This is a genomic window from Streptomyces kaniharaensis, assembly GCF_009569385.1.
Classification (GTDB): Bacteria; Actinomycetota; Actinomycetes; order Streptomycetales; family Streptomycetaceae; genus Kitasatospora; species Kitasatospora kaniharaensis.
Window position 1 is genome coordinate 167,160 of the sequence record NZ_WBOF01000006.1, and the last position, 56,558, is coordinate 223,717.

The following is a 56,558-nucleotide window of genomic DNA, read 5'->3' on the forward strand; positions in this document are numbered from 1 at the left end:
GACCGTCTCCTCCAGCGACTTGCCGGTGTCGTTCTCCGGCTTGACCCGCAGGATCGCGAAGTCGTACTGCGCGGCCGGGCCGACCTCGCCGCCCTCGGTCTTCCAGACCGGGGAGGTGACGTAGTTGGCCGCGTCCCACGCCCCGAACGGCGCGTACTGCGAGACGTCGGTCGGCCGCTTGCCGTTGCTCACGTCACCGCCGGCGTTGAAGTCGGGGATGAAGACGATGTTGCTGTTGAACGTGGAGCCCTTGCCCTGGTGGGCGCAGTGCCCGGCGGTCCACACCAGGTTGCTCTTGCCGGGGTGCGCCGGGTCGGCCACGACGGTGCCCGAGCACACGTAGTGCTGGCCGAGCTTGCCGGGGTCGAGGGTCTCGGCGCCGGGCTTGTCGAAGAAGATCTTGCCGAACACGGCCAGGTTCTTGGCGTACGGGTGCGGATCGGCCTGCGCGTTGACGGTCTTCGGCGGCGCGTCGTTACCGCCGTCCGCAGGCGGCTGGGTGGTCGGCTGCGCGGGCTGCGGAGCCTGCGTCGTCGGCTGCGGGGCGGGGCCGGTCGGCTTCCCGGTGGGCGCCGGCGTCGGCGGCTTCAGCGGCTCGACGGGCTTGGCGCTGAGGAGCTTCTCGAGCGTCCAGTAGCCCTTGGCGACCGCCGGAGCGGCGTAGTCCTTGGCCCACTTCTCCCAGTCCGAGGCCTTCCACTTCTTGAGGTCCTCGAGGTTGGCCGGCAACCCGAGCCCTGCCGCCCCGCCGGTGGCTGCGGCCGTGGCCCCTGCGGTCCCGGTGGCCCCCGTGGCCACCGCATCGCCGGGGCTGTTGTCCGGCCCGCAGGCCGACGTGGCGAGCAGGGTCAGCGCCACCACGGACGCCCCGAGGGCGGCGCGAACGGTGCGCTTGGTACGACGTATCGATGACATGAACGTTCTGGTCCCCCTGTATGACGGCCCGGCACCGCAACGGTGGTGCCGGGTATTGCGCAGAGGAGTATGTCATCAACCGTCAGGCCTGTGCGCACCTGCCCGGATTTGCGCTGGACCCCGTCCTCGAACTCCGGTCGTCTGCTGGGCAGGCGGGAGTCTGAGGACGGCTCTAGGCCAGGGGCAGGCTCGGGCGGCCGTTGGTGACCTTCAGCGGGTAGGGCGTCAGGTCCTCGTGCCAGCGGTAGTACCCCAGCCGGACGGCGCCATCGGCGAGCCGGTGGGTGTCGTGGGCGCGCTCGGCGAGCCAGCACAGGAGCTCGCCCACCTGTTCGGAGTCGTCGGGGTGGAGCTCGGCGCGGGCGGTCACCGACCAGCCGCGGCGTGGCGGGTCGGTGCGGGCGGCCAGGGCGGCGCCGAGTACGCCGCCCACCTTCCAGGCCGGTCCGTCGGCGGCCAACAGCGGCCGGGGATCGTTCTCGACCGCGGGGTGCCCGTCGTCGTCCACCACCGCGACGGGGAAGTCCGCCACGACGGTCAGCCGCTCCGGCTGCGGGCCGAGGCCCAGGTGCCAGCGCAGTTCGGCGACTTGCTGCTCCGACAGTTCGTCGCGGAGGTCGACCGTCACCATCAGCTCGTAGATGTCACTCACGCGCCGCACCCTACCGAGGGGTACTGACAGGCCGTCCGGCCGGTCACGAACTCCGCGGTAGGCTTCGCCCGGCCCGCGTGGACCACGGCCCTCAGCTGCTGCTGCGTCTCATGAGAGTCCGGTGATGGCGTTCCCGACGTACGCGGCGCCGAGGACCGCCGGCACCGTGGTCATGATCGCGACGTTGTGCGCGGCCATCCACGCCTTCCACTCGCCGAGGACGCGGGTGGAGCGGTCGCCGCCCAGCAGGTACACCCCGAGCGGCACCAGCGTGCAGAGCGAGCCGACGAGGACCATCAGCGCGGCGGCCACAGCCTTGTCTCCCCCGCTTGCGGTGCTCGCCGCGATGGACGCGGCGCCGCCGACGGCCAGCACGAGGTTCTTCGGGTTCGCGACGACGAGCACGGCGGCGAGACCGGCGGACCTGGCCGCCGTGAAGCGGTCGATCGTCCGCATCCAGGCCGGCGGCGCAGTGACGTGGCCCTCGCGCGGCCGGTCGTGCCACTGCTTGCCCGCCAGCAGTACGAACAGCACGCCGAGCGCGAGCTTCAGCCAGTACGACCAGGTCGGCTTCCCGCCGCCCGAGCTCAGCCCGCTGCCTGCCAAGACGACGGCTGCCACGACGGTGGCCAGGGTGCCGGCCCAGCCGGCGGTGAAGGCGGGGCCGTTGGTCCGGGCACGGGGGGTGGCCAACATGAGGATCACGGCGATCAGCGGCAGCGGGCTGATCGCGATACCCACCGCCGACGCCAGCATCGAACCGACTGCCTCGCCCATCCCCGCTCCCGCTCTCTCGCCGGCTCGGTCCGTCCCTGACCGCCGCTGGGCACACCTTGTCCCGTTCAGTCAGCTACGGCCGGGCCCGCCGTGCACGACCGAGCGGCCGTCCGGGTGAGTTGCGGTACGACTGCGGGCCGCGGCACTGGTGCGTGCCGCGGCCCGCAGTCGCTTCGGTGCTCAGGTGGTCCGTCAGTCGGTGCCGGACTCGATCGCCGCGTTGTCGAGGGCGGTGGAGTCCGCCGCGACCGCATCCGCGCCCGCTCCGCCCGCGGCGATCGGTGCCGCCCCGCCTGGGGCCAGCTCGCCGATCAGGCCGCTCCAGGGCGCGAGCTGCCCGTGCGTGGCGTACTGCTCCAGCTTGCTGCGCGAGTCGGCGATGTCCAGGTTGCGCATGGTCAGCTGGCCGATGCGGTCATCCGGGACGAACGCGGCGTCGACGCTGCGCTCCATGGACAGCTTCTCGGGGTGGTAGCTGAAGTTCGGACCCTGGGTGTCGAGCACCGAGTAGTCCTGGCCGCGCCGCAGCCGCAGCGTGACGCTGCCGGTGACCGCCTGGCCGACCCACTTCTGCAGGCTGTCGCGCAGCATGAGCGCCTGGGGGTCGAACCAGCGGCCCTCGTACAGCAGCCGGCCGAGCCGGCGGCCCTGGGTGTGGTAGGTGGCGAGGGTGTCCTCGTTGTGGATCGCGTTGAGCAGCCGCTCGTAGGCGATGTGCAGCAGCGCCATGCCCGGCGCCTCGTAGATGCCGCGGCTCTTGGCCTCGATGATGCGGTTCTCGATCTGGTCCGACATGCCGAGCCCGTGCCGTCCGCCGATCCGGTTGGCCTCGTGCACCAGCTCGACGGCGTTGCCGAACTCCTGCCCGTTGATCCGGACCGGACGGCCGTGCTCGAACTCGACCGTGACGTCCTCGGTCCGGATGTCGACCGACGGGTCCCAGAAGGCGACGCCCATGATCGGCGCGACGATCTCGATCGAGGCGTCCAGGTACTCCAGCCGCTTGGCCTCGTGGGTGGCGCCCCAGATGTTCGCGTCGGTGGAGTAGGCCTTCTCGGCGGAGTCGCGGTAGGGCAGGTCGCGCTCGGCGAGCCAGGCGGACATCTCCTTGCGGCCGCCGAGTTCGGTGACGAACGCCTGGTCCAGCCACGGCTTGTAGATCCGCAGGCTGGGGTTGGCGAGCAGACCGTAACGGTAGAACCGCTCGATGTCGTTGCCCTTGTAGGTGGAGCCGTCGCCCCAGATGGAGACCTCGTCCTCCTGCATGGCGCGGACCAGGAGGGTGCCCGTCACGGCACGGCCGAGCGGGGTGGTGTTGAAGTACGTCTGCCCGGCCGAGCGGATGTGGAAGGCCCCGCACGCGAGTGCGGCCAGGCCCTCCTCGACCAGCGCCGCCCGGCAGTCGACGAGACGGGCCTGCTCGGCCCCGTAGGACCGGCCGCGCTCGGGCACGTCGGCGAGGTTCGGCTCGTCGTACTGGCCGATGTCCGCCGTGTACGCGTAGGGGACCGCCCCGTGCTCGCGCATCCACGCGACCGCGACCGAGGTGTCCAATCCACCGGAGAATGCGATACCGATCCGTTCACCGACCGGCAGCTTGCTCAAGACCTTCGACATGCATGCACCCTAGACCCGCAGCTTGCGGGCCCCTGACTAGCGACGTGTGGCCGGTTTCGGCACTGGTTTCCGACACCGGTACTCTGGCATAGGTTTGCAGAGTACTGCAAGAGAATACGCTCGAGGCCGCCGGGCCCGCCCAGTCGGGCGGCCGCGCGCCGAGGCTCAGGGCTTGCGGCCGACGCCCGCGTACATCCAGCGGGTGGTGTTGGCGGTGGGCCCGTCCGGGCGCCAGAGCGGGACGAAGTCGACGCCGGGTGCCAGCAGTTCCCAGCCCTCGAAGAAGCCCTCGACCTCGGCGCGGCCCCGCCCGTTGATCTGCGAGGTGCTGTTCTCCCAGGTCTTCGCCACCTCGGCGGCTAGCTGCGGGTTGCCCTCGCCGGTGCTGTGCGAGAGCAGCAGATGGCTGCCGGGCGCGACCCGGCTGCTGACCGCGCGGACCGCGGCGGCGGCCTGCGCGTCGTCGACGAAGTGCAGGACCGCGAGCAGGAGGACGGCGACCGGCTGCGACAGGTCGATCAGCGAGCGCAGCTCGGCGCGGTCCAGCAGCTCGTCCACGTCGCGGAGATCGCCGGTCAGGACGGTGGTGCTGCGGTTGTCCGCGAGGAGGGCCCGGCCGTGGGCGAGCACGATCGGGTCGTTGTCGATGTAGACCACGCGCGCGTCCGGGGCGAGCTCCTGCGCCACCTCGTGCACGTTGCCGCGCGCGGGCAGTCCGGAGCCGATGTCGATGAACTGCCGGACGCCGGCCTCCACGCAGAGCCGCACCGCGCGGCGCAGGAAGGCGCGGTTCTCGCGGGCCGCCTCCGGGATGTCGGGCGCGGCGGCGATGGCGTGCTCGGCCGCTGCCCGGTCCGGGCCGAAGTTGTCCTTGCCGCCGAGCCAGTAGTCGTAGATCCGGGCCGGATGCGGTCGGTCGGTCTGGAGATCCGTCTCTCTGGTGCTATCCGCCTCGAACATCCGGTCCCCTCCGAAGATGTGAGCGGCTGTCATCCGGCGGGACGCACAGCCAATCGAACGTCCGCGCATGATAGCCGCCCGGCCGGAGCTCAGGCGGTTACCGGGGTCCTCTGACGTAGCCAGGGGGATCGGGAGGCGAGCACGCCGAGGCCCAGGGCGATGAGGTGGCCGGCGTCGGCCAGTTCCTGGTCCACCGCCCATGCGGTGGCCAGCGCCAGGGTGAGCGCGGGCAGGCCGTATCGGCGCAGCGGGACGGGGCCCAGGGCGAGCAGGCAGGCGCCGGTGGCGACGAGGCCGTAGCTGATCCCGACGTCCCGGGCGTGCGACAGGGCTCCGGGGATCCGGGTGCTGAGCATCACCCACATCGCTCCTTCGGTGAGGAGCGTGGCGCCCAGGTGTCCGAAGACGAACACCGCCCCGGCGCGGACGGCGCCCCAGCGCCACTCGGCCAGTCCGAGCACCACGGCGACCGCCGCGATCCCGGCCCACGCCGGCACCCCGTCGACCACCAGTCCGCTGGTGAACAGCGTGTACCACTTGCCGACTTCCATGTGGTGGACGTTGCTGCTGTTGTGTCGCACGAACCGGGCCCGCTCGGACCTGCTCTGGCTCGCGAGCCAGCCGGCCGTGGCGGTCAGCAGCAGCACGTACACGGTGGTCAGCCGAAGGCGCGCCACCACGCGGAGGAGCACCGGCCCGCGGTGCTCCTCGACCGCCGTCCCGCCACGGTCCCTCATCCTGCTACCGCCTCCGCTGTCCGGTGAAGCCCACCCGGGGCCCTGCCGGTTTCCGGCAGTACCGTCGCAGCCTAGATGAATGAGTCCGATTGCTGGGCTGGCCGCGACCATGACGAAGGGTGCCCGTTGGTTGGTTTGTGAAGACGAACCTGGACACCCTTCTGACGGCACTGTACGTGTTCATCGATGACCACGTGGCCCCGCGTCACCGGATCGGGCGACCTCCGAGGCTCTCGGACGCGGAGCTGCTGTGCCTGGCGGCGGCGCAGGTGCTGCTCGGCTTCCCGTCTGCGAGGCACTGGCACCGCTTCGCGAGCAGTCGGCTGAGGCACCTGTTCCCGTACCTGCCGGGGCAGTCCGGCTACAACAAGCGCCTGAACGCGGCCGGTTCGCTCATCCCGCAGGTCGTCGGGGCACTGGCCCGGCAGGTGCCGACCTGGCACGACGACCTGCGGCTGATCGACTCCACACCGCTGCCCTGCGCGGCCTCCCGCGAGACGGTCAAGCGCTCGGCCCTGGCCGGCACCGCCGGATACGGCTACTGCGCCAGCCACTCCCGATTCTTCTGGGGTTTGCGGCTCTACCTGCTCACCACGGCCGAGGGCATGCCGGTCAGCTGGTGCCTGGCCAACCCGAAACTCGGCGAGCGCGAGGTCATGGAGGCCATGCTCGGCCGTGACCGGCACCTCGTGCGCCAGGGGCAGGTGATCCTCGGCGACAAGGGCTTCGCCGGAGCCGCGTTCGAGGCCTTCGTCACCGACGAGCTCGGCGCGCACCTGGTACGGCCCGACCGCAAGGGCGAGCCTGCCCGCTTCGGCAGGCTCGCCCGCGTCCGCCAGTGGATCGAAGCGGTCATCGACACCCTGAAGGGCCAGCTCAGCCTGGAGCAGCACGGCGCACGAACCGAAGCCGGCGTCTTCGCCCGTACCGGTCAGCGCCTGCTCGCCCTCGCTGCCGCAATGTGGCACAACTGGACCACTGGTGCCGCGATCAAGCGCTCACTCATCGCCTATGACCACTGAGGACATCGGACTCATTCATCTAGCCGTGCGGTGTGTGCCCTGCTCAGGAGGCCAGGTTCGGCAGTACCTCGGCCCCCGGGAGCTGGACCAGCGCCCAGCCTGGCAGGATCAGCTTCCCCCGACGCAGCCCGCTTCCGACGAGCACATGGGGGGCAGCGGCCACCGCCTCGTCGATCAGCAGCGGCCAGCTGTCGGGCAGCCCGACGGGGGTGATACCGCCGTACTCCATGCCCGTCTCGGCGACGGCGGTGTCCATGGGAGCGAACGAGGCCTTGCGTGCCCCGAGGTGCCTACGCACCGCCTGGTTCACGTCCAGTCGCGTGGTCGCGAGGACGAGGCAGGCGGCCAGCGTGACCTCGCCGCCCCGCTTGGCCGCGACCACCACGCAGTTAGCCGAGAACTCCAGCGGCGCGTCGTAGGCCTCGCAGAACACCGAGGTGTCAGCCTTCTCCGGATCGGTGTCCACCCACAGCACCGAGCCCGCCGCCTCCCAGTTCTTGAGGACGTCCGCCACCGGAGCGGCGAGTTCGCCGCACGCGTCCAGCGCGGCACGGACTACGGGGAACGTGCCGAAGGGGGCGCGGAGTTGTTCGCTCATGGGTCGACTGTAGCGAACGCGGTTGATGCGGTTCCCGATGCGGCCCCGGCTGCGGGGCAGCCGGGGCGGTGCACGGGCTGGGTGCTACTTGGCGGCCCGTTGGGCCACGCAGAGGATGTTCCCTTCGCTGTCCTTGAACCAGGCTGCGCGCAGGCCGTTGGCCTCCGCGACGCCGTTGACTGTCTTCAGACCCGGCATGTCGTATTCCTCGAATGTGATGCCGCGGGCACGGAGTGCCTGCATCTCGCCGTCGAGGTCGAGGACCTTGAAGCTGGCCAGGGTGTGCGCGGCCTGCCCGCCGCTGGGTGTCTCGTACATGCCGAATTCGGTGCCGCCGCACTCGAATACCAGGTCCATGGGGGTTTCCTCGATGACCTTCAGGCCGAGGGTGTCGGTGTAGAAGGCCTTGGCCCGGGCCAAATCGGCGGCGGGGATCATGGCAAGTAGCGGTGCGTCTCCGAGCATAGTGATTCGCCTCCTCCCTTCCAGGCTAGGTACGCCGGCAGGGGGCCGCCCGGCGGGCGGGGCCGGTTCCTTGGTGTGTACGGGCTTGCCGATAGTCATGCGGGGGTGAGGCGCCAGAGGGAGGTGACCTCGGCGGCGCGGGCGGCGCGGAGTGGGTCGGCCGGCTCGGGGGCGGTGGCGTGGAGGTGGCGGGGGCCGGTGCCGCGGTCGTGAACGCGCGGGCCGAGGTGCTCGGCGAGGATCGGACAGGATCAGCCGGCCCTGGCCGCCGGGGAGCAGTCGGGTGGCCAGGCCGTCGGGAAGCCGTGGAGTATCCGGCTGTCCGGGTGGTAGACGCCCTGGTCGAGGGCAGAGATGGTTCGGGCGGGGACCACGGTGGGTTGCAGATGGCCAGGGCGGCTCGGTTGCTGCCGGGCGGGTAGAGCGCGGTGCCGGCCGCCTTGATGTGGTCGCCGAGGCCGAGGCGGTGGGCGATCTCGAGGGCACACGATTCTGTTGTCAAGGAGCGGTCCGTAGGCGGCCAGGCAGGCCTCGCGGACGGCGGGTGCGCGGTGGAGACGGCGGCGGTGGTCATTGTCGAGTGGGGCCAGGCGCATGCCGAGGACGCGGGCGAGGCGGGCGCGCGCCCGGTGGTGCTTGTCGGACACCGGTGTTCCTCGTGGTCGAACGTGCAGGAGCACGAAGAACACTTCGACGAGGAGGGAAGAAGTAGATGCGCCGAGTGCGCGGCCCTGGGTGGCGGGCGCTGCCGTCAGGGCAGGTGCGGCTCCCGCGTCGAAGCGCGAGCCGAGGTGTCACCGAGTACGAGGCCCGGCACTGCGGCGAGTCGTATACCGCTCGTCATGGCGGGCCTCCTCCCTCGAACGTGATGGTCCTGCGCGGTTGTTCGTACACTTTCACACCGCGTGGTCGGTCGGCAACCGATTATTCACCGCCTCCGGCCAGCCGTGCGGTACGCGTTCCAGGACGCCTTCGCCGAACAGGTCGTACAGCGGCAGCGTCTCCAGGTGGACGTAGCCGATGTGGCAGTCGCAGGACGCCAACGGGCAGGAGCGTGCGCGTAGTTGGGCGCGGTAGCTGCCGTCGTAGAGATTGCCGAGGACGTCCCGGACGAAGTGGCAGCGGCGCACGGTGCCGTCGCCGTCCACCGAGAGCACGGACTCGCCGGTACGGCAGGGGTGCCCCGCGCTGGGATGGGCGTGCCGGCTGTAGCCGAAGTGCGGGTCGAGGGCGGCCCATTGGGCGGCCTCGGCGTCGGTGTAGGTGCGGCCCTCTGCGGCGTTGATCCAGAGGTAGACGCCGGGGGAGAGCGCGGCGCGCAGCCGCCGAGCCTCGGCGAGGTGCTCGGGCTGCCCGACCACGCCGACGCTGTAGCGCACGCCGAGCGCGTCGAGTTCGCGGCACTTGGTGAGGAAGCGGTCGTGGGTGACCTGGCCGGGGTGATAGGTGACCCAGAGCGCGAGCGTGTCGAGTTCGGCCTCGGCGAGCCAGTCGGTGCGGCAGCTGAGGTTGGTCTGGATCGCGACCCGCCGGACGTGTGGGAGCCGGCTCAGCTCGGCGAGCGCGCGGCGGTACCAGGATCGCACCAGGCCCTCGCCCCAGGGGGTGAACAGCAGCGACAACGTGTCCCCGGTGCGGGCCCGCCCGGCGGCCCAGGCGGTGAAGCGTTCCAAAGCGGCCCGGTCGGCGCGCAGTTGGTCGGGGGAGTCGCGGCGCTTGGCGAACGGGCAGTAGGGGCAGTCGTAGTCGCAGGAGGCGAGCGGGCCCCGGTAGAGCAGGGTGAGGTCTCGCGCGTCGGTGTCCGGCGGATGCACGGAGGGCATGCCGAGGAAGGTCATTTCGCCTCGTAGTCGGCCATCAGGGCCTGGACCTCGGGCGAGAACAGCATCGGCCCGGCTGCGTCCGAGTGTGCCAACCCCTCCGGCGTGAGGAGAAGGTGCTCCGGATCGTCGGCCAGCCAGCCGCGCGCACTCAACTCGGCGAGCTCGACCGGGAAGTCCTCGGCGGGACTGCTGCCGAAACGGGCGCGGTACTCGGCCAGCGGCATGCCCTCGGCCTGCAGGAGCGACTGGACGAGGTGCCGGCGGCGCGGCTCGTCGCCCGTCATGGCGTGGCCGACCTCGGCCCGGCGGAAGTCGTCGGTGGCCACGTAGTCGTCGATGATGCCGCGGACCTCGGCGGCGTTCACCGCGTAGTCGAAGGAGTAGTGCAGCCGTGACGTGTACGAGCGGGCACCGCAGCCGAGGCCGACCATGCCGTCCGTCTGGCACGCGTACTCGCTCGCGCCCGCGTGCGGGGAGGCGGCACGGCGGAACATCCGCATCGACACCTGCTCGTACCCGTGGGCGAGCAGGTGGTCTCGCCCGGTGCGGTAGAGGGCCAGCCGCCGGGCGTCCCAGGCGGACAGGCTCTCCTGTCGGCCGCCCTCCGGCGGGCCGTCCTCCGGCCGGCCGCGCCGCGCCAGGCCGGTGAGGGGCCGGACGTACAGCGGGTAGAGGTACAGCTCCTCGGGCTGCCAGGCGAGCGCGGCGTCCAGCGAGTGCAGCCAACTCGCCTCGGTCTGGCCGCCGATGCCGTAGATCAGGTCGATGTTGAGGACCGGGAAGCCGGCGGCGCGGATCCGGCCGAGCGCGGCCTCCACCTCGGCGCGCTTCTGAGGACGGACGGCGGAACGGGCCTCCGCGTCCACGAAGGACTGCACACCCAGGCTCAGCCGCGTGGTCCCCCGGGCGGCTAGCACCTCCAGCCGGTCGGCCGTCGCGGTGGCGGGCGAGGCCTCCACCGAGAGGGGTATCGCCCGCAGGTCGGCGCCCATCCGCCGGTCGGCGATGTCGCACAGCCGCTCCAGCTCGGCGGCGGTGAGGTAGGTGGGCGTGCCGCCGCCGAACGCGGCCACCGCGAACCGGGCACCCTCGTCCAGCGCGGCGCGGGCGGCGCCGGCCTGACGCTCCAATGCGTCCAGGTACGCCGTGGTCAGGCCCTCGGGGCTGCCGATCCGGGTGAACAGGTTGCAGAAGCCGCACCGGACCTCGCAGAACGGGATGTGCAGGTAGAGCGAGAGGGCGTGCTGCGCCTCGCCGGCCCAGAGGTCGCGCAGCGCCGGGCGATGGGGCAGCGGGCGGTAGGCGGTCTTGTGCGGGTAGGCGTAGACGTACGACTGGTAGGGCGAGTCGTGGCGCGGGGGTACCGTGGTCATGCGGGCTCCTCGGCGGTGGTCTCGCCGGTGGTCGGGATCGTGAAGTGCGCGTACGGGACCGTCCAGACCACCTCGTGGCCGATCCGGTGGCCGGTGTAGCCGTCCTCCCCGTACGCGGTGCCGTGGTCGGAGCAGACGATCGCGAAGCACGGGCGGCGCGCGCTCATCGCCGCGAACAGCCGGCCGATGTGGGCGTCCACGTACTCCAGCGCGGCGGCGTGGCTGGCTCGGGAGTCGCCGTGCTCGCGGGTGGCGCCGGGCAGGTGGAACCAGTTCGGCTGGTGCAGCGCCGAGACGTTCAGGAACAGGAACAGCGGCTGCCCGGCAGGCTGTTCGGCGGCGACCAGCTCGGCCCGGGCGACCTGCGCCTCGAACGACGTCGAGGACGGCACACCCATCTCGGGCTCCCAGTGGCTCTCCTGGAAGAGGCCGGGGAGCACCGAGCCGAGCGGGCCCTGCTTGTTGAAGAAGCCGACACCGCCGATGCAGACCGTCCGGTACCCGGCCGCGCCGAGCGCGGTCGGCAGGTCGGGCGCGTCGAAGACCCAGGTGCGCGGTGCGGTGCTCTCCGAGCCGGCGAAGCGGGCCGCGAACAGGCGCGGGTGTGGGCCGTCCGGCGAGGCTGGGGTGGGCAGGAAGCCGGCCAGCATCGCCTGGTGGGAGGCGTACGTGAAGCTGCCGGGCGCGTGCCGGCGCTCCCAGCGGTCACCGGGGAGATGGGCGGCGAGGTTCGGGATGCGGCCGGCGGCCGCCAGCTCCTCGGCGACGTCGAAGCGGAGGGTGTCGAGGGTGACCAGCAACAGGTCGTGGGTGCCCACGACGGCGTTCATGTCGGGCGTCTGGTGGTTCATCGGGCGGGTTCCGTGATCTGGGGGTGGATGGCGGTCAGGGCGGCCAGCTGCGCGCCGTAGGTGTCCAGGCCCTCGGCCGGGCCGCCGGGCAGGCCGGTGAGGTTCGGCAGCAAGTCGCCGAAGGCGTTCACCTCGCCGACCAGGGCGCGCCGCCAGCCGGCCACGGGCAGGACGTCGACGCCGACCATCGGCGAGCCGGGCAAGCAGGCCGCTGCGCGCTCCGCCGTCTCCAGCAGGTCGGGCCAGGCGGGGCCGGCGGCCTCGCGGGCGAGGTCGAGGCTGCCCCGGGCGCCGCCGAGGTGGAGGTTGGTCATTGGCCGGGAGCTGGTGCGCACCACCGCGTGGGTGGCTCGCCCGGCGACAACGACGACGCGCAGGTCCGCCGAGCGGCCGGACTGCGCGGCCTTCGGGACCCACTGCTCGACGTGCAGCCCGTCGGGTGCGAGCCGGTCGACGATCGCGGCCACCTCGGGCTCGCCTCGGTATCGGCGAACGCGCAGCGAGTTGTGCAGCCCGCCGTCGGCCAGCTCGACCGAGGTGGTGGCCTGCACCTGCCCGCGTGGGCCGAACTCCAGCGCCACCACCCCGGAGGCGGAGGAGCCGTGAGCGGGCTTGACGAACACCCGGTGCAGGCCTGCCTCGCGCAACCGCCCGCGCAGGTCCTCCCAGCCGGTGACGTCGGAGCCGCCGAGTGCGCGCGGGACGGGTACTCCGGCTGCGGCGAGCAGCGCGTGTGCCCGGCGCTTGTCGAACATCACGGCGATCTCCTCGGGATCGCCGAGCAGCCGCACGCCCGGGAGCGCGGCCAGGCCGCGCAGCGCGGCCATCACGCCGGCGTACCAGGCGGCCGTGCCCTCCACCCGGGTGGGTGCGTAGGACGGGCCGAGCGCCGGGCCGCGAAGCAGTTCGTCCACCGCCGGCTCCTCGCCGGGCGACTCGATCCGCAGCAGACCGTCCTCGGGCACCCGGTACCCGCCACGCAGCACGTCCAGCCAGGGCAGGACAGCGGGTTCGGGCAGGCCTGCGGCCCGGGCCGCAGCGGCGAACAACGTCACCCGCCGGTGGCCCGGGTTGCCGAGAACGGTCAGCCGCGTGGTCATCGTGTCCTTCCCGCCCGGCTATTCGGCGACCGCGACGTAGCGGTCCTCGGGGTCCTCGCCCTCGTCCTCGGCCTCGCTGAGGTCGACCTCCACCCCAGGCAGGGCCTCGCGCAGGCGCTCCTGCATCTCCTCGGTGAGGTAGTGGTGGTGCAGGTCGATGGCGCGCAGGTGGGTGAGCGGCTGGCCCTCCAGGAGGGCGGCGGCGCCCTCATCGGACAGCACACCCATCGACAGGTCCAGTGTCTCGAGCCGGGCCACGACGGGCGCGTGCGCGAGCGCGGAGGCGATCTCGTCCTGGAACTCGCTGTTGGCCAGCCCGAGATGGCGCAGCACGGGGAAGCGCGCGCCGTCCAGGAAGGGCCCCAGATCGTCGATGGTCGCGTCGCCGCCGTACTCGTCGACGCCGAGCCAGAGCACCAGCTCCTCCAGCACGGGCAGTTCGGAGGCTGCCACGGCGCGCACGACGGGGGAGGGCAGGCCGCCCGCCTCGAAGCGCAGGGACCGCAGTCGGTCGTGCCGCACCGGGCTCAGTCGCAGGTCAGTGCCGCCGCGCACGGAGAATTCGGTGAGGGACGGGAAGACCGTCAGCAGCAGGGTGACATCGCTCATCTCCAGCCAGGAGATCTCGCACTCGTCGTACGTCACGTCGCCCAGGAACAGCGCCTCCAGCGCGGGCAGGCGCTCGGCCTCGTCGGCGATGGCGGCAACGGCGGCCTTGACCGGTTCGTAGTCCCGCTGCCACCAGGAGCCGATCACCACGGCCCGGACGGTGGCCGGGTCGACCGTGTCGAGAAAGGTGCTCCAGAGCTCCGCGAAGTCGCACGCGGCGTCGTACTCCAGGGCGATCCGCCAGGCCACGGCGTCGGCGGCGGGCTGGGCGGCGGCGCCCGGGGTGAAGCTGTGGACGGGCAGGTCGTGGAAGTGCCCGAGGTGGTGGTTGACGGTCATGGCGGCTCCTGACGGGGTCTGGTGGCGGACGGTGTGCCGACGGTTGGGGGACGGCTACTCGGCCACGGCGACGTAGCGCCGCCGGTCGTCCGGCCGGCCGGCCCCGGAGAGGTCGATTTCCACCCCTGGCAGAGCCTGACGCAGGCGCTCCTGCATCTCTCCGGTGAGGTAGTGGTGGTGCAGGTCGAGGGCGCGCAGGTGAGTGAGCGGCTGGCCCTCCAGCAACGCGCCGGCGCCCTCGTCGGTGAGCACGCCCATGGACAGGCCGAGCGACTCCAGCCGCGCCACGACCGGAGCATGCGCCACGGCGGCGGCGATCTCGTCCTGGAACTCGCTGTTCTGCAGCCCCAGGTGGCGCAGCGCCGGGAAACGCGAGCCGTCCAGGAAGGGCGTCAGGTCGTCGAGCGCCGCGTCACCGCCGTACTCGTCGACGCCGAGCCAGAACTCCAGCCGCTCCAGCGCAGGCAGCTCGCACCCGGCCACCGCGCGCACCACGGAGGCGGGCAGCCCGCCGGCCTCGAAGCGCAGCGCGGTCAGCGCCTCGTGGCGCACCGGCTTCAGCTCCAGGCCGTCGCCGCCGCGCACCACGAGCCGGGCAAGCTCGGGGAAAGCCGTCAGCAGCGGGGTGACGTCGCACAGCTCCAGCCAGGAGATCTCGCTCTCCTCATAGGTGATGTCACCGACGAAGAGCGCCCGCAGGGCGGGCAACCGGCAGGCCGCGCCGACGATCGCCGCCAGCCCCTCGTCGAAGCCGCCGGGATCGTCCGCGAACCACTGACCGATCACCACGGCCGACACGCGCTCGGTGTCGACGGTGTCGATGAACTGCTGCCAGCGCTCGGCGAAGGACTCCTCGGACTCGAAGTCCAGGCCGAACTTCCAGGCCACCGAGGCGGGCTCCGGCAGCGTGACGGCCGCGCCCTCGCCCTCCTCGACGGCCTGGACGAAGTCGAAGACCGGGAGACCGTGGAACTGCTCGATGTGGCTGCTGACCGGCATGCGCTGCTCCTTCTGGGGTCTGGGGCGGACAACTGTCTACCAGCCGGGACCGACAATCCGGTGACCGGGGTTCCGGGCGGGTGCGTTGTCAGACCCTTGCTCTACGTTCGGGTCGTGGCTCCGGAGCGTGATGCCGGAGCCGTGGATTCCGGCGCTCGCCGGCGTCCGGTCGTACGGCGAGGGAGGACTGATGTACCGCCAGGGCGATGTGCTGATCGTGCCGGTCGAGGAGAGCGTCGTGCCGCCCCGGGTGGCCGCGCTGGCCGTGCAGCCCCGGGACTCGCGCGGCCGGATGGTGCTCGCGCTCGGCGAGGTCACCGGCCACGCGCACGCCGTCGTCGGCCCGGGCACCCTGCGCCGCGAGGCAGGGCCGTTCGGCGCAGGCTGGCTGCACCTGCCCGAAGGCGGCCGGGTGGTGCACGAGGAGCACGCGGCGATACCGCTGGCCAAGGGCTGGTACCGGGTGGTGCGGCAGCGGGAGTACACGCCGGGCGCGGTGCGGGTGGTCGCGGACTGACGTCCCGTCGCGGTGCCTGGCGCACCGGCATGGCGAGCGGCGGCATGGCGAGCGGTCGCGGGACGGAACGGATACGGACGACCGGGCGGGGAGCCCGGGCGGGAACGGAGCAGGTGATGGAGACGGTTCTTCCCGGCGCCCTCAGGAGCCCTGACGCACTCGAGAGCACCGAGACCCTCGGGAGCGGCGGCACGGGTGTGGACGGCGTGCTTGCCGAGGTGACGGCCCGCTGGCGGGCGAGTGCGGCGGCGACCGGCCCCGCCGACCGGGCGGCGGCCGAGCGCGCGGTCCGGGCCGCCTACCGGGCGGCCGGGCTGCCCGAGCCCGCCGAGATCCGCTGGTTCGGCTCCCCGCTGGCGGCCGCCGAGGCGGCGCTGAAGCTGCGGGCCGGCGGTGCGGTGAGCGTGCGCGAGGCCGTCCGCACCCGGGCCTGGGAGAAGGCTCGGCGGCAGGCCGTCGAGCGGGTCGGCGCGGCCGGGTGGGCGGCGCACTGGGCCCTCACCGGCGGCGAACTCGGCCCGGTCACCATCCCGCTCGCCGACCGCGTGCGCAACGCCGTCATCGACCGTCTCGCCCCCGAGGCGGTCCGCGCGCGCCGCACCACCGTCCGCCTCGCCCTGCTCGACGCCGTCCGCGGACAGCACGACGGACCCTGGTTCGCCGCCTTCGAGGCGGCCGGGGAGAGCGCCGACGCCGTCGCGCCGCTGGCCGACGCCGCCCGCGAGGCCGGCTGGTGGTGGCCGTACGAGGACGTCGCGCTGATCAGCGAGCGGCCCGTCGAACTGCACCGCGACGAGGCCGGGCGGCTCGACCGCGCCGACGGCCCCGCCCTCGCCTACCCCGACGGCTTCGCCCTGCACGCCTGGCGCGGCATGCCCGTCCCCGCCGAGTTCCTGGCCGACCTCGGCGGCGTCACCGTCGAACGGATCCGCACCGAGGAGAACGCCGAGCTGCGCCGCGTGATGCTGGAGCACTACGGCTACGACCGCTACCTCGCCGACTCCGGCGCAGAGCCGATCCACCGCGACGAGACCGGCGTGCTGTGGCGGATCGTCCTGCCGGACGACGAACCCGTGGTCATGGTCGAGGTCGTCAACTCCACCGCCGAGCCGGACGGCACCTTCCGCACCTACTGGCTGCGCGTCCCGCCGAGCACCCGCACCGCGCGGGCCGGGGTCGCCTGGACCTTCGGCATACCCGAGTCCGAGTACCACCCGCAGCGCGAGACCTGAGCCGCTCCCTCGCGTCCCGGGCCGCCGCCTGTGAGTCCCGACCCGTCCCTTGGCCAGCGCCGCTGGGGTGGCCGCGTGTTGTTGTCAGGGCGTACGGGCGATGAGCACGGGCTGGAAGAAGCCGGTGTGCTCGGGGAGTTCCCACGTCACGTCGGTGAACCCTGCCTCCGTGGCGAGCGTGGTCAGCTGGGCCCGGGTGAGTGCCCAGTAGGTGGAGCGGTGGACCTCGGTGCGCCACTCGCCGTCGGCGTCGGGGCGGAGCTGGAAGAGCTCCAGGTCGTACCGCTCGCCGTCCTCGTGCCAGTGCCACAGCTGGAAGATGACGGACCGTTGCCCGTCCGGCTCGGTGGTCTGCGGAGGGGTGGACGTCGGGCGTGTGCGGCGCAGGTCGTCGTAGGGGCGGGTGGTGAGGAGGAGCAGGCCACCGCTGCGCAGGGTGCGGCGCATGGCGGTAAGGGCGGCCCGGATGTCCTCGGGGGTGAGCAGGTGGGGGAGCGAGTTGTCGGCGCACACGACGACGTCGAAGGTGCCGTCGATGAAGGGGAGTTGCCGCATGTCGGCGGCCGCCGTGGGCAGACGGAGGCCGCGCTGGGCGGCCTCGCGGGTGGCGCGAGCGGCCGCGACCGGGCTGAGGTCCGTGCCGGTGACGCGATGGCCGAGGGCGGTGAGGCCGATCGCCTGGGTGCCGATACCGCAGGCGCAGTCCAGAACGGTGCCCGGCCGGTCGCCGAGGCGGGCCCGGACGAGGGCGTCCAGGCTCGTGCCCTGGCGGGCGACGGAGGCTTCCCAGTCGGGGTAGAGCAGGTGGTAGCCGGCCGCGAACTCGTCGTAGAAGCTACCGGTGGGGGATTGGTTCATGGCGTCGGGGCCTTCACGGGCGGCGGGAAGAGGGAGTACTGGGCGCGGTTGGCGTTGAAGTGGGCGAGGTCGTGCCGTCGTGCTCCAGCTCCATCGGCGGTGGTTCCGGGAGGTCGCGATCGGCGAGAGGTGATGCCCCTCCAATTAGACCCTCAGTGCGGGATGTTGTGTACGGCCGCAAACTGCTCGGCGTCCTCCGCGTTCCACAGGCCGCGGCTGGGGCCGGATTCCGGCCGGGTGAGAGCACGCAGCAATGCCGGGCTGTGGACCGGCTGGACGCGGAAGTTGTCGAGGTGGCGCATGACGGTGACGGGCGTAACGTAGCGCCGGCTGTTGCCCCGGTGCCGGACTGATCGAGCTGCGGAAACTCGGTTGGCCGACGGGGCGCGCCGTCGCGAGGATGCGAGTATGCGCACCTTCGAGGAACTGATCGCCGAGGCCGAAGCCGTGTCCGTGGCCGGCTGGGACTTCTTCTGGCTGGACGGACGCGCCACGGAGGAGCGGCCGTCCTGGGGCTACCAGCGCCGGCTGGGCGAGCGGCTGGCCCGTGCCTCCGCCGCGTTGGACATTCAGACCGGGGGCGGTGAGGTGCTCGCCGGGGCCGGAAAGTTCCCGCCGGTCATGGCGGCGACCGAGTCCTGGCCGCCGAACGTCGCCCGCGCGACGAAGCTGCTGCACCCGCTGGGCGCGGTCGTGGTCGCGGCCCCGGACGAGCCGCCGCTGCCGTTCGCCGACGGGGCGTTCGACCTGGTCAGCAGCCGGCACCCGGTGAGGGCGTGGTGGACGGAGATCGCCCGGGTGCTGCGGCCGGGCGGCACGTACTTCGCCCAGCACGTGGGGCCGGCGTCCGGCTTCGAACTGGTGGAGTACTTCCTGGGCCCGCAGCCCGAGGCACGGAAAGCCCGCCGTCCCGAGGATGAGAGCGCCGCCGCGCGGGCCGCCGGGCTGGAGGTCGTGGACCTGCGGTCGGAGCGCTTGCGGATGGAGTTCTTCGACATCGGCGCGGTCGTGTACTTCCTGCGCAAGGTGATCTGGATGGTGCCGGGCTTCACCGTCGAGGCGTACCGGGAACAGCTGCGCGAGCTGGACGCCCTGATCCGCGCCGACGGGCCGTTCGTCGCGCACTCGGCCCGCATCCTGATCGAGGCCCGAAAGCCGGGCGGCCCGTGTTAGAAACCGTCCTGAGACGAGAGACCGTCCTGAGACGGGGCCGCCCGGCGCCGGCTCACGAGAGCCCGACGAGCTCCAGGTAGGAGTCGTTCCACAGGTCCTCGTCCCCGTCCGGCAGCAGCAGGACGCGGTCCGGCCGGAGCGTCTCGATCGCGCCCGGGTCGTGGGTGACCATCAGGATCGCGCCCGGGTAGGTGCCGACCGCCGCCAGGACCTCGGCCCGGGAGGCCGGGTCGAGATTGTTGGTGGGTTCGTCGAGGAGCAGGACGTTGGCGCCGGAGTGGACGAGTCCGGCCAGCGCCAGCCGGGTCTTCTCGCCGCCCGACAGGACGCCGGCCGGCTTGTCTGCGTCGTCGCCACGGAACAGGAACGCGCCGAGGACGTGCCGCAGTTCGCCGTCGGTGAGGCCGGGTGCGGCCTGGGCGAGGTTCTCCCGGACGGTGCGCGCGGGGTCGAGCGTGTCGTGCTCCTGTGCGAAGTAGCCGAGCCGCAGCCCGGGCCCGGGGACGACCCGCCCGGTGTCCGGCCTCGCGTGGCCGGCCAGGATCCGCAGCAGGGTGGTCTTGCCGGCGCCGTTGACGCCGAGGATCACCAGCCGGGTGCCCCGGTCGACGGCGAGGTCGAGTCCGGTGAGGACGGGCCGGCCCGCGTACGCCTTGGTGAGGCTGATCGCGCCCAGCGGCATCCGGCCGCAGGGCGCGGGCTCGGGCAGCCGGATCCGTGCGGTGCGCTCGGCGCGCCGGACGGGCTCCAGCTCGGAGAGCATCCGGCCGGCGCGCCGCGCCATGCTGCGGGCGGCGGTCGCGGTGGCGACGTTGGCCCGCATCTTGTCGGCCTGGGCGTTGAGGGCGGCGGCCTTGCGCTCCGCGTTGGCCCGCTCGCGGGTGCGGCGGCGCTCGTCGGCCTCGCGCTGTGCGAGGTAGGCCTGCCAACCGGTGTTGTGGACGTCGATCGCGCCGCGCTGCGGGTCGAGGTGAAAGACCCGGTTGAGGGTGTCGGAGAGCAGGTCGACGTCGTGGCTGATCAGCACGAGCCCGCCCGGGTGACCGGCGAGGAAGCCCCGCAGCCAGAGGACCGAGTCCGCGTCCAGGTGGTTGGTGGGTTCGTCGAGCAGCAGGGTGCCGTGGTCGGCGAACAGGATCCGGGCCAGCTCGACCCGGCGCCGCTGGCCGCCGGACAGCGCGCCGACGGGGCCGTCCATGACCCGGGCGGGCAGCCCGAGCCCGCCCGCGACCCGGGCGGCCTCGGCCTCCGCCGCGTAGCCGCCGCGGGACTGGAACGCGGCCTCGGCCCGCACGTACGCGTCCATCGCGCGGCGCTCGGCGGCCGGGCTGTCCGCCCCCGTCATCGCCTCCTCGGCGGCCCGCAGCGCGCGGACGGCGGCGTCCAGGCCGCGGGCGGACAGGATGCGGTCGGTGACGGTGACGGCCGGGTCGGCGGCCCGGGAGTCCTGCGGGAGGTAGCCGACGGCGCCGGTGCGGGTGACCGTCCCGGCCGCGGGCGCCAACTGCCCCGCGAGGGTGGCGAGCAGGGTGGTCTTGCCGGCACCGTTGCGGCCGACCAGGCCGATCCGGTCGCCGGGGGCGATGTGCAGGCTGACGTCGGACAGGAGGAGTCGGGCGCCGACGCGCACGTCGACACCATGGGTGGTGATCACGGGATAACGCTCCGAAACAGCGAATGGACACACGGGTGGCGTGAAGGTGGGTCCGTCGCTAGGAAATTCGGGGCGTAGACATGCGGCGAGGGTAGCGGGGCATGCGGAGCATCCGCATCGGAGTTAACGGCCCGGATCCGACGCCCGGACCGACGGTGCGGGCTACGGCACGGATCGGCGGCGCGAACTGACGGTTCGGATCGACGGCGTGGTTTCGGCCACGGGAGCGCCGTGGTGGCGCACGGAGCTGTCTTGTCGGGGCGCGGGCCGATCGCTTCCATGGTGCGCATGGGCCGACGCGACCTTGTGCTTCTGACCGATCACAGCTCGATTGAGGGCAGCCGGGAGGTGATGGCCACGGCCGTACGGACCGTCACCGGTGGGGCGCCCGTCCTGCTCGACGCCCGGCACTTCATGACCGCCGGCGCCGACCTGCCTCCCGGCACCGGCCGGATCGAGGCCGGCGGCGCCGGCGGAGTGCGGCTGGAGGCCGACGGCCACGTCGTGACCACGGACACGGTGGTGGTCTACGAGATCCCGCCGCACCGGCGCCGCGCGTTCGCGCACTGCCAACGGCTGCTGCGCGCGCACGGCGTCCGCTCGCTCGGCGCCGACGCCCGGGCCTGGCGGGCGGCTACCGAGAAGGACGTGACGGTCGCGTGCTTCACCCGCGACGGCATCCCGCACATGCCCACGATCACGCTCTCCGGCCCGAGCCCGGAAGCCGCCGCCGAGGCCTTCGAGCGGCTCGGCGGCGACGTCTGGGCCCGGCCCTGCGTGGGCATGGGCGGCGACGACGTCTTTCATGTCACCACCCGCGCCCAACTCGCCGCCGCCGCACGGCACTACGCCGACTACGGAGCGGACTGGCTGATCGCCCGGGACGCCCGGAACTTCACCGCGGACGGTCGCCGGCACCAGTACCGGGTGGTGGTGCTCGGCGGCCGGGTCGTCCGCGCGGTGGAACACGTCCAGCCGGACCCCGACGCGCCGTGCAACGAGTCCCGGGGCGCCGCCTGCATCATGCTCCACATCGACGAACTGCCATCGGGCCTGGGCGAGTTGGCGGTAGCCGCAGCCAAGTCCCTCGGGTTGCCGCTGGCCGGCGTCGACCTCGCGGCCGAGAGCGGTGGCGTGGTCTTCGAGGTCAACGTCCACCCGGCCTTCGGCCGGCGAGGCCTGGAGCAGGTCGCCGTCCCGTACGTCGCCGCGCATCTCGCACCCTAGACCGCGAACCTCCCACGCTCGATCGCGTACGTCTCGCCCTCGACCGTGTACCGCGCACCGCATTCCCCGGATGCGGGTCAGCCGCGCAGGATCGCCCCGAGCATCGTCGGGCGGAACAGCAGGGTCGGCGGGGCGACCAGGGACATCACCTCGTGGAAGGCCGCGGCCACCGCCGTGTCGTGGGTGGCGGCCGCGAGGACTTTGTCCAGGAAGGCGTGCTGCACCTTGAGCATGGCGCCGGACGGGCCGCCGGTGGTCGCGGCGAAGCGGACGTCCTCGGTGCAGGACATCACCCACGGGTTCTTCGACACCGCCGCGACCGCGCGCCGGGCGTCCCGGGCGGTGGCGTGGCCGATGCCGCCGTGCCGCAGCGCCGCGCGGCGCAGGACCTGGGCGTTCAGCAGGGAGACGGTGATGCCCTGGCCGTACACGGGGTTGAAGGTGCACGAGGCGTCGCCGACGGCGACCAGTCCCTCGGGGGATCGGCGCTCGTAGTGGCGCCGCACGCCCGGGCCGGGGACGAAGCCGCGTACCTCGCTCGCGGGCTCGGCGTCGAGCAGGGCCTCGCGGATGCTCGGGTCGCGCAGCAGCGCGAGCTGCCGGTCGAACCCGGCCTCGCCCGGTTCGGGTTCGGCGCCGCGCATGCCGGCCACGCTGACGATCCAGCGGTCGCCCTCGACCGGGAGCAGCACGCCCAGGTGGGGGGCGTCCGGGGCCTTGGTCTGCAGGTAGATCGCCTTGCATCCGAGGTCCGCGCCGGCCGGGCGGTGGAACAGCCGGGAGGCGTAAGCGACACCCGCGTCCACCCGTTCCTCGGGCACCGGCGGGCAGCCGAGCTCGGCCAGCCAGCCCGCGATCGGGGTCGAGCGTCCGGCCGCGTCCACCACCAACTCTGCCGGGATCTCGCGGACTTCGCCGCGCTCCGGACCGCGTTCGCGGACCTTGACACCGGTCACCGTGCGGGCCGAGCCGAGCAGCCCGACCACGTCGGTGCCTTCCAGGAACTCGATCGACGGCTCGGTGCGGACGCGGTCGAGGACGGTCCTGTCCAGCACCGGCCGGGTGCACGAGAGGAAGGCCATCTGCGCTGGGTAGTCCGCCATCCACCCCGCCGAGCTGAGCCAGCGCAGGTCACCCGAAACGGCGACCTTGGTGGCGCCCGCATCCGTCAACTCCTGCTTGATGCCGGGCATCAGCTCCTCCAGGGCCCGGTGCCCCGCCTCCAGCACCAGGTGCGCGTGCCGCCCCTGCGGCACCCCGGCCCGGAACGCCAGCTCCGCCGGATAGCGGTCCCGCTCCACCACCACGATGCGCTCGGCATATCCGCGCAGGGCCCACGCCGCCACCGTCCCGGCCAGCCCGCCGCCGATCACCACCGCCGTGCCCCGCCCGGGGGCCGTCTCCGAAGAAGTCATGACACGTAGCGTAGTTGCGCGTCGGGCCCGTCGTAATCGCTCTGCTTCCACGAACACACGCCACGGTTCGCCTACTGACACTGGGAAGGCCGGAGAGAGCTGACGGCCTCCTGACCAAAGGCATCGCCGGACACCGAGACGCAGCGGCGTCAGAGAGGCAGTACCAGCGACGCAACGCCCGAGGAACGGTGCGCTAAGAACTCGTCAAGATCGGCGCCCGGCCGTGTCAAGGAGACGTCAGAAGGCGTCTGATCGACGACGACGCAGGAATAGCGTCGTCGGGCGAAGAGAAACGGTTCTGCCACGGCGTCACGACGAAGCCCGAGCGGACCGTGCAACGGGGGAGAGGGACAAGCGGTCATGACCACGGCGGCTACCAGCGGAACAGCCACGTCGGAGGCGCCTTCATCAGGAGCCGATCCGGCCCCACCACGGCCCGCCGGAGCACAGCTCCCGCACCCCCTTCCGGCGGGCCTCGCCATCCGCCTCAAGGAGGGCGTGCGCCAGGTCGGCAGCAGCGCCTACTGGACCACGCCGCGCCTCGTCCGCGGCCTCACCGCACTGAGCCTCGCCACCCTGGTCGGCCTCGGCGCGACCGCCACCACCGTCCTCGGCGGCGTCCGCGACGGCACCGACACCATCGGCCATCGTGCCGCCCCGCAGGCGACCCGTGCCGCCGACCTCTACTTCGCGCTCAGCGACATGGACGCCCAGGCCGCCAACCTGCTGCTGGTCGGGGCGGATCCCGACCTCGCCGCCATGCGCAGGACCACGCTGGACACCTACGAGCAGCGCCGCGCGCAGGCCGACGACGACCTCCAGCAGGCCGCCCAGGCCGCCGCCGACGACCCGGGCGAGCAGCGCGCCGTCCAGCGCGTGCTCGGCCAGCTCGGCAGCTACGAGGCCCTGGTGGCCCGCGCCCAGCTGTTGGAGGAGCAGGCCAAGGCCCCGGCCGGGAAGCCCTCCGAGGACGCCCTGGCGGCCTACCGGCAGGCCACCGACCTGCTGCGCCAGCAGCTGCTGCCGGCGGCCGACCAGGTCACCCACGCCAGCGAGGACACCGTCGACCGCGTCTACACCCGGCAGCGCGCCGACCTGGACAGCGGCTGGTGGCAGCTGGCCGCCGTGGGCGTGTTCGCGCTCGCCGCCCTGCTGGGGCTCCAGCGGGCCCTCGCCCTGCGCTACCGGCGCGTAGTCAACCCGGCGCTGGCCGCCGTCACCCTGCTCACCGGCATCGTCCTCGTGATCGGCCTGGACCTGGTGTCACGGGCCGACGACCACCTGGTGACCGCCAAGAGCAACGCCTACGACTCGGTGATCGCGCTCAGCCGCGCCCGCGCCGTCGCGTTCGACATGAACGCCGACGAGAGCCGCTACCTCACCGACCCGGCCCGCGCGGTCGCCTACGAGCAGAGCTTCCTCGACAAGACGCAGGCGATCGTCCGCTTCGACGGCGCCACCGTCGCCGGGTACAACGGCCAGCTGGCGTCGGCCGTCGACAGGCACCGTGCCGACCGCTCGGTGCCGTTCGGCGGGTATCTCGGGACGGAACTGCGCAACGTCACCTTCCGTGGCGAGCAGGAGGCCGCCGAGCGGGTGCTGGCAGCCTTCCAGGCCTACCAGCAGGACGACCGCAAGATCCGCGATCTGCGCAACGACGGAAAGCTGAAGGAGGCGGTGACCCTCAACACCGGGCTGGCGCCGGGCCAGTCCAACTACGACTTCGACCAGCTGAGCAAGGCGATGGGGGACACCATCGCGGTCAACGGCCGGGCGATGGACGAGGCCATCGCCGCCACCGACAGCGACCTCGACGGCACCACCGCAGGCCTGGCGGTGGGTGCGCTGGCGGTGGCACTCGCTCTCACCGCGCTCGGAGTACGCCCGCGGCTGCGCGAGTACCGGTAGATCGCAAGGGCCCGGTGGCGAACCTTGGGTTCTAGGAGTCGTGGCAACACCCCAGTTCAGGGGATGCATTGGACTTCGAGATCCGCAAGGACCGGACGGCCCAGGGGCCTGTGAAGCTGCGCCGGGAACGGGAGGCATACTCCCGGCTCATGCAGCAGGGCTACACGAACACCGAGGCGTGCCGGATCGTCGGCATCGCCCGCCGGACCGGCCAGAAGTGGCGTCACGGCCGCGGAGCCGAGCAGCGGCAGAAGGCGGCACCACCGATTCGCATGGTGGTGCCGCCTTCCGGTGTCTCCCGGTATCTGAGCGAGGACGAGCGGATCCACATCGCCGACCGGCTGCGGGAGAAGGCCACCGTGCGGGCCATCGCCGCGGAGCTGGGCCGCAGTCCGTCCACCATCAGCCGGGAGATCCGCCGCAACCGCACCGAGGGCACTCGCGGGCAGTGGCACTACCGTCCGCACGCCGCCCAGGCCAGGGCGGACGCTCGCCGGCCCCGCCCCAAGGCCCGCAAGATCACCGAGAACCCCGAGCTGCACGCCGCCGTCCAGGCGATGCTGGACGAGCAGTGGAGCCCGGAGCAGATCTGCCACGCTCTACGTCGACAGTTCCCCGACCGGCCGGAGATGCACGTGGTCCACGAGACCGTCTACCAGGCGCTCTACGTCCAGGGCCGAGGCGAGCTGCGGCGCGAGCTCGCCGGTGCCCTGCGCTCAGGCCGGGCCCGCCGCAGGCCCCAGCGGCAGGCCAACTGCCGGCGTTCCCGCTTCACCGACCCGATGGTCATGATCAGCGAGCGCCCCGCCGAGGCCGAGGACCGGGCCGTCCCCGGCCACTGGGAGGGCGATCTGATCCTCGGCAAGGAGCACAAGTCCGCGATCGGCACCCTGGTCGAGCGTTCGACCCGCTACGTGATGCTGCTGCACCTGCCCGGCGACCACACCGCCGAGACCGTCCGCGACGCCCTAGTGGCCACCGCCCGGACACTCCCGGTCCAGCTGAAGCGGTCCCTGACCTGGGACCAGGGCAGCGAGATGGCCAGGCACGCGGAGTTCAGCCTGGCCACCGACATCCCGGTCTACTTCTGCGACCCGGCCAGTCCCTGGCAGCGCGGCTCCAACGAGAACACGAACGGCCTGCTGCGGCAGTACTTCCCCAAGGGCACCGACCTGTCGGTCCACACGCCCGAGCACCTGGCCGCCGTCGCCGACCAGCTCAACCGCCGCCCACGCAAAACGCTCGGCTGGGAAACCCCAGCCGAGCGTCTGGCTAAACTCCTCGCGGCCTAGACAACCGACCACGTGTTGCAACGACCACTAGAAACCGCCAACGAGCCGTCACCGGGCCCCCTATGACCGTCCAAGCTCATTCTCGGCGTCGGGTCGGTTTCGAGGCCCCGAGTGTGCCGGTTTGACAAACACCCTTGCCGCGTCGGCGAATGGCGGGTATGGCCGACGACGCAGACTTCGAGAACGTCCTGAACACGGTGGGGCCCCGACTGCGGGCGCTGCGGCGCGAGCGCGGCACCACGCTCGCCAAACTGGCCGCCGCCACCGGGATCTCGCTCAGCACCCTCTCCCGGCTGGAGTCCGGGCAGCGCAAGCCGACCCTGGAACTGCTGCTGCCGCTGGCCCGGGAGTACCGGGTGCCGCTGGACGAACTGGTCGGCGCCCCGGCCACCGGCGACCCGCGGATCCATCCGCGCCCGGTGACCAGGAACGGTCAGACGATCGTGCCACTCACCCGCCACCTCGGCGGCATGCACGCCTACAAGCACATCATGCCGCCGGGGCACGGCGCCGGGCCCGAGCCGGAGTTGAAGGTGCACGAGGGCTACGAGTGGCTGTACGTGCTGTCCGGCCGGCTGCGGCTGATGCTCGGGACGCACGACCTGGTGCTGGCCGCGGGGGAGGCGGCCGAGTTCGACACCCGCACCCCGCACGCCTTCGGCAACGCCGGCTCGCAGCCGGTGGAGTTCCTCAGCCTGTTCGGTCCGCAGGGCGAGCGGATCCACGTCCGTGCCCGCCCGGGAACCTCTGTTCGGTAGGTTCGTTTCCTGACTGCGGGGTTTCCGATGCGGAGCCCCCGCCAGGCCGTTCGGGAGGGGCCGAGGAGATGAGTGTCGAGCAGAGCACGGGGACCGGTGACAGCGGTGGGGCCGGAGCAGACGGCACCATCGTCGACGGGGAGTCAGCCGACGGGAAGTCCGCGGATTCGACGGGCACTGACGGAAGTAGTGCTGACAGCAAGGGCGCTGACGGCAAGGAGAAGAAGAAGCGTCCGTTCTGGCAGGAGTTGCCGATTCTCCTCGTGATCGCCCTTTTGCTCTCACTCGGCATCAAGACCTTCTTCGTCCAGGCCTTCTCGATCCCGTCCGGCTCGATGGAACAGACGCTCGCGGTGGGCGACCGGGTGCTGGTCGACAAGTTCACCCCCTGGTTCGGCGCGAAGCCCGAGCGCGGCGAGGTGGTCGTCTTCCGCGACCCGGGCGGCTGGCTGGAGGGGGCGCCGAAGCGGTCGGACGACGGGGTGACGGGCGCGATCCAGACGGCGCTGAGTGCGGTCGGCCTGATGCCCTCGGCGGACGAGAAGGACCTGATCAAGCGAGTGATCGCGGTCGGCGGGGACACCGTCGAGTGCAAGAAGGGCAGCCCGCTGAAGGTGAACGGCGTCGTGCTCGACGAGCCGTACCTCTACCCCGGGTCGACGCCCTGCGACAACGACCCGGTCGGCACCGTCGTCGTCCCCGAGGACCACCTGTGGGTGATGGGCGACCACCGGAACAACTCGCGCGACTCCCGGCCGCACCACAACGAGACGGGTGACGGCTTCGTCCCGGTGGACAACGTCGTCGGCCGGGCCTTCGTGGTCGCGTGGCCGATCTCGCGCTGGGACACCCTGCCGGTGCCGGACACCTTCGACCAGAAGAGGCTCGCCGCGCCGTCCCTGCCGGAGGCGCCGTCGGGCCCGGGTGCCGCGGCGCTGGCCGCGGCCGTGCCGCTGACCCTGTGGCGGCGCCGTCGCCGGGCCCGCCGCGGAGCTGAGGCCGCGCCGCGGAGCTGAGGCCGCGCCGCAGGGGCTTGTGCCGGACTCCGCCCGCACCCCTCTACACGCCTGTAGAGTTCCGGGTGAGCTGCACGCCTGGCCGCGTGGCTCCCGACTCGGGGAGGCCGCCGGCCATGTCCGGGTCGGAGGCGGAACCGTGGTGGAGAGTCGGCGCAGTCCTGCGGACGGCGGGGAACCAGCGGACTCGGACGTCCAGTGGGTCTACCAGCCGGTCGAGGTGCACCTCGCGGACGGGTCCTGGGCGCTCGGCCGGATCAGCGGGTGGTGGCAGGACACGGGCGGGGACCGGTGGTGCCGGCTGCGGCTGACCCGGACCGGGCGCCCGGCCCGCTGGGAGCCGTTCGACCCGGCCCGGGTGGTCCTGCTGCCGGTCGCGGGGCTCTGAAGGTCGATGCCGGGGCACTGAAAAACGGCACAGGGTCTGGCGGAACCGGGTCGGTCCATGCGAACGTCCCTCCCGGCGCGGCCGCCGCCGGGAGGACCGCCGACATGCCACTTCAGCGACCGGGGACGACGTGAGTTCCGAGATCTACTTCAGCAACAACTACCGCGACCTCTGCGAGCAGCACGGGACCGGAGCGGGCTTCCAGTTCGAGTTCTACTGCTCGCGCTGCTCCGACACCTGGCGGTCGCCGTTCGAGGCGTTCACCACGGGCCAGGTGGCCGGGTGGATCGGCAAGGGCGTCAACGCCGCCTGGAACCTCATCGGTGGCAACGCCAACACCCTCAGCAGTGCCGCGGACGGCCTGGCCGGCCACACCTGGGGCGGCGCGCGCGACGCCGCGTTCCAGCGCGCGATCTCCAACGCCCAGTCGCACTTCAACCGTTGCGCGCGGTGCACCTCCTACGTCTGCGGCCGGTGCTTCGACCCGGGCCAGGGCCTGTGCCACAACTGCGCCCCGGACACGGCGGCCGAGGCGATGGCGGCGCAGCGGCGCGGGCTCAACGACATGGTCTCCGAGCGCGCCTACAACGTCGGCCAGCAGTCCGGTGCCGAGTTCGACGTGCAGACACCGCGCCAACTGGTCTGCCCGCAGTGCCAGACGGAGACGCACGGCACGCCGTTCTGCCCGGGCTGCGGCCACCGGCTCGCGCAGCCGGTGCAGTGCGTGCAGTGCCACAAGGACGTGCCCGAGGGCGCCGCGTTCTGCCCGTCGTGCGGTACCCGGCGCTGAGGCATTTCCACCGGAGGAGCGCCCCCGGGTTCCGGCCAGGGGGCGCGCTCCCTTTGAAAGTGTGGTGTGGGGGGATCAGCCGTAGGAGATGTTGGCGCAGGGGTCCTCGTCGGCCGAGCGCGCGGTGTTGCTGACGCTGGTCGGCAGCGGCGCGGGGGCGGTGGGTGCCGCGCCGCTCGGCGGGGTGGTGGCCGAGGCGGCGGCGAAGTCGTGGCCGAGCACGACGCTCAAGCCCTTGCCGCCGGGCTGGACGGTGGCGCCCGGGAAGAGCTTGGCGACCGCCTCGGCGCCGGCCCGCTCGCCGGTGCCGTACTCGACCACGGTGGTGGCCCGGGCCTTGCCGCCGGCGTTGCCTATCGTGCCGACGGTGTAGCCGGCACCCTTGAGGGTCTCCGCGGCCTTGCCGCCGAGACCGGCCGCTGTGGTGCCGTTGAGGATGGCGACCGGCGTCCTGACGTCGGCGGCCCGGGCAGGCGACTCGGCGGCCGCCGCGGTGGTGGGGGCGCCCGCCGGTGCGGTCGTCGCGGCCGGGGCGGCGGGATCGGTGGCCGCGCCGCCCGGGGCGCTCGCGTCCTGACCGTCCAGCGTGCGATCGGCCCTGAGCGCGGCCCACAGCTGGTCGACGTCGGGGTGGAGCAGGGCGACGCGCGCGCCCTCGTAACGCCAGGGGGTGGTTACGAACTTGACGTCGTGCAGGTCGACGTCCTTGATCGACGTGGCGAAGGCGAGCAGTTTGGCGGCCGATCCGAGGTCGGGGTCGACGGTCAGCGCCTTGGTGGCCGCGTCGGCGAGCGGCAGCAGCGTGGTCGGGTCCATGCCGCGGGACTTGACCTCCTTGATGAGGGAGGAGAGGAAGGCCTGCTGGCGCTTGGTGCGGCCGATGTCGGAGCCGTCGCCGATGCCGTGGCGGACGCGCACGAAGTCGAGCGCGGACTGGCCCTCGACCTTCTGCTTGCCCTTGGCGAAGAGCAGTTTGCCCTTGTGGCCCAGGTTGGGGTTGAGGTCGCCCTCGTGGATGTCGTTCGGCAGGCAGACCTCGACGCCGCCGACCGCCTTGGTCATCGCGGCGAAGCCGCTGAAGTCGACGACGATGGTGTGGTCGACGCGCAGGTTGGTGAGCTTCTCGACGGCGTTCTGGGTGCAGGCCGGGTTGCCCTGCTCGGTGTCGCCCACCGAGAAGGCGCTGTTGAACATCACATTGGTCTGCTCCTTGGTCCACTTGCCGTTCGGGAGCTTGCACGGCGGGATGGTGACCAGGGAGTCGCGCGGGATCGAGATGCCGGCCGCGTGCTTGTGGTCGGCGTAGACGTGCAGCAGGATCGCGGTGTCGGAGCGGGCGCCGCCGTCCCCGCCGCCGCCGAGGTCGCTGTTGCCGTTGCCCCGGCTGTCCGAGCCGATCAGCAGGATGTTGACCGGGGTGCGTCCCTGCGCGTCGGGCGGCGCGGCGGCCGGGCGGTCCTTGCTGACGGCGTCGCGGTCGAAGGTCGTGATGTTGCTGTTCAGCTTGTAGTAGACGGCGCCGGCGCCCAGCATGAGCAGGGCCGTACCGCCGGCGGTCACCCAGAGCACCTTCTGCTTGGTGCTGCGCCCGGCCTTGGGTTTGGCGCGTCGCACCTCCGCCCGGGTCGGCGTTTTTTCGGCTCCGGGGGAACCCCTGCGACCAGCCACGTCGTCATCCTCCACAGTTGCCACGAGACCCCGTCGGAGCGGCGGGCGCGCGTGGCCGGGGCCGGAGCCGAACCCGGCGAGGCCCGTCGCTAAACTTTTACACCACTGTAGAACTTCAGTGGAGCATACTAGGCGTCGGTGAGAAAACCAGCTGGTCAGGCAGGCAGATCTGATCGGCCGGTCCATCGGCGCCGCTCCGGACCAGTACGAGGAGCACGATGACTCACCGGATCGCACGTTCGATAGCCGGAGCCCTGGTGGCACTGCTGGCCACCGCCGGCCTCACCGCCGCGGCGTCGAGCGCGACCGCGGTGGCCGCACCCCGGCCGGCGGCGGTGGCCGCCGCCACGACCGGTGGCGCCCCCGCCTCGATCGTCGCGGCTCAGGGCGAGCAGGCCCGGCCGGTCGCGCAGGCCGCGCCCGCGGCGCACCTGGCGGTGCAGCAACAGCAGAAGAAGAAGTCGGGGTTCTTCGCCAAGCTCGGCAAGTTCCTGCTGGTCGTGATCATCCTGATCATTCTGTTCATCGTGCTGCTGATCGTCGGCATCATTTACGCCGCGAAGCGGATCTTCGGTCGCCGCAGGTGACGGCCCGGGCGCTCGCCGGGGCGTGACGGGCAGGGCTGGCTCTAGCGTGCGCGGGGGCGGGCGGCCAGGAGAGCGATGTCGTCCTCCGCGGCGGCGGGGGTGAGGGCGTGGAGGACGGCGTCGAGGAGGTCGTCGAGCTCGCCCTCGGCGGGGAGCTGGATCGCGGCGAGGCGGGCGAGGGAGGCGTCGATGTCCTCGTCGCGGCGTTCGACCAGGCCGTCGGTGTAGAGGAGCAGGGTCTGGCCCGGTTTCAGCGGGTGGGTGATCTGCTCGTAGCCGCCGAGGCCGGTGCCGAGCGGGGGCGCGGTGGGAACGCGCAGGAGTTCGGTGGGGCGGCCGGGCGCGATGAGCGCGGGCGGGAGGTGGCCCGCGCTGGAGAGGGTCCAGCGGCCTCGGCCCGGGTCGGCGAGGACCAGCAGGCAGGTGGCGGGGCGGGCCGACTCGTTCGCGGAGATGACGTTGTCGAGCTGGCGCAGGATGCGGTGCGGCGGCAGGTCCATACCGGCGACGTCGCGCAGCGTCGAGCGGTAGTTGCTCATGTCGACGGCCGCCTCGACCCCGTGGCCCATGACGTCGCCCATCACCAGCAGCGTGCGGCCGAACGGCAGCCGGACCGTCTCGTACCAGTCGCCGCCGACCACCGAGGCGGTGCCGGAGGGCAGGTAGCGGGAGGCGAGCTCGAGGTTCTGGTGCGGGTTGCCGGGTTCGCTGAGCAGGGCCCGCTGGAGTTCGAGCGCGATGCCCTGGGAGCGGGTGAAGCGGCGGGCGTTGTCGATGCTGGTGGCGGCCCGGGCGGCGAGGTCGCCGAGCAGGTCGGCCTCGTCCTGGGCGAAGGCGGGGACGGCGGCGGTTCGGCCCAGGGTGAGCAGGCCGATGACCCGGCCCCGGGCGGCGAGCGGCAGGACGAGCATCGAGGCGAGGCCGTCGGCGTACTCGCTCCCGTCGGCGAGGACGGCGATACCGCCAGCGAGGCTGCGTGCGCCCGCGGAGCCCTCGTGGTGGCGTACGGACTCGCCGGGGCGGGCCAGTTCGGCGAGGGCGGTGTGCAGCGCGGGGACGGATTCGGCGGCGGCCCGGTGCAGGCGCTGGGCGCCGGCGCGGCCGGTGCGGATGGCGGTGGCCTCCGGTGGCAGGACGTCGACGGTGACGAGTTCGGCGAGTCCGGGGACGCTGAAGGCCGCGAGCTCGGCGCAGGTGGTGTCGACGTCGAGGGTGGTACCGATGCGCTCGGCGGCGGAGTCCAGGAGGGCCAGGCGCGCGCGGGCCTGTTCCAGTTCGCGGAGCTGCTCCCGGGCGGCGGGGTCGTCGAGGACGACGACGACCACCCCGGTGGTCCGCCCGGCGCGCTCCAGCGGCCGGTATCGCACGCGCAGGCCGGGCGGCACTGGAGCGCCCGGGGCACCGGGGTCGCCGGTGACGTGTTCGCGGTCGTGGCCGTCGGTGAGCACCTGGCGCAGGGTGGCGGCGGTGCCCGCGAAGGCGGTGCCCTCGGCGGGGCGGCCCAGCAGGTCGGCGCGGCGCAGGCCGGTGACCTCGGTGAACGCGTCGTTGGCGTACTGCCACCGCAACCGGTCGTCGAGCAGTGCCACCCCCACCGGGGCGGCGGTGAGGACGTCGCGAAGCAGATAAGGGCTGTCGCTCTCGGTCATCGCGCCGTGGCTCGCGGCTAGGGCCGCCGCTGCCGCCATGGACCGGGCCTCGGTCGTAGCGGGCGGGGTGTCCTCTGCTCGGTTGCCGTGCCGGAACTGCATACGCCCATGATCACGCTCTTCGGGGCGGCGCGCCCATAAGAGGATGAAAACTTGACCACCGGGAACCGGTGTGGTGGCCCGAGCGACCCTGCCAGTCCGCATCGCGATTCGCGTGCGCGTGCACGCAAGTGCCCGGAGTGTGCACACGCGCATACACGTCCGAAGGCCTGTGTGGACACCGCCACCACCACGATCGTTTCTCATCGGCACCTCCTTCTCGCATTGGCCGCGCCGCCGCCGCGGCCCGCGCCGATCGCCGAGGCACGGACCGCGGAGCGGCTGCCGTTCCGGATCCAGCCCTCGGCGCCGGCCGTTCGCGGCACCGGGCCGGCCGACCTGGACGGTTCGGCGGTGGAGGCGATGACGTGGGCCGGCTGGCGGGCTGACGGCTCGTCGGGGGAGATAAACCCGCGGCGGCCGGTAGGTCTCGATCCGTCAACGAGTGTGGAAGCTGTGCACGGATGGTGTGGGAGTTCTGCTTGAATCGCAGGCCTCATCCCAACGGAACGGAGCGTTCTCCCCTCATGTCTTCACGGATACGCGTGGGCCGCCGCACCGGCCGAGGTGGCCGCTCGGGCCTGGCCGCCGTCGTCGCCGGACTCGTCCTCACCGTCGGCCTGGCGCTGACCGGTTGCGACCCGTCGGCCGCGGACGGCGGTGCCAAGGCCTCGGCGACGGCGGTGGTCACCTCCGCACCGGCCACGGCGAAGCCGACGCCCGCGCCGCCGACCACCACGCCGCCGCCCGCACCGAGCACGCCGGCGGCGCAGCCGACCACGGCCGCACCGCAGGCGCCCGCCACCAAGGCCCCGCAACCCAAGGTCACCACGGCGCAACCGCCGACCGACCCGGAACCGCAGCAGACCGTGGCCTCAGGAGGAGGCGGCTGCGAGATCCGCTCCAGCGCGGGCAACTGCTATGAAGCGGGCCAGTTCTGCCGCAACGCCGATCTCGGTCGGAGCACCCACGACGCGAGCGGTCGGGTGATCACCTGTCGGATCGTCAGCGGGAAGCCGCACTGGCAGGCCTGAGCACCGTTCACCACGCCGGACGCCGCGCGCTCAGTCGGCCGCAGATGCTGCGAGGGTGTCCCAGAACAGGTGCTCGTACGCCTGGAGCAGCAGCGCGTACTCGCGGGCGGCGGCGAGCGTCGGGCCGTCCAGCGGGTCCGGCCCGAGGGCGTCGGCGGCCTGCTGCTCCAGGGCGGTGGCGGGCTGGGCGAAGAAGTCGAAGAACGCGCACGCCTCGTCCGGGAAGTCGTAGTGGCAGCGCAGAGCCTCACCGATGGTGGCGCAGTAGCCGCCCCAGGCCGCGAAGTTGGTGATCATGGCGACCGTGGCGGAGGCGGGGCGGGCGTTCAGGGCGAGCCAGGCGAGGAACGCGGGGTAGGCCTGGCACCCGGGCAGCGGCGGGCGGGCCGGGGGGCTGTCCGGAGTCGGGCCGCTCGGGTCGAGGCTTCTCGGGTCGAGGCCGCACGCGGCGGCCAGTGCGGGCAGGGTGCGCAGCGCGGCGCTCTCGCCGTCGGCGAGGGTGGCGAACCACGCGCCGGCCGGGCGGTCGGCGCAGCGGGTGGCGAGGAGCAGCAGGCTGCGCCGGTCGGAGGTGATGATCCGGTACTGCTGGGCGGCGAGTTCGGCGAGCGTGCCGAGCGGGGCACGGCCGTCGGCGAGCGCCGTGACGAGCGTGGGCGCGGTGTCGCCGGGAGCCAACTCGGCGCGCAGCTGCTTGATCTGAGTGAGGATCGGGTGGTTCACCAAGTGCCTCCGTGGCGCTGCGGGGTGGGCTGCGGTCCCGGTGTCCCTTCTACCGTGCGGCGGCGGGCCCGGCGCAGCGACAGGCCGGGCGGGCGTGGGCGGCCGCCACCCGCCGCCGCGCGCCCGGCCCGCCGTCAGGCCGACCCGCAGGCCGTGGCCACCTCGCCGGCCGCTCCGGCGACCGCCCCGAGGTCGGGCTGCTTTCCGTTGTTGATGTCGTTCTGGGCGTTGTCGACGGCCTTGGACAGCTTGTCGGTGGCCTTGTCCAGCTTGTCGCCGCTGCCGCTCTCGCGGATCCTGCGGACGTCCTCGCCGATCTTCCTGAGGGCGTCGAGGGTGTGCTTGCGCTTGCTGTCGTCGGTGATCTGGCCGACGTTGATCGCCGAGTCCATCAGGTCCTGGACGTCGCCGGTGATGCTGATGGCCCGCTTTCCGCAGTCCAGGGCCTGGTCGGCGTTCTTGCAGGCGGTGAACAGCGGGGCGGCCGTGAGCAGGACGACGGCGGCGACGGTCAGGCGGTACGGCTTCGTTGTCATGTCGGTATCCCTCCCGCCCTCACCAACGCCGAACTGCCGTGCGGCGGTTCCGCCGTGGCACGAATGCCGGCACACGAACCCTCAACGGCCCTCGCCCAGTTCCCGGACCAGCCCGGCGATCACCGGCGTCTCGATTCCGTGCCGGGCGGCGGCCCGCAGGACGGCGCCGCCGATGGTGTCGAGTTCGATCGGGCGGCCGGCCTCGGCGTCGCGCTGTGTCGAGGACTTCATGGCTTCGGGTACCGCTCGCGCAGCGCCGCGACGTGGTCGAGGCCGTTGAGTAGCGTCACGACGAGCCCGGCGCCGAAGGCTTCCGGCGGCATCCGGTCGAGCGCGGCGGTCGGGGTGTCCGCGGGCCCAGGTGCAGGGGAGCCGGAGCGCAGGTTGTGGTCGCTGAGTCGGGGACACCCGGGCGCTCGGCGCGCAGCGCCTCCACGACATCGTGGGCCGGCCGAACGCGTCGCCGTCGTAGAGGCCCACCGGGCGCTGGGACCGGCCGGCTGGGCGGGTTGGCGGGCCTCGGTCCGGGGCGGGCTTCCAGAGCAGGCCGGGACGCCCGGGTGTAGCCAGGTCCACCATGCCGAGGGGGTGTCACCACCTGCGGGGTTCGGTTTTCCGAACCCCGGATTCGGGGGCCAGCACAATCGACCGGCGCGTCCCGTTTGCCCAGGATGGAGGGCATGGCTGAGATGACGACAGATACCGCCGTGGTGACGGCGCAGACGTGGACGGGCGCTGCCGCCCGGGCGGAGGAGCTCCACCGCGCGTACGGGCGGGGCGGGGCCGCGGTGCGGGCACTGCGGGGGGTGTCCGTCGCCTTCGCACCGGGCACGTTCACGGCGGTGATGGGGCCCTCGGGCTCCGGCAAGACGACGCTGCTGCACTGCCTCGCCGGGATGGACCGGCCCACCGGGGGCACGGTCTGGTGGGGCGGCACCGAGGTGTCGCGGCTGCCCGAGCGGCGGCTCGCCGAGCTGCGGCGCAGCCGGGTCGGGTTCGTGTTCCAGGCGTTCAACCTGATGCCCGCGATGACGGTTGCGCAGAACGTCGAGCTGCCCGGGCGGCTGGCGGGGGAGCGGCCGGACCGGGCCCGGGTGCTGGACGCGCTCGCCCGGGTGGGGCTCGCCGGGCGCGAGCGGCACCGGCCCGGGCAGCTGTCGGGCGGCCAGCAGCAGCGGGTGGCGATTGCCCGGGCGCTGGTCGCACGGCCGGAGGTGCTGTTCGCCGACGAGCCGACCGGTGCGCTCGACCGGGCGACCGGGCACGACATCCTCGACCTGCTGCGCGCGGGCGTGGACCACGACGGGCAGACGTGCGTCATGGTCACCCACGACCCGGTCGCCGCCGGGTACGCGGACCGGGTCCTGCTGCTGGCCGACGGACTGCTCGTGGACGATTTGGTGCGGCCGACCGCCGCCCAGGTCGGCGAGCGGCTGAGCCAGCTGGGAGGGTGAGTGCCATGAGCGCCACGCTGTCCCTGGCCGCCGGCCAGATCCGGCGCCGACCGGCCGCCTTCGCGGGCCTGGCGGTCGCCCTGTTCCTCGCGGTGGCGGCGGTGACGCTGTTCGGCTCGCTGTTCGCCGCCGACGTCGCGGCGCCGGACTCGGCCCGTTCGGCGGCGGCGGCCGGCGGGCCGGGCCTGATGGTGATCGCGGGCGCGTTCGGCGAGATCGCGGTGCTGGTCGCGTTCTTCGTCGTGGTCAACGCGCTCGGCTTCACGCTGCGGCAGCAGCATCGCGACCTGGCCCTGCTGCGGACGATCGCGGCGACACCCCGTCAGGTGCGCCGGCTGGTACGCGTCCAGGTCGTGGTGACCGTACTGTTGGTGGCCCCTCCCGGGTGGGCGGCCGGAACTTCGGGCGGACGCTGGTTCCTTGCCGCGCTTCAGCACCGCGGGATGGCCGCGCCCGGAATCCGGATACCCAGCACGCCGCTGCCCACGGCCGTCGCACTGCTCGCGGCACTCCTCGTCGGGCTCGCCGCGGCCGCCGTCGCGGCCCGGCGGATCACCCGGATCACCCCGGCCACCGCGCTGACGGCGAGCACCACCGGCCAGGGGCGGGCGGGCGCCGTGCGGCTGCTGGCCGGGGCGGGCGTGCTCACCGGCGGCGTGCTGCTGTTGCGTCTCGCAGCGACCAGGCCGGGCGCTGAGCTCGACAAGGCGGGCCAGGCGGCGCTGCTCGGCTCGCTGGTGCTGCTGGTCGCGGTGGCCCTGCTCGGGCCGCTGGCCGCGCGCGTCATGGCCACTGCGCTCGGTGCGCCGATCCGCACGCTGGCACCCCGGGCGGGCTGGCTCGCTGACGCCAACCTGCGCGGCTACGCGGGTCGGCTCTCCTCCGCCGTGGTGCCCGTTGCGCTGCTGGTCGGGCTGTCGGGCACCATGTTGATCATGACGACTACGGCCGAGCACGCGGTACGCGCGACCGGCGCCGCCACCAGCGTCACCAAGGCCGGCGACGTCTGGCTGCGCCAGGCGGAGCTGGGGATGCTGGTCTGCTTCGCCGCTGTGTCCACGGTGAACACCCTGGTGGCGCTGACCGCGGACCGTCGCCGTGAGTTCGCACTGCTTCGGCTGGTCGGCGCGACGCGGCGGCAACTGTTCCGGATGCTGTCCGCCGAGGCTGCGCTGACGGCCGCGGTGGGGGTGCTGCTCGGCGCGGGCGTCGCGGCGATGGCGTCGGGGGCGTTCAGCCGGGCGGCGACGGGGTCGGTGGTGCCGGTGGTGCCGGGTGCGGCATGCGGGTGGGTCGCCGCAGGCGCGATGGTGCTGACGGTACCGGCGGTCCTCGGGGCGGGGTTGCGGGCGACGGGCGGTTCGGCGGCGGAGGTGGCGGGTGGTGAGCGTGGGTGAGTGACGCCGGTGGAGGGCTGTCGTTCGCCGTCGTGATCGGTTCGGGTGTTGTGGCAGAGGAGTGTTGTGGCAGAGGAGTGTTGTGGCAGACGGGTGGTGAGTGCGGGTGAGTGAGGTCGGTCCGGCACTGGCGTCTGGTGGGCGGTTCCTGTCCGTCCGGGGTGGCGAGTTCGCCTTTGCGGTGCTCGGGTTGCCGCTCGGGGTGCTCGGCGGGGTGTACGCGGTCGCCGTGCTGTACGTGGGAGCGCTGCTGTCGCTCACCGTGCTGGGCCTGCCGTTCGTGCTCGTCGCCCTGGCCGGGGCGCGCGGGCTCGGTGCGCTGCACCGGCGGCTGGTCGGGCGGCTGCTCGGTGAGCGGGTGGCGCCGCCGCCGGCGCTGCCCCGCCCGCACGGGATGCTCGCGCGGGGGCGGGTGGGGCTGACCGACCCGGTGGCGTGGCGGTCGCTGCTCTACCTGCTGCTGCGGCTGCCGCTCGGGGCGTTCGGCTTCGCCGTCGCGGTCCTGCTGCCGCTCGGCTGCGCCTGGGCGATCGGCTTCCGGCTCTGGATCAGGCTGCTGGAGCCCGGGCCGAGGCCGGTCGGCTGGCTGGACGTGGCCTCCGCTCCGGTCGGGCTCGCCGTCCTGACCGTGCTGCCTGCGGCGCTGCGGGCGCTGAGCGGTGCGAACCGAGGCCTGGCCCGGCTGCTCCTGGGTCCGGCCCGGTCCCAGGAGCGCGTTCGCGAGCTGGAGAGCGCTCGGGCCACCCTGCTCGCCGAGAACACCGACCGGCTCCGCCGGCTCGAACGCGACCTTCACGACGGCACTCAGGCGCAGTTGGTGGCCCTCGCCATCACCCTTTCCCTCGCCGACGACGTGCTCGACGCCGTCCCCGAGACCGCGCCGGACCTGGAGCGGCTGCGCAGCCTGGTCGGCCGGGCACGCGGTCAGACCGACGACACCATCGCGGGCCTGCGCCGGCTCACCCGGGGCATCCACCCGGTGGCGCTCGACGGCGGCCTCGGCGAGGCGCTGCCCGGCCTCACCGCCACCTCGCCTGTGCCGGTCACCGTTCGGCTGGACCTGCGGGAACGGCCCGGCGAGGCCATCGAGCGGGCCGTCTACTTCTGCGCGGCCGAGCTCCTGACCAATGTCGCCAAGCACAGCGGCGCCCGAACGGCCGAGCTGGCGGCGACGGCTGCGCGCGGCCGGGTCAGGCTGACGGTCCGGGACGACGGGCGCGGCGGCGCCTCGCTCGGAGCGGGGACGGGGCTTTCGGGCCTGGCCGCGAGACTCGCGGCGGTGGATGGCGCGTTGCGGGTGGAGAGCCCGCCAGGTGGTCCGACAGTGGTGACGGCGGAGCTGCCGAGCAGGTTGTGACGCCGGGGGTCGTCTTACGGGGGGCGGCGCTTCGCTCGGCGTGAGGACGGCTTGCGGCGGTGGGCCGTCGGCCCGATGGCGTGGCGGTGGCCGGCGCCGCACCCCGGGGCGCGTTGTGAACTCGGTTGCCTCTGCCCGGCTACCTGCTCTCGGCGAGGTAGGTCAGGACGGCCTTGACCCGTCGGTTGTCGGCGTCGGTCGCGGGCAGGTCGAACTTCGCGAAGACGGCTGCCACGTGCTTCTCCACGGCCCGTTCCGACACCACCAGGCGGGCGGCGATCGACCGGTTGGAGTGGCCCTGGGCCATCAGTTCCAGTACCTCGCGCTCACGCGGTGTCAGTGTGCCGACCCGGGTGCGCTGTCCGCCGCGCATCAGCCGGGTGACCACGTCCGGGTCGAGCGCCGTGCCGCCCTCCGCGACGCGGTGGAGGGCGTCCACGAACTCCGAGGTCCGGGCGACCCGTTCCTTCAGCAGGTAGCCGATGCCGGCCGCGCCGTCCGCGAGCAGGCGGGCGGCCCAGGCGGTTTCCACGTGCTGGGAGAAGACGAGGATGCCTACCTCGGGCGTGCCGGCCCGGATCTCGACGGCGGCGCGAATGCCCTCGTCGGTGTGGGTGGGTGGCATCCGGATGTCGACGACGGCGACGTCCGGTCGGTGCTCGGCGACGGCGGCGATCAGTTCGGGGGCCGTCCCGGCGGTGGCGACCACCGTGCACCCGCGGGCGCCGAGCAGTTCGACCATCCCGTCCCGGAGGATCACGGAGTCCTCGGCCAGTACGACGCGGAGCGGCTTGTCGATCATGCCGCCATTATCCGGGCCGGCCCGGCGCGGCCCGCACCGAGCCGGCCCGGGCCGGACGGAACTGCCGCGGGGGGAGCAGGGCGAGATCCACGTCCGCTCGGCCGGCGTCATGGCCGGGTACTGGAAGCGGCCCGACCTCACCGCCGAGGTGCTGCGCGACGGCTGGCTGCACACCGGGGACGTCGGCTACCTCGACGAGGACGGCTATCTCTACCTCGCCGACCGGCTCAAGGACGTGATCATCGTGGTCGGCGGGCACGTGTACCCGTCCGAGGTGGAGGACCTCCTCCTCACCCACCCGGCGATCGCCCGGTGCGCGGTCTTCGGGGTCCGCGACGGGCAGGAGGCGGAGCACGTCCACGCCGCCGTCGTCGCCGTGCGGGACACCGGCCGGACCTCGCGGAGGTCCGCGGGTTCGTCACGGCGCGCAAGGGCCGGATGTACGCGCCGGAGGCCCTGCACCTCGTGCCCGAGATCCCGCTGACGGCCGTCGGCAAGCCGGACAAGAAGCGGCTGCGGACCACGCTGGGGCAGTGAGCGGCCCTCTATCATCCGCACACAACCGTGAGATGACCGATCGTCAACGCTCCACACGATCCGGCCAAGTTGAGCGCGTCCGTCCGATGGCTGGAAGGCATGTGTCCGAATATCGGACGAAGGTATGGACGGGGTGCGCCGCAGGCGGTCGGCCGCTCCGCGGGTCCGGTTTCCCCTGGACAGCGTGCTGCAGGTGTGGTGGCGGGGCGCGCCGGGGACGCGTCGACGCAGATCGGGCGAGTGGCGGGATCGGGTCGGCGCTCGGTTAGTCCGGAAACGGACCCGCCGGTTGCCCGGTAGCGGAGCGGTGACCGAGAGTCGTACTGATGAACGAGATGAGCGAGACGCCCACCCCTTCCCGTAGTCGCCTCCTCGATCACCGTGACTTCCGGCTCCTGCTCTCCGGCGCCGCCGCGGCCCAGACGGGCAGTCAGGTGACCCTGGTCGCCCTCCCGCTGGTCGCCGTGGTCGTTCTGGACGCCGACCCGTTCCGGGTCGGCCTGCTGACCGCCGCCGAGACCGCGGCGTTCCTGCTGGTCGGCCTGCCCGCCGGGGCGTGGCTGGACCGGATGCGCAAACTGCCCGTGCTGATCCGCGCCGACGTGGTGCGCTGCCTGGCCGTCGGGTCGATCCCGCCGGCCGCCGCGCTCGGCGTGCTGACGATGGCCCAGCTCTACCTGGTGGCGCTGGTCACCGGGGTGGCGACGGTCTTCTTCGACGTCGCCCACCAGTCCTTCCTCCCGTCCGTCCTGCCGCGCGAGCACCTGGTCGGCGGGAACGGGGCGCTGGAGACCGTCCGCTCCACGGCGCAGATCGCCGGGCCGGGGCTCGGCGGCGGGCTCGTCCAGCTCCTCGGCGCGCCGCTCGCGATCGTCGCGGACGCGTGCGGGTACCTGGCCTCCGCGCTGCTGCTCACCCGGATCCGGGTCGCCGAGCCGCAGCCGGAACCGCAGCCCGGACGGTCGCTGCGCGCCGAGGTGGGGGAGGGCGTGCGGTTCGTGCTCCGGCACCCGCTGCTGCGGGCGATCGCCGCCGCCACCGCCGTGGCCAACCTGTTCTCCGCCGTGCTGATGGCCGTCCAGACGGTCTTCTGGGTGCGCGTGCTGGACCTTCCGCCCGGCGCCATCGGGGTACTGCTGTCGGCCTCCGCCGTCGGCGGCCTGGCGGGCGCGCTGTGCGCGGGGCGGCTGGCCCGGGCGGTCGGACAGGCCCGGCTGATCTGGCTCGCCCCCGCCGTGACCTCGCCGTTCGCGGTGCTGTGGCCGCTGTCCGGCGGCGGCGCGGGTGTGCTGCTGTTCGGGGTGGGCTCGGCGGTCGTGCTGTTCGGCGCGGTGGCGTACAACGTGGCCCAGGTGAGCTTCCGCCAGGCCGTCTGCCCGCCCGAACTGCTCGGCCGGATGAACGCCACCATGCGCTTCCTGGTCTGGGGCACGCTGCCGCTCGGCGCGCTGGCCGGGGGCGCCGTCGCGGAGGCGGCCGGGCCGCGGACCGCGCTGTGGCTCTGCGCGGCGGGCCTCCTGCTCATGCCCGTGCCGCTGCTGCTCTCACCGCTGCGCCGGCTGCGCGAGCTGCCGGTCGAGGACGCGCCCCGGGCGGCCGTGAGCTCGACGCCCTGAACCGAACCGATACGAGACCGGAGACCGTTCCGTGCACGCCAGCACCGCCGGCAGCGCCGCCGGCAACACCCCCAGCCGCCCCGCCGGCAGTACGGCCGGCATCACCGCCGCCTACCTCGCCCGGTACCGCGCCGTCGCCGCCGGCACACCCGGGGCCGTCCTCCCCGTGACCGGCGCCCAGCGGCGCTTCCTGATCAGCCGCCGCCTCGCACCCCTGGGCCGGCCGGAGATCGTGCCCGTCTTCTTCGCCTACCCGCGCGGCACCGTCGACCTGCCTCGGCTGCGCCGCGCCGCCGCCGCGGTCGCCGCCCGGCACCCGGCGCTGTGCGGCGGCTTCACCAGCGTCCGGGCCACGCCCGTGCTGCGCGTCGGTGGGCCGTCGGCCGAGGCCGCCCGGGTGGCCGTCGCCCCCGGCGGCACGGCCCGGGAGGCGCTGCGCGAGGCCCTGCTCGACTGGCCGGCGGACGGACCGGCGCTGCGCCTGCTGGTCGCCGAAGAGCCGGACGGTGACGAGGAGTTGCTCGCGGTCGCGCTGGACCACGCGGCCTGCGACGAGCAGTCGCTGGGCACCGTCACGGCCGAACTCGCCGACGCGTACGCGCAGGACGCCGAGCCCGGCCACGCCTCCGACCCGGACGCCCTCGCGGCCTACCGCGAAGCCGTCGAGTGCCAGCTCGCCGCCGAGGACGCCGCCTCCACCCCGGCCGCACAGGCCCACTGGGGAAAGCGGCTCGGCGGCCTGGCCGGCACCGCAGGAAGCGTCGCGCAGTCCACCGGGATGCTCACCCACCGGCTGCCCGCCGCCACCGGCGCCGCCCGGAGCGCCGTCTTCCCCGCCCTGCTGGACGCCGTCGCCGTGGCCGCGCACCGGCTGCACGAGACGGATGCTCCGCTCGCCCTCGGCTACCCGTGGGGCGGCCGCCCGCCCGGGGCGCCCACCGCGCTCGGCTGCTTCCTCAACACCCTCGTCCACCAGACGAGCGCCCACCCGGCGAGGGACCTGGACGCAGTCTCCGACGCATGGTGGGACGACCTCGACCACGCCGACACGCCCTTCGATGAGGTGGTGCGCGCCGCCCGCGCGGCCGGTGCCCCCTGGACCGGCGCCCTGGACGGCCTGCTCACCCTGGAGGACCTGCACCGTCGCCCGCCGCTCGCGCTCGACGGCGTCCCCGGCCGGGAGATCCACCTGGCCGGGCGCCCCCTGCCCGTGCCGCTCGCCGTCTCCGCCTCGCACGGCGACGACCTGCTGATCCGCCTCGCCTGGGACCGCGAGCGCTTCCCGGACGCCACCGCCGAGGCGGCGTTCGACGGCCTGCTCGGCGCCCTGCGCCACCACCTCCACCCGGCCGCCTGAGCCCCGAATCCCCCAACACCCCCACGCCCGACCGCCGTTCGCGCCACCACCCTCGGCGCGCCCGGACCCGGCCGGAGCGGGACCACCCCACGCCCGCGCCGCCACAGCACGACGAACACGCCCGCCACCACAAGGGAGTCGCCATGTTCGCCCTCTCCTCATCGCAGGAGATCGTCTGGCTGCACGAGCAGATGCTGCCCGGCAGCCGCGCCTACAACTTCACCGCCGCGCTCGACCTCTGGGGCACGCTCGACCAGGACGCCCTGCGGGCCGGCCTCGCCGCCGTGCTCGCCCACCACCCGGGCCTGCGGCTGGAGTTGGTAGCCCGGCCGGAGGGCCTGCCCGGCCAGCGGGTCGCCGACGGCTGCCCGCCGCGCCTGCGCACCAGCGACCTCTCCGCCGAGGCCGACCGGGAGGCCGCCTTCCGCGCCCTGCTCGCCGCCGAGGCCGAGGAGCCGCTGGACACCGCGCAGGCACCGCTGCTGCGCTGGCACCTGGTCCGCCTCGCCGAGAACCACCACCGGCTCGTCCACGTCGAGCACCACCTGATCCACGACGGCCACTCCTTCGCGATCCTGCTGCGCGACCTGTTCACCGTCTACCGCGCCCACGTCCTCGCCGAGCCGTACGCGCTGCCGTCGGCCCCCTCGTACGAGCAGCACGCCCGCACCGCCGCCGGCCCCGACGAGGACGGACTCGCCTTCTGGCTGCGGGAGTTGGCCGACGCCCCGCGCGAGGTCACGCTGCCCGGCCTGGCCCGCCCGGGCGCCGTCCGCCGCCACCGCGGCGGGCAGCTGCGCCAGGCGATCGGCGCCGACCTCGCCGAGCGGCTTCGCGAGCGCAGCAAGGCGGACGGCCACACCCCGTTCAGCACGCTCCTCGCACTGCTCGCCGAACTGCTGCGCCGCCACAGCGGCCACGACGAGCTCGTCGTCGGCACCGCGGTCGGCAACCGCCCGGCCGGCTTCGAAGGCACCGTCGGCATGTTCGTCAACACCGTGCCGCTGCGGCTGCGCCTGGACCCGCAGGCGCCCGGCACCGAGGCCGTCGACGAGGTGACGGACGTCCTGCTGCGCGCCCTGCCGCACCAGGACCTGCCGGTCCAGGAGCTGACCCGGTGCCTCGGGCTGCACACCACCGGCGCGGACAACCCGCTGTTCAACGTGATGTTCAGCGCGCACGACGCGGCGCTGCCCGACGTCCGGGTGCCGGGCCTGGAGGTCCTGCTGTACGAGGGCTTCAACACCGGCACCACCCGGTTCGACCTCGACCTCGTGCTGATCCCGGACGACCGCCGGATGGTCGGCGAGAAGCACGGCCCCGCCGGGATGACCCTGGTGTGGGACTACGACGCGGACCTCTTCGGCGAGGCCGAGGCCGCCCTGCTGGCCGAGCGGCTGCTGGAGCTGCTGCGCGGCTATCTCGACCGGCCGGAGGCTCCGCTCGCGGCCCTCGCGTCCGTCGCTCCCGCCGCCGCGGCAGCCGCTCCGGAGCCCGCCACCCTCGACCCGGCCGCCGCCCACGACCCCACCGCCCTCGCCCTGATCGCCGGCACCGAGCGGATCACCTACGGCGAGCTGGACCGCCGGGTCGCCGCGCTCGCCGAGCGGTTGCGTGCCGCCGGGGTGACGCCCGGCCAGCCGGTGGCCGCCGTCCTGCCGCGCGGCGTGGACGGCGTCGTCGCCCTGCTCGCCTGCCTGCGCCACGGCGCCGTGTACGCGCCGCTGTCCACCGAGGACCCGGCCGCCCGGCTCGGGCTGCTGCTGGGGCGGCTGGCCCCGGCCCTGGTGCTGGCCACCCGCGAGAGCGCGCTCGCCCTGCCCGCCGAGGGCGTCACCCCCGCGCTCCTGGACGGCCCGGCCTTCCCCGCGGCCGCGCCCGCCGCGGTGCTCGACGGCGTGGCATACGTGATCCACACCTCCGGCTCGACGGGCGTGCCCAAGCCCGTCCTCGTCGGCCGTCCCGCGCTGGCCGGCTACGTCGCCGCGCTCGCCGGACGGTACGGGCTGACCGCCGCCGACCGGGTGCTCCTGTTCGCCCGCCCGTCCTTCGACGTGGCACTGGAGGAGGTGCTGCCCGCGCTGGCCGCCGGCGCCGCCCTCGTCGTCCCGCAGCGCGACGTGCCCACCGGGCCCGAGCTGGTCGCCGTCCTGGCCGCCCGCGGCGTCACCGTCGCCAACCTGCCCACCAGCTACCTGCTCGCCGTCCGCGAGGACCTGCGCGAGGCGCTCGCCGACGGCCGCTGGGCACCGCGACTGCTCGTCCTCGGCGGCGAGCGGCTGCCCGCCCGCGCGCTGGCGGGCCTGACCGACGCCACCACCGTGCTCAACGCCTACGGCGTCACCGAGGCCACCGTCACCTCCACCGTGCACGAGGTCGCCCCGGCCGACCTGGACGGCGACCGCGAGGTGCCGCTCGGCACCGAGCTGCCCGGCGTGCGGATGCACGTCCTGGACGCCGCCCTGCGCCCGCTCCCGGCCGGCTGCGTCGGCGAACTCGCCGTCGGCGGCGCCATGGTGGCCGACGGCTACCTCGGCCTGCCCGAACCGACCGCGGAGCGCTTCCGCGACCTCCCCGGCATCGGACGGGTCTACCGCACCGGCGACCGCGGCTACCGCGACCTGGACGGCCGGCTGCGCTTCCTCGGCCGCACCGACAACCAGGTCAAGCTGCGCGGCCACCGGATCGAGCTGGAGGAGATCGAGGCCGCGGCCTCCGCCGAACTCGGCGGCCGCTCCTGCGCGGTGGTCCTGCACACCGACCCCGAGGACGGCCCCCGCCTGATCGGCTTCCTGGAAGGCGCCGAGCGGCCCGACCAGGCCGTCCTGCACGCCGCCCTCGCGCAGCGGCTGCCCGCCGGGCTCGTCCCCGCCACCTGGACGGCCCTGCCCGCGATGCCCATCCTGCCCGGCGGCAAGCCCGACCGCGCCGCCCTCGCCCGAATCGCCGCCGAGGCGCCCGCGCCGGCCGAGGCCCCCGTGACCGCGACCGTTTTCGACGGCCCGGGGGAGGAACTGGTCGCCGCCGCCTGGCGCGAGGTGCTCGGGCACGACCGGTTCACCGCCGAGTCGCACTTCTTCGAGGTCGGCGGCCACTCCTTGCTGGCCGCCCAACTCGCCGCCTGGCTGGAACCGCACCTCGGCGGCCGGCCCCCGCTGCGCACCCTCTTCCGCCACCCCGTCCTGGCCGACCAGGCCCGCGAACTGACCGGAGGTGCCGCGTGAGCGAGCGATGGGGGTACCGCCGGCCGGAGGCCGGGGGAGAGCGAATCATCAAGAGGTGCACGTGGTTGAGTGCCCCTGCCGAGCGAAGCGAGGTGGCTGCATGAACGCCACCCCCTCGTCCGTCCTGGAAGACGGCCACCGCGAGATCGTCGACGCGTTCGAGAGCTTCATCCGCCGCGAACTCGTCCCGCTGGCCGCCGAGTTGCCCGAGACCGCCGACCAGCCGCCGGCCGACCTGCGAGCCTACGTCCGCAAGCGCTCCGCCGCGCTCGGCTTCTACGCCGGCGACTACCCCGAGGAGCTCGGCGGCGCCGGCATTCCGTTCACCGCCGTCGTGCTGCTCCACCACGCCGCCGGCCGCAGCGGCTGCGCGCTCGCACCGTACGCCCTGGCCGGCTCCGACGGCCCGAGCCCCTTGCTCCGCAAGGGCACGCCCGAGCAGATCGAGCGCCACCTGGTGCCGCTGGTGCGCGGCGAGCAGACCCGCTGCCTCGCCCTCACCGAACCGCACGCCGGCTCCGACGCGTTCCGGCTCACCACCACCGCCGTCCGCACCGGCGACAGCTGGGAGCTGAACGGCCGCAAGACCTTCGTCAGCAACGCGGACCGGGCCGGCCTCGCACTCGTCGTCGCCGCCACCGACCTCGGCGACGGCCGCCCCGCGGGCGCCACCGCCTTCGTCCTCCCGATGGACCAGCCCGGCCTGCGGATCGGCCAGCGCTACGAGGGCATGTCCGGCGAGCCGCTGTTCGAGCTGCTGCTCGACCGGGTCACCGTCGGACCGGACGCCGTGATCGGCGGCGAGGAGGGCATCGGCGCGGCCACCGCCCTCGCCATCGACAGCCTCTCCCGCGGCCGCCTCGTCGTCGCCGCGACGTGCAACGGCATCGCCGAGTACGCGCTGCGCATCGGCGTCGAGTACGCCCGCGAGCGGCAGGCGTTCGGGCGGCCGATCGGCGACTACCAGCACGTCCAGGAGCACCTGGTGACCACCCGGGCCGAGGTGGAGGCGTCCAAGCTGCTCACCCTCGCCTGCGCCCGGCTGGTCGACGCGGGCACCGAGGCGCCGGAGAACGCGGCACTCGCCAAGCTCACCGCCTCCGAGGCCGCCGTCCGCGCGGTGGACCGCTCGCTCCAGGTGCACGGCGCCACCGGCTGGGTGCGCGGCCACCCGCTGGAGTTCCTCTACCGCCACGTCCGGATGATGACGATCATCGAGGGGACCTCCGAGGTCCAGAAGGTGATCGTCGCCCGGGCCATGGGCCTGAACTGACGGCCGGTCGACCATGGAGACGACGATGGAATCCCTCAGCATCGAATACGGCCGCCCGCACCGGGACGGCGCGGTCCTCGACCTGTTCACCACCTGGGCGCACCGCTCCCCGGACGCGCCCGCGCTCATCGACGGCGAACGCACCTGGAGCTACGCCGAACTCGACCGCCTCGCCGACACCGTCGCCGACGCCCTGCGCGAGCGGGTGCGGCCGGGCGACCTGGTCGGCGTCTGCCTCGACCACTCGGCGGCCCTGGTCGCCGTCACCCTCGCGACCGCCAAGCTCCGCGCCGTCCACCTGCCGCTCGGCCCACGCCCCGGCGAGCGCCGGCTGCAGGCCGTCGCCGAGCAGCTGCGACCCGCCTGCCTGGTCGGCGACCCGACCCTGCTGCCGCCCGGTCACCGCCCCGGGGAGCACGCAGCGCTCGCCGTGCCCACGGAGGGGGCCAACGCCGCCCGCGCGGTGGTCGCCGCGTTCGCGCCCGGCGGCGCGGTCGCCGTTCCCAAGGGCACCCACTACGCGGTCCTCACCTCCGGCTCCACCGGCACCCCCAAGGCCGTCGCGGTCGGCGAACCCGCTCTCGGCGCGCTGCTGCACTGGTACCGCGACCTGACCGGGCTCGGCCCCGGCGACCGGCACAGCCTGCTGATCGGGGTGGCCTTCGACCCGCACCTGGGGGAGCTGTGGGGCACCCTCACCTCCGGTGCCGCGCTCAGCGTCGCCCCCGACGCGGTCCGCTGGGACTCCGGCGCCCTGACCGACTGGTGGCGCGAGGCCGGGATCACCGTCGCGATGCTGCCCACGCCGCTCGCCGAGCCCGTCCTCGACCGTCCCTGGCCGGCCGGGCTCGCGGTGCGGCACCTGACCGTCGGCGGCGACCGGCTGCGCCGGGCGCCCGGTCCGGACGTCACCGCCACCATTCACAACGCCTACGGTCCTGCCGAGGCCACCGTGGCGACCACCGTGCACACCATGGCCCCCGGCGGCGGCCACGGCGCCGGCGCACCGCCGATCGGCCTGCCGATCCCCGGCGCCGTCGTCCTGGTCACCGACGACGACGGGCGGCCGGTGCCGCGCGGGCGGGCCGGGGAGCTGCGGATCGGCGGACGGGGCCTGGCTGCCGGCTACCTCGACCCCGAGCTCACCGCCCGCCGGTTCGTCGCGGCACCCGACGGTGTCGAGGGCAGCGACCGGGTCTACCGCACCGGCGACCGGGTGCTGATGCGCGCCGACGGCGTGCTGGAGTTCCAGGGCAGGCTCGACGACCAGGTGAAGGTCAGCGGCGTGCGGATCGAGCCGGCCGAGGTCGAGGCCGCGTTCGAGCGCGACGCTCGGGTGCGCCGCGCGGTCGTCGCCGCCGAACCGGCCGCGGCGGGCGGCTCGCGGCTGCTCGCATTCGTCCAGACCGCGCTCGCGGAGCCGCCGACCGAGCCGCCGACCGGCCCGGACCTGCTCGCGGCGGTCCGCCCCTGGCTGCCCGAGCAGGCCGTGCCCTCGGTCGTCCGGCTGGTCGACACCTTCCCGCTCGACGCCAACGGCAAGGTCGACCGGGCCGCCCTGCTCGCCACCGCCACGGCGAGCGACGGGGAGGACGGCGCCACGCCCACCGAGCGCACCGTCCTGAAGCTCAGCCGCGACCTGCTCGGCCGCGCCGACCTCGGCCCGCTCGACAACTTCCTGGACGCGGGCGGCAATTCACTCGCCGCCGCCCGCCTGCTCGCCGCGCTGGAGGAGGAGTACGGGGTGCGGCTGCGCGCCGCCCAGCTGCTGCGCCAGCCCGACGTGCGAGCCATCGGACGGCTGGTGGACGAGCGGCGCGCCGCCGTCGCCGCCACCGTCTGACCGCCGCCTCCAGCCCTCGATCAGGGCGCCCCGGCCGCCGCCGGGGCGCCCGGAAGGGAACCACGTCATGTCCGCTGTGGACACCGTCCCCGCCCTGATCGCCCGGCACGCCGAGGAGCGCCCGCGAGCGCTCGCCGTGACCGACGGCACCACCGTCCTGACCTACCGCGAACTCCGCGACGCCGCAGCGCGGTTGGCCGCCGTACTGGCCGCCCGCGGGATCGGCCCCGGCAGCGCCGTCGGACTGCTCTGCGCCCGATCGACCCGCCTGGTCGTCGCCCAGCTCGCCGTCTGGTGCGCGGGCGGCCACGTCGTCCCGCTCGACCCGGCCTACCCGCGCCCGCGCATCGCCGAGATGACCGAGGATGCCGGCGTCCGGCTCACCCTCGGCGACAAGGCCCTGCTCGCCGAGGCCGGGCTGCCCGAGGGGCACACCCTCGTCCTCGCCGAGCGCGGCGCCGGCCCCGACCTCGAAGGCGCCGATCTCGAAGGCGCCGATCTCGATGGCGCCGATCTCGATGGTGCCAGCGTTGATGGCGCCGCCCGGCACGTGGTCGACCCGGCCGCGACCGCCCTGCTGCTCTACACCTCCGGCTCCACCGGCCGGCCCAAGGGCGTCCGGATCCCGCACCGCGCCATCGCCGACCTCATCACGGCCCCGGACGCGATCGCCCTCGGCCCCCGCGACCGCGTGCTGTTCCACTCCGCCGTCACCTTCGACGCCTCGACCGTCGAGCTGTGGGCCCCGCTCGCGCACGGCGCCGCCGTGGCCGTCTCCACCGCCGACCGGCCCACGGCCGAGGAACTCGCGGGCGACGTCGAGCGGTTCGGCGTCACCACGCTCGTCCTCACCACCGCGCTCTTCCACCACTTCGCCGCCCGCCAGTCCCGGATCTTCGGCGTGCTGCGCACCCTGGTCGTCGGCGGCGAGGTGCTCTCGCCCGACCACGCCGGCGCCGTGCTGCGCGCCTTCCCGTGGCTGGAGCTCGTCAACGGCTACGGACCGACCGAGGGCACCACCTTCACCACCATGCACCGCGTCGACCCGGCCGACTGCACCGGCCCGGTCCCCATCGGCCGCACCGTCGGCGGCGCCCGCACCCTCGTCCTCGACGAGCACCTGGCACCCGTGCCGCCCGGCACCGTCGGCGAGCTGTGGATCGCCGGTGCCCGGCTGGCCGACGGGTACCTCGACCGGCCCGAGCTCACCGCGGAGCGCTTCCGCGATCTCCCCGGCATCGGGCGGGCCTACCGCAGCGGCGACCTCGCGCTCCAACGCCCGGACGGCGTCCTGGAGTTCCACGGTCGTGGTGACGACCAGGTCAAGGTCCGCGGGTTCCGGATCGAGCCGGGCGAGGTCGAGCACGCGCTGCTGCAACTCCCCGAGGTCGCCGAGGCGGCCGTGGTCGTCCGCCGGCCCGGCCTCGCCGACGCCGCCCTGACCGCCTGCATCGTCCCCGCCGAGGGCGCGCGCCCGCACACCGACACCCTCCGCGCCCGGCTCGCCGAACGGCTCCCGGCCCACCTCGTGCCCACCGCCTGGACGGTCCTGGCCGCGCTGCCGCTCACCACCAGCGGCAAGGTCGACCGCAGGGCACTCGCCGCAGACGACGACGGCCCGGCCACGCGCCCGGCGGATCCGGGCGCGCAGCTCACGCCGATCCAGCAGGCCGTCGCCGACGCCTGGGCCCGCGCCCTCGGGCACCCGGTGACCTCCGCGGCCGCCGACTTCCTCGCCGAGGGCGGCCACTCGCTGCTCGCCATGTGGGTCGTCGACGACCTCCGCGAGGACCTCGGCGTGGAGCTCTCGCTCGCCGACTTCCTCGGCCACCCGACCGTCGCCGCCCAGGCCGACCTGCTCGAACGCGCCCTCCGCGCCTCGCACGACACCTCCGGGGATGCCCGATGACCACCACCGACCAGGCCGACCTGCTGCGCCGCGCCCGCCGGCGCGCCTCCGCCTCCTCCAGCTCCTCCTCCCGCCCAGCCGCCGCCGGCCTCACCGGCCCCGCCCCGCTCTCGCACGCCCAACAGCGGATGTGGCTGATGGACCACCTCGGCCAGGGCGGCGCCCTCTACAACGTCCCGCTCGCCACCCGCCTGTGCGGCCCGCTCGACCCCGCCGCCCTCGCCACCGCCCTCACCGCGCTCACCGAACGGCACGCCGTCCTGCGCACCCACTACCGCCGGCGGGGCGACGAGCCCTACCAGGAGGCCGCGCCGGTCACCCCGGTGCCCCTCCCGGTCGTCGACGCCACCGAGCCGGACGCCCCCGCCCTGCTCGCCGCCGAGGCGTCCCGCCCGTTCGACCTCGCCACCGGCCCGGTCCTGCGCGCGCTGCTGCTCCGCCACACCCCGGACGACCACACGTTCCTTTTGACGATCCATCACATCGCCGTCGACGGTGGATCCCTGTCGATCCTCGCCGCCGACCTCGCCGCCCTCTACGAGGCCGCCCGCACCGGCCGACCGGCCCACCTTCCGCCCGCCGGACTGCCGTACGCCGACCACGCCCGCCGCGAACGCGCCCGCGATGCCGAACTCACCGCCGCCGCAGATGCCCGCGCCGCCCACCTGGCCGGTGCCCGCCCCCTCTCGCTGCTGCGGCCCGTCCCGCCCGGCGCACGCGAGCGCCGCGCGGCCCTGCACAGCGCCCCGCTCACGCCCGGTATCCTCGACGACCTGCGCCGCCTCGGTGCCCGGCACGGCGCCACGCTGTTCGCCGTCGTCCTGGCCGCCGCCTTCGCGACCCTGCGCATCGCCTCCGGCGAGACCGACCTCACCCTCGGCTGCGCCAGCGGCCACCGTGCCGGGCCCGACCTGCGCCGCACCGTCGGCCTGGGCGTCAACACCCTCGCCGTCCGGGCCGACGTGGCGGGGGACCCGGCCTTCACCGAGGTCCTCGCCCGCGTCAAGGCCGCCCTCCTCGACGCCCAGGAGCACCACGACGTCCCGTTCGACCTGGTCCTCGAACGTCTCGGCGCCGCGGCGCGCACGGCGGACGGCAGCTCCCTGCTCGCCGTGAGCTGCGACGTCGTCCACCCGGCCGAACCCCTGACCCTGCCCGGACTGCACGCCGAGACCGTCGAACTCGACCTCGGCCTCGCCAAGTTCGGCCTCGCCCTGCTGGTGGAGGACGGCCCGCGGCCGCGCTACCTCGTCCAGCACGACCGGGACGCCCTCGACGAGCGGACGGCAGGACGGCTGCTCACCGCGTTCGCCGAACTCCTCGCCGCCATCGCCGCAGACGAGCACCGCCGCCTCGACGCGCTCCCCGGCGAGCGGCTCACTGCCGCCGAACATCCCTGCGTGGCAGCGCTGTTGACTGACCCGCGAGTCGCCGAGGCCACCGCCGTCCGGCCGTCGGACGGCCCGCTGCTCGCCTACGCCGTCGTGCGCGGGCCGGTAGCCCCCAGCGGCGGCGAACTCCGGGCCGGCCTGCGCGGCACCGTGCAGCCAGCTGAACTCCCCGCCGCCGTCGTTCTGTTGGACCGGATGCCCTGCCACCCCGACGGCACCCCCGACCGCAGCCGCCTGCCCGGCACCGCACGCCAGGCCGGCGCCGGACCCGGGCCGCTTGCGGCCGTCCGCACGGCCTTCGGTGAACTGCTCGGCGGCACCCCGCCCGCCGACGGCGACTTCTTCCACCTCGGCGGCCACTCCCTGATCGCCGTCCAGCTCGCCGAACGCCTGCGCACCCGGACCGGACTCCCGCTGACCGGCCTCGATGTCCTGGAACAGCGCACCCCCCACGCCCTCGCCGCCCTCCTCGCCACCCGCGCGGACGAACGTCGTGCCGCCCGCTCCCGCACCGGCGCCCCGGTCGCCCGCTCCCGCGCCGGCACGGTGCTGGTCACCGGCGCCACGGGCGGGGTCGGCGCCGCCGTCCTCCAGGAACTCATGGCCCAGGGCCGCCCGGTTCGGGCCCTGGTCCGCCCCGAGTCGGCCCACCTGCCCGCCCTGAACGGCGCCGAGGTGGCGGAGGGCGACCTCGCCGACCCCGACAGCCTGCGCCGCGCCGTCGAGGGTGCCGACGCCGTCATCCACGCCGCCTGCACCTTCACCGACCACGCCACCGACGTCGCCGCGATGCGCACGCTGGTCGACGGCTGGCGTGGCGGCCCGTTCGTCTTCGTCAGCAGCATCGACGCCTACGGCCGCCCCGCCGGCACGGACGTCGCCGAAGGCGCCCCATCCGGCGAACTGGTCAGCCCCTACGGCCGGGCCAAACTCGACTGCGAACGGATGCTCCTGGACGCCGCCCGCGGCCCTGCCAGCATCGTGCGCGCCCCGATCGTCTGGGGCCCCCACCGGCGCCTGCGCGACCAGCTCCGCTGGGGCTCCACCGGCGCCCTCTACCAGGCCGCCCTGGCAGGCCGGCCGATCACCCTCCCCGACGGCCCGGGCTGGACCGGCGTGTCCTGGGTGCACTCGGCAGCCCTCGCCCGCGCTCTCGCCGCCTGCGCGACCGAGAACCCACCGGCCGCCGGGCGCGTCGTCAACGCCGTGACGGGCCACGTCTCCTGGGCGGACTTCACCACCGAACTCGTCCGCCTGCTCGGCTCCACCAGCACGATCGACCTCGGCCTCGAGGCGGATCCTGAGCTCCAACGCCCTTGGCACTACCGGGCGGAGACCCTCGCCGCCGCCCTCCGCCCCGAACCCGGCGAGGACTGGCGCGGCGTCCTCGCCGCCATGGTCGGCTGACGGCCACGAAATCGCAGGCCCCGGTGCATCCCTGCCCGGGGCCTGCGCCGCATCCGCCCGCCGTTCGACGCGCTCCCGGACGTCATTGACACGGTTGGTCCTTCTCCGTGACGGCGCCCGCGGGCGGGTGTGGGGTGTGGGCGTGTTCTGGCTACGATCGGTCGTACGGGGCAAAGGGATGTGCTGGGACTGTGGCGGGAGTGAGGGACGGATGACGCACGTGCGGGCGGGCCGGTTGGCCGAGCCGGGAGACCTGGTGGACGTGGCGCGGCTGGTGACGGCGTACTACGCGCTGCACCCGGATCCGCAGGAGGTGGGTCAGCGGGTGGCGTTCGGGACCTCGGGGCACCGGGGCTCGTCGTTGGACGTGTCGTTCAACGAGGACCACATCGCGGCGACCACGCAGGCGATCTGCGAGTACCGGAAGCAGCAGGGCATCGCGGGGCCGCTGTTCCTGGGGGCGGACACGCACGCCTTGTCGGAGCCGGCGAAGGTGACGGCGGTGGAGGTGCTGGCGGCCAACGGGGTGCAGGTGCTGCTGGACAGCGCCGACGGCTACACGCCGACGCCGGCGGTCTCGCACGCGATTCTCTCCCACAACCGCCGCAGTCCCCGGGCGTTGGCCGACGGGATCGTGGTGACCCCCTCGCACAACCCGCCGCGGGACGGGGGATTCAAGTACAACCCGCCGAGCGGGGGGCCGGCCTCGTCGGAGGCCACCGGGTGGATCCAGGATCGAGCGAACGAGCTGATCCGTGAGGGTCTGCGGGGCGTGCGGAGGGTGCCGTACACGCGGGCGCTGGCGGCGGCCACCACGAGCCGTTACGACTTCCTGGGCACGTACGTGGAGGACCTGCCGCAGGTGCTGGACCTGGACGCGGTTCGGGCGGCGGGTGTGCGGATCGGTGCGGACCCGTTGGGCGGGGCCTCGGTGGCGTACTGGGGCCGGATCGCGGAGGTGCACCGACTGGATCTGACGGTGGTCAATCCGGTGACCGATCCGACGTGGCGGTTCATGACGCTGGACTGGGACGGGAAGATCCGCATGGACTGTTCGTCGCCGGCGGCGATGGCGTCGCTGATCGAGCGCCGGTCGGAGTACCAGGTCGCCACCGGCAACGACGCGGATGCCGACCGGCACGGCATCGTCACCCCGGACGGCGGCCTGATGAACCCCAACCACTACCTGGCGGTGGCGGTGGACTACCTGTACCGCCACCGCGGGGACTGGCCGGGCGATGCGGCCGTCGGCAAGACGCTGGTGTCCTCCTCGATGCTGGATCGGGTCGCGTCCGATCTCGGGCGTGAGCTGCTGGAGGTGCCGGTGGGCTTCAAGTGGTTCGTCGACGGGCTGCTGGAGGGGTCGATCGCCTTCGGCGGGGAGGAGTCGGCAGGGGCGTCGTTCCTGCGCCGCGACGGCGGGGTGTGGACCACCGACAAGGACGGCGTTCTGCTGGCGCTGCTGGCCTCCGAGATCACGGCCGTGACCGGGAACAGCCCCAGCGCGTACTACCGGGAGCTGACCGATCGCCACGGCGCGCCCGCCTACGCCCGCGTGGACGCGCCGGCGAGTCGTGACCAGAAGGCGCGGCTGGCGCGGCTGTCCCCGGAGCAGGTCGGCGCGGGCGAA

The 56,558-nt window shown here is 73.8% G+C and carries 49 protein-coding genes (2 of these 49 cut by a window edge); 25 read left to right on the forward strand and 24 right to left on the reverse strand.

Translation table 11 applies throughout. The features are described 5' to 3' along the window. The 6 genes from F7Q99_RS37885 to F7Q99_RS37910 all read right to left on the reverse strand — a co-directional run. On the reverse strand, nt 1-915 hold the 5' portion of the coding sequence (locus tag F7Q99_RS37885) for a trypsin-like serine peptidase (protein ID WP_153471332.1). Its footprint begins 345 nt before the window's first position; the window shows 915 of its 1,260 coding nt (coding positions 1-915); it begins with the start codon at nt 913-915; its stop codon lies off the left edge, out of view. Nucleotides 916-1,087: 172 nt separating this feature from the next. Then, the gene (locus tag F7Q99_RS37890) at nt 1,088-1,567 is read right to left on the reverse strand and encodes a hypothetical protein (protein ID WP_326847558.1); all 480 of its coding nucleotides are present in this window, start codon (nt 1,565-1,567) and stop codon (nt 1,088-1,090) included. Between the two features lie 108 nt (nt 1,568-1,675). After that, nucleotides 1,676-2,344: a GAP family protein gene (locus F7Q99_RS37895; RefSeq protein ID WP_153471335.1), complete on the reverse strand. Its 669-nt coding sequence runs from the start codon at nt 2,342-2,344 to the stop codon at nt 1,676-1,678. Nucleotides 2,345-2,536: 192 nt separating this feature from the next. Further along, entirely contained in the window at nt 2,537-3,961 is a 1,425-nt protein-coding gene (argG, locus tag F7Q99_RS37900) for an argininosuccinate synthase (protein WP_153471338.1), read from the reverse strand. Between the two features lie 165 nt (nt 3,962-4,126). Further along, complete coding sequence (locus F7Q99_RS37905) at nt 4,127-4,921, reverse strand: SAM-dependent methyltransferase (protein WP_153471341.1); 795 nt, start codon at nt 4,919-4,921, stop codon at nt 4,127-4,129. Nucleotides 4,922-5,010: 89 nt separating this feature from the next. Continuing rightward, nucleotides 5,011-5,658 carry a rhomboid-like protein gene (locus tag F7Q99_RS37910; RefSeq protein ID WP_230211306.1) on the reverse strand — a complete coding sequence of 216 codons (648 nt, stop codon included), beginning with the start codon at nt 5,656-5,658 and terminating at the stop codon, nt 5,011-5,013. Between the two features lie 137 nt (nt 5,659-5,795). On the opposite strand from F7Q99_RS37910, the gene F7Q99_RS37915 reads away from it, so the two are divergent. Further along, nucleotides 5,796-6,680, forward strand: coding sequence for an IS982 family transposase (locus tag F7Q99_RS37915; RefSeq protein WP_326847559.1), 885 nt, complete (start codon nt 5,796-5,798; stop codon nt 6,678-6,680). Nucleotides 6,681-6,723: 43 nt separating this feature from the next. Here F7Q99_RS37915 and F7Q99_RS37920 read toward each other — a convergent pair whose 3' ends face one another. The 8 genes from F7Q99_RS37920 to F7Q99_RS37955 all read right to left on the reverse strand — a co-directional run bounded on the left by F7Q99_RS37920 (nt 6,724) and on the right by F7Q99_RS37955 (nt 14,837). Next, on the reverse strand, nt 6,724-7,278 hold the full coding sequence (locus F7Q99_RS37920) for a YbaK/EbsC family protein (RefSeq protein ID WP_153471344.1): 555 nt from the start codon (nt 7,276-7,278) through the stop codon (nt 6,724-6,726). An 84-nt stretch (nt 7,279-7,362) separates the two neighbouring features. Next, nucleotides 7,363-7,743: a VOC family protein gene (locus tag F7Q99_RS37925; RefSeq protein WP_153471347.1), complete on the reverse strand. Its 381-nt coding sequence runs from the start codon at nt 7,741-7,743 to the stop codon at nt 7,363-7,365. A gap of 896 nt (nt 7,744-8,639) precedes the next feature. Next, entirely contained in the window at nt 8,640-9,566 is a 927-nt protein-coding gene (locus F7Q99_RS37930; protein ID WP_153471349.1) for an STM4011 family radical SAM protein, read from the reverse strand. 11 nt (nt 9,567-9,577) lie between these two features. Continuing rightward, a complete protein-coding gene (locus tag F7Q99_RS37935) occupies nt 9,578-10,939 on the reverse strand; it encodes an STM4012 family radical SAM protein (RefSeq protein ID WP_153471352.1) in 1,362 nt (453 codons plus the stop codon). Then, nucleotides 10,936-11,769 carry an STM4013/SEN3800 family hydrolase gene (locus tag F7Q99_RS37940; protein WP_153471526.1) on the reverse strand — a complete coding sequence of 278 codons (834 nt, stop codon included), beginning with the start codon at nt 11,767-11,769 and terminating at the stop codon, nt 10,936-10,938. Before F7Q99_RS37940 ends, F7Q99_RS37935 begins: the two co-directional genes overlap by 4 nt. A gap of 17 nt (nt 11,770-11,786) precedes the next feature. Further along, nucleotides 11,787-12,890 carry an STM4014 family protein gene (locus tag F7Q99_RS37945; RefSeq protein WP_153471355.1) on the reverse strand — a complete coding sequence of 368 codons (1,104 nt, stop codon included), beginning with the start codon at nt 12,888-12,890 and terminating at the stop codon, nt 11,787-11,789. 18 nt (nt 12,891-12,908) lie between these two features. Beyond that, nucleotides 12,909-13,838, reverse strand: a complete 930-nt coding sequence (locus tag F7Q99_RS37950) for an STM4015 family protein (RefSeq protein WP_153471358.1) — start codon at nt 13,836-13,838, stop codon at nt 12,909-12,911. Between the two features lie 54 nt (nt 13,839-13,892). Next, nucleotides 13,893-14,837, reverse strand: a complete 945-nt coding sequence (locus F7Q99_RS37955; RefSeq protein WP_153471361.1) for an STM4015 family protein — start codon at nt 14,835-14,837, stop codon at nt 13,893-13,895. Nucleotides 14,838-15,027: 190 nt separating this feature from the next. On the opposite strand from F7Q99_RS37955, the gene F7Q99_RS37960 reads away from it, so the two are divergent. After that, a complete protein-coding gene (locus F7Q99_RS37960; protein WP_153471529.1) occupies nt 15,028-15,354 on the forward strand; it encodes a hypothetical protein in 327 nt (108 codons plus the stop codon). A gap of 116 nt (nt 15,355-15,470) precedes the next feature. Continuing rightward, nucleotides 15,471-16,586, forward strand: a complete 1,116-nt coding sequence (locus F7Q99_RS37965; RefSeq protein ID WP_230211307.1) for a DUF6745 domain-containing protein — start codon at nt 15,471-15,473, stop codon at nt 16,584-16,586. Between the two features lie 84 nt (nt 16,587-16,670). Here F7Q99_RS37965 and F7Q99_RS37970 read toward each other — a convergent pair whose 3' ends face one another. Together F7Q99_RS37970 and F7Q99_RS37975 are read right to left on the reverse strand one after the other, a co-directional pair. After that, nucleotides 16,671-17,444 (reverse strand): class I SAM-dependent methyltransferase, encoded by a 774-nt coding sequence (locus tag F7Q99_RS37970; RefSeq protein WP_153471364.1) that lies wholly within the window; start codon nt 17,442-17,444, stop codon nt 16,671-16,673. Between the two features lie 152 nt (nt 17,445-17,596). Next, a complete protein-coding gene (locus F7Q99_RS37975) occupies nt 17,597-17,746 on the reverse strand; it encodes a hypothetical protein (RefSeq protein ID WP_153471367.1) in 150 nt (49 codons plus the stop codon). Between the two features lie 106 nt (nt 17,747-17,852). Between F7Q99_RS37975 and F7Q99_RS37980 the strand changes: the two genes are divergently transcribed. Beyond that, a complete protein-coding gene (locus tag F7Q99_RS37980) occupies nt 17,853-18,617 on the forward strand; it encodes a class I SAM-dependent methyltransferase (protein WP_153471370.1) in 765 nt (254 codons plus the stop codon). Between the two features lie 52 nt (nt 18,618-18,669). On the opposite strand, the gene F7Q99_RS37985 is transcribed toward F7Q99_RS37980, so the two are convergent. Continuing rightward, nucleotides 18,670-20,271 (reverse strand): ABC-F family ATP-binding cassette domain-containing protein, encoded by a 1,602-nt coding sequence (locus F7Q99_RS37985; protein WP_326847560.1) that lies wholly within the window; start codon nt 20,269-20,271, stop codon nt 18,670-18,672. Between the two features lie 288 nt (nt 20,272-20,559). Here F7Q99_RS37985 and F7Q99_RS37990 point away from each other — a divergent pair, with 288 nt between their 5' ends. Continuing rightward, the gene (locus tag F7Q99_RS37990; RefSeq protein WP_153471373.1) at nt 20,560-21,498 is read left to right on the forward strand and encodes an ATP-grasp domain-containing protein; all 939 of its coding nucleotides are present in this window, start codon (nt 20,560-20,562) and stop codon (nt 21,496-21,498) included. A 77-nt stretch (nt 21,499-21,575) separates the two neighbouring features. On the opposite strand, the gene F7Q99_RS37995 is transcribed toward F7Q99_RS37990, so the two are convergent. Then, entirely contained in the window at nt 21,576-22,913 is a 1,338-nt protein-coding gene (locus F7Q99_RS37995; protein WP_153471376.1) for an NAD(P)/FAD-dependent oxidoreductase, read from the reverse strand. Nucleotides 22,914-23,411: 498 nt separating this feature from the next. Between F7Q99_RS37995 and F7Q99_RS38000 the strand changes: the two genes are divergently transcribed. The 6 genes from F7Q99_RS38000 to F7Q99_RS43545 all read left to right on the forward strand — a co-directional run bounded on the left by F7Q99_RS38000 (nt 23,412) and on the right by F7Q99_RS43545 (nt 29,065). After that, a complete protein-coding gene (locus tag F7Q99_RS38000) occupies nt 23,412-24,821 on the forward strand; it encodes a hypothetical protein (RefSeq protein ID WP_153471379.1) in 1,410 nt (469 codons plus the stop codon). A 68-nt stretch (nt 24,822-24,889) separates the two neighbouring features. Continuing rightward, on the forward strand, nt 24,890-26,113 hold the full coding sequence (locus F7Q99_RS38005) for an IS30 family transposase (RefSeq protein ID WP_153460101.1): 1,224 nt from the start codon (nt 24,890-24,892) through the stop codon (nt 26,111-26,113). Nucleotides 26,114-26,271: 158 nt separating this feature from the next. After that, on the forward strand, nt 26,272-26,871 hold the full coding sequence (locus tag F7Q99_RS38010; protein WP_230211308.1) for a helix-turn-helix domain-containing protein: 600 nt from the start codon (nt 26,272-26,274) through the stop codon (nt 26,869-26,871). A 68-nt stretch (nt 26,872-26,939) separates the two neighbouring features. Next, nucleotides 26,940-27,887 carry a signal peptidase I gene (lepB, locus tag F7Q99_RS38015; protein WP_153471384.1) on the forward strand — a complete coding sequence of 316 codons (948 nt, stop codon included), beginning with the start codon at nt 26,940-26,942 and terminating at the stop codon, nt 27,885-27,887. A gap of 139 nt (nt 27,888-28,026) precedes the next feature. Beyond that, a complete protein-coding gene (locus tag F7Q99_RS38020; protein ID WP_195911416.1) occupies nt 28,027-28,275 on the forward strand; it encodes a hypothetical protein in 249 nt (82 codons plus the stop codon). A gap of 130 nt (nt 28,276-28,405) precedes the next feature. After that, nucleotides 28,406-29,065 (forward strand): double zinc ribbon domain-containing protein, encoded by a 660-nt coding sequence (locus tag F7Q99_RS43545; protein ID WP_326847561.1) that lies wholly within the window; start codon nt 28,406-28,408, stop codon nt 29,063-29,065. Between the two features lie 75 nt (nt 29,066-29,140). Here the strand turns inward: F7Q99_RS43545 and F7Q99_RS38030 are convergent, their stop codons facing one another. Then, complete coding sequence (locus F7Q99_RS38030; protein ID WP_230211329.1) at nt 29,141-30,598, reverse strand: LCP family protein; 1,458 nt, start codon at nt 30,596-30,598, stop codon at nt 29,141-29,143. A gap of 353 nt (nt 30,599-30,951) precedes the next feature. On the opposite strand from F7Q99_RS38030, the gene F7Q99_RS38035 reads away from it, so the two are divergent. After that, the gene (locus F7Q99_RS38035) at nt 30,952-31,320 is read left to right on the forward strand and encodes a hypothetical protein (RefSeq protein WP_153471390.1); all 369 of its coding nucleotides are present in this window, start codon (nt 30,952-30,954) and stop codon (nt 31,318-31,320) included. A gap of 41 nt (nt 31,321-31,361) precedes the next feature. Here F7Q99_RS38035 and F7Q99_RS38040 read toward each other — a convergent pair whose 3' ends face one another. Continuing rightward, the gene (locus F7Q99_RS38040; RefSeq protein WP_195911417.1) at nt 31,362-33,071 is read right to left on the reverse strand and encodes a SpoIIE family protein phosphatase; all 1,710 of its coding nucleotides are present in this window, start codon (nt 33,069-33,071) and stop codon (nt 31,362-31,364) included. Nucleotides 33,072-33,595: 524 nt separating this feature from the next. Here F7Q99_RS38040 and F7Q99_RS38045 point away from each other — a divergent pair. Then, the gene (locus F7Q99_RS38045) at nt 33,596-34,102 is read left to right on the forward strand and encodes a hypothetical protein (protein WP_153471395.1); all 507 of its coding nucleotides are present in this window, start codon (nt 33,596-33,598) and stop codon (nt 34,100-34,102) included. 30 nt (nt 34,103-34,132) lie between these two features. Here the strand turns inward: F7Q99_RS38045 and F7Q99_RS38050 are convergent, their stop codons facing one another. From F7Q99_RS38050 to F7Q99_RS43850, 3 genes are all read right to left on the reverse strand, one after another. After that, nucleotides 34,133-34,825, reverse strand: a complete 693-nt coding sequence (locus tag F7Q99_RS38050; protein WP_326847563.1) for a thiaminase II/PqqC family protein — start codon at nt 34,823-34,825, stop codon at nt 34,133-34,135. A gap of 134 nt (nt 34,826-34,959) precedes the next feature. After that, complete coding sequence (locus tag F7Q99_RS38055) at nt 34,960-35,361, reverse strand: hypothetical protein (RefSeq protein WP_153471398.1); 402 nt, start codon at nt 35,359-35,361, stop codon at nt 34,960-34,962. 81 nt (nt 35,362-35,442) lie between these two features. After that, complete coding sequence (locus F7Q99_RS43850) at nt 35,443-35,940, reverse strand: ketopantoate reductase family protein (protein ID WP_407697917.1); 498 nt, start codon at nt 35,938-35,940, stop codon at nt 35,443-35,445. 101 nt (nt 35,941-36,041) lie between these two features. On the opposite strand from F7Q99_RS43850, the gene F7Q99_RS38065 reads away from it, so the two are divergent. From F7Q99_RS38065 to F7Q99_RS38075, 3 genes are all read left to right on the forward strand, one after another. Continuing rightward, nucleotides 36,042-36,815 carry an ABC transporter ATP-binding protein gene (locus F7Q99_RS38065; RefSeq protein WP_407697918.1) on the forward strand — a complete coding sequence of 258 codons (774 nt, stop codon included), beginning with the start codon at nt 36,042-36,044 and terminating at the stop codon, nt 36,813-36,815. Between the two features lie 5 nt (nt 36,816-36,820). Further along, the gene (locus F7Q99_RS38070) at nt 36,821-38,212 is read left to right on the forward strand and encodes an FtsX-like permease family protein (protein WP_153471401.1); all 1,392 of its coding nucleotides are present in this window, start codon (nt 36,821-36,823) and stop codon (nt 38,210-38,212) included. A gap of 106 nt (nt 38,213-38,318) precedes the next feature. Beyond that, entirely contained in the window at nt 38,319-39,569 is a 1,251-nt protein-coding gene (locus F7Q99_RS38075) for a sensor histidine kinase (RefSeq protein WP_326847564.1), read from the forward strand. Between the two features lie 139 nt (nt 39,570-39,708). On the opposite strand, the gene F7Q99_RS38080 is transcribed toward F7Q99_RS38075, so the two are convergent. Next, a complete protein-coding gene (locus tag F7Q99_RS38080; protein ID WP_153471404.1) occupies nt 39,709-40,371 on the reverse strand; it encodes a response regulator transcription factor in 663 nt (220 codons plus the stop codon). Between F7Q99_RS38080 and F7Q99_RS38085 the strand changes: the two genes are divergently transcribed. The 9 genes from F7Q99_RS38085 to pgm form a co-directional block, all read left to right on the forward strand. Continuing rightward, nucleotides 40,370-40,855 (forward strand): AMP-binding enzyme, encoded by a 486-nt coding sequence (locus tag F7Q99_RS38085; protein ID WP_407697919.1) that lies wholly within the window; start codon nt 40,370-40,372, stop codon nt 40,853-40,855. The genes F7Q99_RS38080 and F7Q99_RS38085 overlap by 2 nt on opposite strands. Before the next feature lie 388 nt (nt 40,856-41,243). Continuing rightward, complete coding sequence (locus F7Q99_RS38090) at nt 41,244-42,524, forward strand: MFS transporter (protein WP_153471544.1); 1,281 nt, start codon at nt 41,244-41,246, stop codon at nt 42,522-42,524. 31 nt (nt 42,525-42,555) lie between these two features. Beyond that, complete coding sequence (locus F7Q99_RS38095) at nt 42,556-43,881, forward strand: non-ribosomal peptide synthetase family protein (RefSeq protein WP_195911418.1); 1,326 nt, start codon at nt 42,556-42,558, stop codon at nt 43,879-43,881. 143 nt (nt 43,882-44,024) lie between these two features. Next, a complete protein-coding gene (locus F7Q99_RS38100; RefSeq protein WP_153471406.1) occupies nt 44,025-47,105 on the forward strand; it encodes a non-ribosomal peptide synthetase in 3,081 nt (1,026 codons plus the stop codon). Nucleotides 47,106-47,205: 100 nt separating this feature from the next. Further along, nucleotides 47,206-48,378: an acyl-CoA dehydrogenase family protein gene (locus F7Q99_RS38105; RefSeq protein ID WP_153471409.1), complete on the forward strand. Its 1,173-nt coding sequence runs from the start codon at nt 47,206-47,208 to the stop codon at nt 48,376-48,378. A gap of 25 nt (nt 48,379-48,403) precedes the next feature. Further along, complete coding sequence (locus F7Q99_RS38110) at nt 48,404-50,221, forward strand: AMP-binding protein (RefSeq protein ID WP_230211311.1); 1,818 nt, start codon at nt 48,404-48,406, stop codon at nt 50,219-50,221. A 67-nt stretch (nt 50,222-50,288) separates the two neighbouring features. Then, complete coding sequence (locus F7Q99_RS38115) at nt 50,289-52,130, forward strand: non-ribosomal peptide synthetase (protein ID WP_153471416.1); 1,842 nt, start codon at nt 50,289-50,291, stop codon at nt 52,128-52,130. Next, a complete protein-coding gene (locus tag F7Q99_RS38120) occupies nt 52,127-54,928 on the forward strand; it encodes a condensation domain-containing protein (protein WP_153471419.1) in 2,802 nt (933 codons plus the stop codon). The genes F7Q99_RS38115 and F7Q99_RS38120 overlap by 4 nt, the downstream gene beginning before the upstream one ends. A gap of 211 nt (nt 54,929-55,139) precedes the next feature. Continuing rightward, a protein-coding gene (pgm, locus tag F7Q99_RS38125) for a phosphoglucomutase (alpha-D-glucose-1,6-bisphosphate-dependent) (RefSeq protein ID WP_153471422.1) crosses the window boundary here: on the forward strand, nt 55,140-56,558 show its 5' portion. The gene runs 222 nt beyond the window's last position; the window shows 1,419 of its 1,641 coding nt (coding positions 1-1,419); it begins with the start codon at nt 55,140-55,142; its stop codon lies off the right edge, out of view.

What these genes read in the sequence shown, in the direction of transcription:
- F7Q99_RS37895 (WP_153471335.1), bottom strand. Translation starts at nt 2,344, where the DNA reads ATGGGCGAGGCAGTCGGTTCGATGCTGGCGTCGGCGGTGGGTATCGCG.
- argG (WP_153471338.1), bottom strand. Translation starts at nt 3,961, where the DNA reads ATGTCGAAGGTCTTGAGCAAGCTGCCGGTCGGTGAACGGATCGGTATC.
- F7Q99_RS37905 (WP_153471341.1), bottom strand. Translation starts at nt 4,921, where the DNA reads ATGTTCGAGGCGGATAGCACCAGAGAGACGGATCTCCAGACCGACCGA.
- F7Q99_RS37910 (WP_230211306.1), bottom strand. Translation starts at nt 5,658, where the DNA reads ATGAGGGACCGTGGCGGGACGGCGGTCGAGGAGCACCGCGGGCCGGTG.
- F7Q99_RS37920 (WP_153471344.1), bottom strand. Translation starts at nt 7,278, where the DNA reads ATGAGCGAACAACTCCGCGCCCCCTTCGGCACGTTCCCCGTAGTCCGT.
- F7Q99_RS37925 (WP_153471347.1), bottom strand. Translation starts at nt 7,743, where the DNA reads ATGCTCGGAGACGCACCGCTACTTGCCATGATCCCCGCCGCCGATTTG.
- F7Q99_RS37930 (WP_153471349.1), bottom strand. Translation starts at nt 9,566, where the DNA reads ATGCCCTCCGTGCATCCGCCGGACACCGACGCGCGAGACCTCACCCTG.
- F7Q99_RS37935 (WP_153471352.1), bottom strand. Translation starts at nt 10,939, where the DNA reads ATGACCACGGTACCCCCGCGCCACGACTCGCCCTACCAGTCGTACGTC.
- F7Q99_RS37940 (WP_153471526.1), bottom strand. Translation starts at nt 11,769, where the DNA reads ATGAACGCCGTCGTGGGCACCCACGACCTGTTGCTGGTCACCCTCGAC.
- F7Q99_RS37945 (WP_153471355.1), bottom strand. Translation starts at nt 12,890, where the DNA reads ATGACCACGCGGCTGACCGTTCTCGGCAACCCGGGCCACCGGCGGGTG.
- F7Q99_RS37950 (WP_153471358.1), bottom strand. Translation starts at nt 13,838, where the DNA reads ATGACCGTCAACCACCACCTCGGGCACTTCCACGACCTGCCCGTCCAC.
- F7Q99_RS37955 (WP_153471361.1), bottom strand. Translation starts at nt 14,837, where the DNA reads ATGCCGGTCAGCAGCCACATCGAGCAGTTCCACGGTCTCCCGGTCTTC.
- F7Q99_RS37960 (WP_153471529.1), top strand. Translation starts at nt 15,028, where the DNA reads ATGTACCGCCAGGGCGATGTGCTGATCGTGCCGGTCGAGGAGAGCGTC.
- F7Q99_RS37965 (WP_230211307.1), top strand. Translation starts at nt 15,471, where the DNA reads ATGGAGACGGTTCTTCCCGGCGCCCTCAGGAGCCCTGACGCACTCGAG.
- F7Q99_RS37970 (WP_153471364.1), bottom strand. Translation starts at nt 17,444, where the DNA reads ATGAACCAATCCCCCACCGGTAGCTTCTACGACGAGTTCGCGGCCGGC.
- F7Q99_RS37975 (WP_153471367.1), bottom strand. Translation starts at nt 17,746, where the DNA reads ATGCGCCACCTCGACAACTTCCGCGTCCAGCCGGTCCACAGCCCGGCA.
- F7Q99_RS37980 (WP_153471370.1), top strand. Translation starts at nt 17,853, where the DNA reads ATGCGCACCTTCGAGGAACTGATCGCCGAGGCCGAAGCCGTGTCCGTG.
- F7Q99_RS37990 (WP_153471373.1), top strand. Translation starts at nt 20,560, where the DNA reads ATGGGCCGACGCGACCTTGTGCTTCTGACCGATCACAGCTCGATTGAG.
- F7Q99_RS37995 (WP_153471376.1), bottom strand. Translation starts at nt 22,913, where the DNA reads ATGACTTCTTCGGAGACGGCCCCCGGGCGGGGCACGGCGGTGGTGATC.
- F7Q99_RS38010 (WP_230211308.1), top strand. Translation starts at nt 26,272, where the DNA reads ATGGCCGACGACGCAGACTTCGAGAACGTCCTGAACACGGTGGGGCCC.
- lepB (WP_153471384.1), top strand. Translation starts at nt 26,940, where the DNA reads ATGAGTGTCGAGCAGAGCACGGGGACCGGTGACAGCGGTGGGGCCGGA.
- F7Q99_RS38030 (WP_230211329.1), bottom strand. Translation starts at nt 30,598, where the DNA reads ATGCTGGGCGCCGGCGCCGTCTACTACAAGCTGAACAGCAACATCACG.
- F7Q99_RS38035 (WP_153471390.1), top strand. Translation starts at nt 30,952, where the DNA reads ATGACTCACCGGATCGCACGTTCGATAGCCGGAGCCCTGGTGGCACTG.
- F7Q99_RS38040 (WP_195911417.1), bottom strand. Translation starts at nt 33,071, where the DNA reads ATGCAGTTCCGGCACGGCAACCGAGCAGAGGACACCCCGCCCGCTACG.
- F7Q99_RS38045 (WP_153471395.1), top strand. Translation starts at nt 33,596, where the DNA reads ATGTCTTCACGGATACGCGTGGGCCGCCGCACCGGCCGAGGTGGCCGC.
- F7Q99_RS38055 (WP_153471398.1), bottom strand. Translation starts at nt 35,361, where the DNA reads ATGACAACGAAGCCGTACCGCCTGACCGTCGCCGCCGTCGTCCTGCTC.
- F7Q99_RS43850 (WP_407697917.1), bottom strand. Translation starts at nt 35,940, where the DNA reads ATGGTGGACCTGGCTACACCCGGGCGTCCCGGCCTGCTCTGGAAGCCC.
- F7Q99_RS38065 (WP_407697918.1), top strand. Translation starts at nt 36,042, where the DNA reads ATGGCTGAGATGACGACAGATACCGCCGTGGTGACGGCGCAGACGTGG.
- F7Q99_RS38070 (WP_153471401.1), top strand. Translation starts at nt 36,821, where the DNA reads ATGAGCGCCACGCTGTCCCTGGCCGCCGGCCAGATCCGGCGCCGACCG.
- F7Q99_RS38085 (WP_407697919.1), top strand. Translation starts at nt 40,370, where the DNA reads ATGCCGCCATTATCCGGGCCGGCCCGGCGCGGCCCGCACCGAGCCGGC.
- F7Q99_RS38080 (WP_153471404.1), bottom strand. Translation starts at nt 40,371, where the DNA reads ATGATCGACAAGCCGCTCCGCGTCGTACTGGCCGAGGACTCCGTGATC.
- F7Q99_RS38090 (WP_153471544.1), top strand. Translation starts at nt 41,244, where the DNA reads ATGAGCGAGACGCCCACCCCTTCCCGTAGTCGCCTCCTCGATCACCGT.
- F7Q99_RS38100 (WP_153471406.1), top strand. Translation starts at nt 44,025, where the DNA reads ATGTTCGCCCTCTCCTCATCGCAGGAGATCGTCTGGCTGCACGAGCAG.
- F7Q99_RS38105 (WP_153471409.1), top strand. Translation starts at nt 47,206, where the DNA reads ATGAACGCCACCCCCTCGTCCGTCCTGGAAGACGGCCACCGCGAGATC.
- F7Q99_RS38110 (WP_230211311.1), top strand. Translation starts at nt 48,404, where the DNA reads ATGGAATCCCTCAGCATCGAATACGGCCGCCCGCACCGGGACGGCGCG.
- F7Q99_RS38115 (WP_153471416.1), top strand. Translation starts at nt 50,289, where the DNA reads ATGTCCGCTGTGGACACCGTCCCCGCCCTGATCGCCCGGCACGCCGAG.
- F7Q99_RS38120 (WP_153471419.1), top strand. Translation starts at nt 52,127, where the DNA reads ATGACCACCACCGACCAGGCCGACCTGCTGCGCCGCGCCCGCCGGCGC.